Annotated in this window: 56 protein-coding genes (1 of these 56 only partly in view); 25 read left to right on the top strand and 31 right to left on the bottom strand. The window is 53.0% G+C overall.

Features of this window, described 5'->3' with window-relative positions; genetic code table 11:
* Window positions 1-52 precede the first annotated feature (52 nt).
* Complete coding sequence (locus tag H6F67_RS19385; RefSeq protein WP_190768268.1) at window positions 53-157, top strand: PetM family cytochrome b6-f complex subunit 7; 105 nt, start codon at window positions 53-55, stop codon at window positions 155-157.
* Between the two features lie 33 nt (window positions 158-190).
* On the opposite strand, the gene H6F67_RS19380 is transcribed toward H6F67_RS19385, so the two are convergent.
* Window positions 191-577, bottom strand: coding sequence for a helix-turn-helix transcriptional regulator (locus tag H6F67_RS19380; RefSeq protein WP_190768267.1), 387 nt, complete (start codon window positions 575-577; stop codon window positions 191-193).
* Window positions 578-722: 145 nt separating this feature from the next.
* Here H6F67_RS19380 and H6F67_RS19375 point away from each other — a divergent pair, with 145 nt between their 5' ends.
* Window positions 723-1,700: an SDR family oxidoreductase gene (locus H6F67_RS19375; RefSeq protein ID WP_190768266.1), complete on the top strand. Its 978-nt coding sequence runs from the start codon at window positions 723-725 to the stop codon at window positions 1,698-1,700.
* A gap of 190 nt (window positions 1,701-1,890) precedes the next feature.
* Here the strand turns inward: H6F67_RS19375 and recQ are convergent, their stop codons facing one another.
* Together recQ and H6F67_RS19365 are read right to left on the bottom strand one after the other, a co-directional pair.
* The gene (gene recQ / locus H6F67_RS19370) at window positions 1,891-4,128 is read right to left on the bottom strand and encodes a DNA helicase RecQ (protein WP_190768265.1); all 2,238 of its coding nucleotides are present in this window, start codon (window positions 4,126-4,128) and stop codon (window positions 1,891-1,893) included.
* Between the two features lie 41 nt (window positions 4,129-4,169).
* Complete coding sequence (locus H6F67_RS19365) at window positions 4,170-4,355, bottom strand: hypothetical protein (protein ID WP_190768264.1); 186 nt, start codon at window positions 4,353-4,355, stop codon at window positions 4,170-4,172.
* Between the two features lie 427 nt (window positions 4,356-4,782).
* Here H6F67_RS19365 and H6F67_RS19360 point away from each other — a divergent pair, with 427 nt between their 5' ends.
* The gene (locus H6F67_RS19360) at window positions 4,783-6,951 is read left to right on the top strand and encodes a CHASE2 domain-containing protein (RefSeq protein WP_190768263.1); all 2,169 of its coding nucleotides are present in this window, start codon (window positions 4,783-4,785) and stop codon (window positions 6,949-6,951) included.
* An 11-nt stretch (window positions 6,952-6,962) separates the two neighbouring features.
* Here H6F67_RS19360 and H6F67_RS19355 read toward each other — a convergent pair whose 3' ends face one another.
* The 3 genes from H6F67_RS19355 to cofG all read right to left on the bottom strand — a co-directional run bounded on the left by H6F67_RS19355 (window position 6,963) and on the right by cofG (window position 9,465).
* A complete protein-coding gene (locus tag H6F67_RS19355) occupies window positions 6,963-7,460 on the bottom strand; it encodes a crossover junction endodeoxyribonuclease RuvC (protein ID WP_190768262.1) in 498 nt (165 codons plus the stop codon).
* Window positions 7,461-7,569: 109 nt separating this feature from the next.
* Window positions 7,570-8,385 carry a DUF4142 domain-containing protein gene (locus tag H6F67_RS19350; RefSeq protein ID WP_190768261.1) on the bottom strand — a complete coding sequence of 272 codons (816 nt, stop codon included), beginning with the start codon at window positions 8,383-8,385 and terminating at the stop codon, window positions 7,570-7,572.
* 105 nt (window positions 8,386-8,490) lie between these two features.
* A complete protein-coding gene (cofG, locus tag H6F67_RS19345) occupies window positions 8,491-9,465 on the bottom strand; it encodes a 7,8-didemethyl-8-hydroxy-5-deazariboflavin synthase subunit CofG (RefSeq protein WP_190768260.1) in 975 nt (324 codons plus the stop codon).
* Between the two features lie 24 nt (window positions 9,466-9,489).
* Between cofG and H6F67_RS19340 the strand changes: the two genes are divergently transcribed.
* Both H6F67_RS19340 and H6F67_RS19335 read left to right on the top strand, forming a co-directional pair.
* Window positions 9,490-10,440, top strand: a complete 951-nt coding sequence (locus H6F67_RS19340) for an aminotransferase class IV (RefSeq protein ID WP_242020714.1) — start codon at window positions 9,490-9,492, stop codon at window positions 10,438-10,440.
* 113 nt (window positions 10,441-10,553) lie between these two features.
* Complete coding sequence (locus tag H6F67_RS19335) at window positions 10,554-14,702, top strand: PAS domain S-box protein (RefSeq protein WP_190768259.1); 4,149 nt, start codon at window positions 10,554-10,556, stop codon at window positions 14,700-14,702.
* Window positions 14,703-14,711: 9 nt separating this feature from the next.
* Here H6F67_RS19335 and H6F67_RS19330 read toward each other — a convergent pair whose 3' ends face one another.
* The 5 genes from H6F67_RS19330 to groES all read right to left on the bottom strand — a co-directional run bounded on the left by H6F67_RS19330 (window position 14,712) and on the right by groES (window position 18,345).
* Window positions 14,712-15,044 carry a XisI protein gene (locus tag H6F67_RS19330; protein ID WP_190768258.1) on the bottom strand — a complete coding sequence of 111 codons (333 nt, stop codon included), beginning with the start codon at window positions 15,042-15,044 and terminating at the stop codon, window positions 14,712-14,714.
* Entirely contained in the window at window positions 15,032-15,448 is a 417-nt protein-coding gene (locus H6F67_RS19325) for a XisH family protein (RefSeq protein WP_190768257.1), read from the bottom strand. The genes H6F67_RS19330 and H6F67_RS19325 overlap by 13 nt, the downstream gene beginning before the upstream one ends.
* A gap of 107 nt (window positions 15,449-15,555) precedes the next feature.
* A complete protein-coding gene (locus H6F67_RS19320) occupies window positions 15,556-15,963 on the bottom strand; it encodes a hypothetical protein (RefSeq protein WP_199304519.1) in 408 nt (135 codons plus the stop codon).
* Between the two features lie 230 nt (window positions 15,964-16,193).
* Window positions 16,194-17,831, bottom strand: coding sequence for a chaperonin GroEL (gene groL, locus H6F67_RS19315; RefSeq protein WP_190768256.1), 1,638 nt, complete (start codon window positions 17,829-17,831; stop codon window positions 16,194-16,196).
* 202 nt (window positions 17,832-18,033) lie between these two features.
* On the bottom strand, window positions 18,034-18,345 hold the full coding sequence (groES, locus tag H6F67_RS19310) for a co-chaperone GroES (protein WP_190768255.1): 312 nt from the start codon (window positions 18,343-18,345) through the stop codon (window positions 18,034-18,036).
* A 296-nt stretch (window positions 18,346-18,641) separates the two neighbouring features.
* Here groES and H6F67_RS19305 point away from each other — a divergent pair, with 296 nt between their 5' ends.
* Window positions 18,642-18,929 carry an acylphosphatase gene (locus H6F67_RS19305; protein WP_190768254.1) on the top strand — a complete coding sequence of 96 codons (288 nt, stop codon included), beginning with the start codon at window positions 18,642-18,644 and terminating at the stop codon, window positions 18,927-18,929.
* 159 nt (window positions 18,930-19,088) lie between these two features.
* Here H6F67_RS19305 and H6F67_RS19300 read toward each other — a convergent pair whose 3' ends face one another.
* Together H6F67_RS19300 and H6F67_RS19295 are read right to left on the bottom strand one after the other, a co-directional pair.
* Complete coding sequence (locus tag H6F67_RS19300) at window positions 19,089-19,298, bottom strand: NfeD family protein (protein ID WP_190768253.1); 210 nt, start codon at window positions 19,296-19,298, stop codon at window positions 19,089-19,091.
* Window positions 19,299-19,352: 54 nt separating this feature from the next.
* Window positions 19,353-19,619: a hypothetical protein gene (locus tag H6F67_RS19295; RefSeq protein WP_190768252.1), complete on the bottom strand. Its 267-nt coding sequence runs from the start codon at window positions 19,617-19,619 to the stop codon at window positions 19,353-19,355.
* 237 nt (window positions 19,620-19,856) lie between these two features.
* Here H6F67_RS19295 and H6F67_RS19290 point away from each other — a divergent pair, with 237 nt between their 5' ends.
* Both H6F67_RS19290 and H6F67_RS19285 read left to right on the top strand, forming a co-directional pair.
* Window positions 19,857-21,167 (top strand): NB-ARC domain-containing protein, encoded by a 1,311-nt coding sequence (locus tag H6F67_RS19290; protein ID WP_190768251.1) that lies wholly within the window; start codon window positions 19,857-19,859, stop codon window positions 21,165-21,167.
* A 242-nt stretch (window positions 21,168-21,409) separates the two neighbouring features.
* A complete protein-coding gene (locus H6F67_RS19285) occupies window positions 21,410-22,759 on the top strand; it encodes a hypothetical protein (protein ID WP_190768250.1) in 1,350 nt (449 codons plus the stop codon).
* Here the strand turns inward: H6F67_RS19285 and H6F67_RS19280 are convergent.
* From H6F67_RS19280 to H6F67_RS19260, 5 genes are all read right to left on the bottom strand, one after another.
* Complete coding sequence (locus tag H6F67_RS19280; RefSeq protein ID WP_190768249.1) at window positions 22,756-23,985, bottom strand: DUF790 family protein; 1,230 nt, start codon at window positions 23,983-23,985, stop codon at window positions 22,756-22,758. The genes H6F67_RS19285 and H6F67_RS19280 overlap by 4 nt on opposite strands.
* Before the next feature lie 25 nt (window positions 23,986-24,010).
* Window positions 24,011-25,543: a serine/threonine-protein kinase gene (locus tag H6F67_RS19275; RefSeq protein WP_190768248.1), complete on the bottom strand. Its 1,533-nt coding sequence runs from the start codon at window positions 25,541-25,543 to the stop codon at window positions 24,011-24,013.
* A complete protein-coding gene (locus H6F67_RS19270; protein ID WP_190768247.1) occupies window positions 25,530-26,867 on the bottom strand; it encodes a serine/threonine-protein kinase in 1,338 nt (445 codons plus the stop codon). Before H6F67_RS19270 ends, H6F67_RS19275 begins: the two co-directional genes overlap by 14 nt.
* A 79-nt stretch (window positions 26,868-26,946) precedes the next feature.
* Complete coding sequence (locus H6F67_RS19265; protein ID WP_190768246.1) at window positions 26,947-27,321, bottom strand: hypothetical protein; 375 nt, start codon at window positions 27,319-27,321, stop codon at window positions 26,947-26,949.
* 177 nt (window positions 27,322-27,498) lie between these two features.
* Window positions 27,499-28,620, bottom strand: coding sequence for a cob(I)yrinic acid a,c-diamide adenosyltransferase (locus H6F67_RS19260; RefSeq protein WP_190768245.1), 1,122 nt, complete (start codon window positions 28,618-28,620; stop codon window positions 27,499-27,501).
* A gap of 236 nt (window positions 28,621-28,856) precedes the next feature.
* On the opposite strand from H6F67_RS19260, the gene fraC reads away from it, so the two are divergent.
* The 3 genes from fraC (at window position 28,857) to H6F67_RS19245 (ending at window position 31,422) form a co-directional block, all read left to right on the top strand.
* A complete protein-coding gene (gene fraC, locus H6F67_RS19255) occupies window positions 28,857-29,378 on the top strand; it encodes a filament integrity protein FraC (protein ID WP_190768244.1) in 522 nt (173 codons plus the stop codon).
* 19 nt (window positions 29,379-29,397) lie between these two features.
* Entirely contained in the window at window positions 29,398-30,429 is a 1,032-nt protein-coding gene (locus H6F67_RS19250) for a DUF5357 family protein (RefSeq protein WP_190768243.1), read from the top strand.
* Between the two features lie 111 nt (window positions 30,430-30,540).
* The gene (locus H6F67_RS19245) at window positions 30,541-31,422 is read left to right on the top strand and encodes an SDH family Clp fold serine proteinase (protein ID WP_190768242.1); all 882 of its coding nucleotides are present in this window, start codon (window positions 30,541-30,543) and stop codon (window positions 31,420-31,422) included.
* Window positions 31,423-31,483: 61 nt separating this feature from the next.
* Here the strand turns inward: H6F67_RS19245 and H6F67_RS19240 are convergent, their stop codons facing one another.
* From H6F67_RS19240 to H6F67_RS19215, 7 genes are all read right to left on the bottom strand, one after another.
* Window positions 31,484-31,690, bottom strand: coding sequence for a hypothetical protein (locus H6F67_RS19240; RefSeq protein ID WP_190768241.1), 207 nt, complete (start codon window positions 31,688-31,690; stop codon window positions 31,484-31,486).
* A gap of 63 nt (window positions 31,691-31,753) precedes the next feature.
* Complete coding sequence (locus H6F67_RS19235; protein WP_190768240.1) at window positions 31,754-32,167, bottom strand: pentapeptide repeat-containing protein; 414 nt, start codon at window positions 32,165-32,167, stop codon at window positions 31,754-31,756.
* A gap of 92 nt (window positions 32,168-32,259) precedes the next feature.
* Entirely contained in the window at window positions 32,260-32,637 is a 378-nt protein-coding gene (gene crcB, locus H6F67_RS27415) for a fluoride efflux transporter CrcB (RefSeq protein ID WP_313926867.1), read from the bottom strand.
* A complete protein-coding gene (gene crcB / locus H6F67_RS27410) occupies window positions 32,634-33,017 on the bottom strand; it encodes a fluoride efflux transporter CrcB (protein WP_199304517.1) in 384 nt (127 codons plus the stop codon). The genes crcB (H6F67_RS27415) and crcB (H6F67_RS27410) overlap by 4 nt, the downstream gene beginning before the upstream one ends.
* An 8-nt stretch (window positions 33,018-33,025) precedes the next feature.
* Window positions 33,026-34,045, bottom strand: coding sequence for an ATP-binding cassette domain-containing protein (locus H6F67_RS19225; protein WP_190768238.1), 1,020 nt, complete (start codon window positions 34,043-34,045; stop codon window positions 33,026-33,028).
* A gap of 48 nt (window positions 34,046-34,093) precedes the next feature.
* Window positions 34,094-35,071 (bottom strand): heme o synthase, encoded by a 978-nt coding sequence (locus H6F67_RS19220; RefSeq protein ID WP_190768237.1) that lies wholly within the window; start codon window positions 35,069-35,071, stop codon window positions 34,094-34,096.
* Between the two features lie 14 nt (window positions 35,072-35,085).
* Entirely contained in the window at window positions 35,086-36,030 is a 945-nt protein-coding gene (locus tag H6F67_RS19215) for a heme A synthase (protein WP_190768236.1), read from the bottom strand.
* Window positions 36,031-36,410: 380 nt separating this feature from the next.
* On the opposite strand from H6F67_RS19215, the gene H6F67_RS19210 reads away from it, so the two are divergent.
* The 6 genes from H6F67_RS19210 to H6F67_RS19180 all read left to right on the top strand — a co-directional run bounded on the left by H6F67_RS19210 (window position 36,411) and on the right by H6F67_RS19180 (window position 43,771).
* A complete protein-coding gene (locus tag H6F67_RS19210) occupies window positions 36,411-37,400 on the top strand; it encodes a cytochrome c oxidase subunit II (protein WP_313926866.1) in 990 nt (329 codons plus the stop codon).
* Between the two features lie 75 nt (window positions 37,401-37,475).
* A complete protein-coding gene (gene ctaD / locus H6F67_RS19205; RefSeq protein WP_190768235.1) occupies window positions 37,476-39,194 on the top strand; it encodes a cytochrome c oxidase subunit I in 1,719 nt (572 codons plus the stop codon).
* A 72-nt stretch (window positions 39,195-39,266) separates the two neighbouring features.
* Entirely contained in the window at window positions 39,267-39,896 is a 630-nt protein-coding gene (locus H6F67_RS19200) for a heme-copper oxidase subunit III (RefSeq protein ID WP_190768234.1), read from the top strand.
* Window positions 39,897-39,993: 97 nt separating this feature from the next.
* Window positions 39,994-40,593: a hypothetical protein gene (locus H6F67_RS19195; protein ID WP_190768233.1), complete on the top strand. Its 600-nt coding sequence runs from the start codon at window positions 39,994-39,996 to the stop codon at window positions 40,591-40,593.
* A 3-nt stretch (window positions 40,594-40,596) separates the two neighbouring features.
* Window positions 40,597-42,372, top strand: a complete 1,776-nt coding sequence (locus H6F67_RS19190) for a hypothetical protein (RefSeq protein ID WP_190768232.1) — start codon at window positions 40,597-40,599, stop codon at window positions 42,370-42,372.
* 325 nt (window positions 42,373-42,697) lie between these two features.
* Window positions 42,698-43,771 (top strand): NYN domain-containing protein, encoded by a 1,074-nt coding sequence (locus tag H6F67_RS19180; protein WP_190768230.1) that lies wholly within the window; start codon window positions 42,698-42,700, stop codon window positions 43,769-43,771.
* Here the strand turns inward: H6F67_RS19180 and H6F67_RS28380 are convergent.
* Complete coding sequence (locus H6F67_RS28380; RefSeq protein WP_313926865.1) at window positions 43,743-44,075, bottom strand: hypothetical protein; 333 nt, start codon at window positions 44,073-44,075, stop codon at window positions 43,743-43,745. The two genes, H6F67_RS19180 and H6F67_RS28380, sit on opposite strands and share 29 nt — an antisense overlap.
* 9 nt (window positions 44,076-44,084) lie before the next feature.
* Between H6F67_RS28380 and H6F67_RS19170 the strand changes: the two genes are divergently transcribed.
* Entirely contained in the window at window positions 44,085-44,351 is a 267-nt protein-coding gene (locus H6F67_RS19170) for a helix-turn-helix transcriptional regulator (RefSeq protein ID WP_190768229.1), read from the top strand.
* 87 nt (window positions 44,352-44,438) lie between these two features.
* Here H6F67_RS19170 and H6F67_RS19165 read toward each other — a convergent pair whose 3' ends face one another.
* Both H6F67_RS19165 and H6F67_RS19160 read right to left on the bottom strand, forming a co-directional pair.
* Entirely contained in the window at window positions 44,439-44,747 is a 309-nt protein-coding gene (locus H6F67_RS19165; RefSeq protein WP_313926864.1) for a thioredoxin family protein, read from the bottom strand.
* 223 nt (window positions 44,748-44,970) lie between these two features.
* Window positions 44,971-46,101, bottom strand: a complete 1,131-nt coding sequence (locus H6F67_RS19160) for an AI-2E family transporter (protein ID WP_190768227.1) — start codon at window positions 46,099-46,101, stop codon at window positions 44,971-44,973.
* A 169-nt stretch (window positions 46,102-46,270) separates the two neighbouring features.
* Here H6F67_RS19160 and H6F67_RS19155 point away from each other — a divergent pair, with 169 nt between their 5' ends.
* Window positions 46,271-47,785 carry a YcjF family protein gene (locus H6F67_RS19155; protein ID WP_190768226.1) on the top strand — a complete coding sequence of 505 codons (1,515 nt, stop codon included), beginning with the start codon at window positions 46,271-46,273 and terminating at the stop codon, window positions 47,783-47,785.
* Here the strand turns inward: H6F67_RS19155 and H6F67_RS19150 are convergent.
* Complete coding sequence (locus tag H6F67_RS19150; protein WP_190768225.1) at window positions 47,778-48,002, bottom strand: hypothetical protein; 225 nt, start codon at window positions 48,000-48,002, stop codon at window positions 47,778-47,780. The genes H6F67_RS19155 and H6F67_RS19150 overlap by 8 nt on opposite strands.
* Window positions 47,999-49,768, bottom strand: coding sequence for a S8 family peptidase (locus H6F67_RS19145; RefSeq protein WP_190768224.1), 1,770 nt, complete (start codon window positions 49,766-49,768; stop codon window positions 47,999-48,001). The genes H6F67_RS19150 and H6F67_RS19145 overlap by 4 nt, the downstream gene beginning before the upstream one ends.
* Window positions 49,769-50,148: 380 nt before the next feature.
* Between H6F67_RS19145 and H6F67_RS19140 the strand changes: the two genes are divergently transcribed.
* The 5 genes from H6F67_RS19140 (at window position 50,149) to H6F67_RS19120 (ending at window position 54,968) form a co-directional block, all read left to right on the top strand.
* The gene (locus H6F67_RS19140) at window positions 50,149-50,592 is read left to right on the top strand and encodes a hypothetical protein (protein ID WP_190768223.1); all 444 of its coding nucleotides are present in this window, start codon (window positions 50,149-50,151) and stop codon (window positions 50,590-50,592) included.
* Window positions 50,593-50,599: 7 nt separating this feature from the next.
* Window positions 50,600-51,439, top strand: a complete 840-nt coding sequence (locus H6F67_RS19135; RefSeq protein ID WP_190768222.1) for a cell division protein FtsQ/DivIB — start codon at window positions 50,600-50,602, stop codon at window positions 51,437-51,439.
* Window positions 51,440-51,683: 244 nt separating this feature from the next.
* Window positions 51,684-52,877, top strand: coding sequence for a cell division protein FtsZ (ftsZ, locus tag H6F67_RS19130; RefSeq protein ID WP_396798461.1), 1,194 nt, complete (start codon window positions 51,684-51,686; stop codon window positions 52,875-52,877).
* Window positions 52,878-52,975: 98 nt separating this feature from the next.
* Complete coding sequence (locus H6F67_RS19125; protein WP_190768220.1) at window positions 52,976-53,512, top strand: gamma-glutamylcyclotransferase; 537 nt, start codon at window positions 52,976-52,978, stop codon at window positions 53,510-53,512.
* A gap of 79 nt (window positions 53,513-53,591) precedes the next feature.
* Window positions 53,592-54,968, top strand: coding sequence for a tetratricopeptide repeat protein (locus H6F67_RS19120; protein ID WP_190768219.1), 1,377 nt, complete (start codon window positions 53,592-53,594; stop codon window positions 54,966-54,968).
* Here H6F67_RS19120 and H6F67_RS19115 read toward each other — a convergent pair.
* Window positions 54,956-56,020, bottom strand: a complete 1,065-nt coding sequence (locus H6F67_RS19115) for a TrkA family potassium uptake protein (RefSeq protein ID WP_190768218.1) — start codon at window positions 56,018-56,020, stop codon at window positions 54,956-54,958. The genes H6F67_RS19120 and H6F67_RS19115 overlap by 13 nt on opposite strands.
* Before the next feature lie 268 nt (window positions 56,021-56,288).
* Between H6F67_RS19115 and H6F67_RS19110 the strand changes: the two genes are divergently transcribed.
* Window positions 56,289-56,807: the 5' end (the start) of a URC4/urg3 family protein gene (locus H6F67_RS19110; RefSeq protein ID WP_190768217.1), read on the top strand. 711 nt of this gene lie beyond the right edge of the window; 519 of the gene's 1,230 nt are visible here — the first part of the coding sequence; it begins with the start codon at window positions 56,289-56,291; the stop codon falls past the right edge of the window.

The raw sequence follows: 56,807 nt of genomic DNA, 5'->3' as shown, positions 1-56,807 counted from the left end.
TAATCGTCTTAACGTTGCGTCATCCGCGCATCTTGTATTTCAGGAGTTTTTCATGAACGGAGAAATTTTCAACGCCGCGATTCTCGCCTTCACCTTGATTTTGGTGGGCATGGGCATGGGATTTTTGCTGCTGCGGCTTCAGGGCGGCGAAGAATAGCGATCGATCGACCAGGCTGCTTCACCAGTCTGGTCAATCTTCCGGCTCATCGAGATGTTCGGCCACCTCACGATAGAGATTCAAGACGTGGCTGTCTTTGAGGTAATAGAAGACGTTGCGCCCCTGCTTGCGATAGCTCACCAGCCGCATCGTCCGCAGCGCCCGAAGCTGATGCGACACGGCAGATTCGCTCATCTTCACCAGCGCGGCCAAATCGCAAACACAAAGTTCCTGATCGGCCAAGGCAGACAGAATTCTAAGCCGATTCGCATCGCCCAACAGCGCAAAAAATTCGGCCATGCGCTGCGCCTTCTCGACCTTGAGAACGCGATCGTGCAACTGGCGAACATGATTGAGGTCTACCGGATGCTGAACGGAGCAGACGACCTCTTCAGGGATAGGCAGCGGATCAGTGGGCATCGCGATCGCTCAAAAACTTGACGTTCAGCCGTGCAAAAAGGCGATCGGCTGTGTCTCCAGCGTAGCAAGTTTACGGGTTGCCTCGCCTGGGAACGCTGAATTCTGATAATCTTATAAAAAGTTAATGGTTTTTTAAGCATCCCTCATGAGCGTACTAATTGTTGGTGCAACTGGCACTTTGGGAAGGCAAGTCACGCGCCGCGCCCTCGATGAGGGATATGAAGTGCGCTGTTTGGTGCGCGGCTTCAAGAAAGCTGCCTTCTTGAAAGAGTGGGGCGCAGAACTGGTGCGCGGCGATCTGTGCGCTCCCGAAACGCTGACGCCCGCTTTTGAAGGTGTCACGGCAGTCATCGATGCGGCAACGGCTCGCCCCACCGATTCGCTCAGCATCCGCGAAGTGGATTGGGAGGGCAAGGTCAACCTGATTCAGGCGGCAAAAGCGGCGAACGTCGATCGCTACATCTTCTTCTCAATCCTCGATTCTGAGAAATTTCCCGATGTGCCGCTGATGGAGGTGAAGCGCTGCACCGAATTGTATTTGGCCGAATCCGGCTTAAACTACACGGTTCTCAAGCCCGCCGGATTTCTGCAAGGCTTAATCGGCCAGTACGCGATTCCGGTTCTGGAAAATCAAGCCGTCTGGGTGATGGGTGAAACCGCCCCGATCGCATACATGGACACGCAAGACATCGCCAAATTTGCCGTCCGCGCTCTCAAAGTCCCCGAAACCGAAAACCGCACCTTCCCCGTTGTTGGCTCTCGCGCTTGGGGGCCATACGAAATCATTCGATTGTGCGAACGCTTGTCGGGCAAAGAAGCGAAAGTGACGCGAATGCCGATCGGCGTTTTGCGAGCTTCGCGCCGCATCATCCGCTTTTTTCAGTGGGGCTGGAACGTCTCCGATCGCCTCGCCTTTGCCGAAGTGATGGCAACCGGAAAACCGCTCGACGCCAGCATGGACGAAACCTATTCGGTGTTCGGCCTTGATCCGCAAGAAATGACGACCCTGGAAGCGTATTTGAAAGAATATTTCGATCGCATCCTCAAGAAACTGAAAGAACTCGATTTTGAGCGCGAAAAGCAGAAAAAGAAAAAGCGATCGCCGTTCAAAACGCCTTCTTGAGGGTTGAGCAAATTTGTCGGAAACAGGACAGCAGAAGCCGCGAAATCAATTTCCGGCTGAAAGCGGAAACCCATTCAAATGGGTTCGTTTGACGCGCTCAGTCCGTTTTGGGACTTGAGCTTTGAGTCAAGAACTTGAGTTCCTGGTGCCAATTATCGTCACTGTCACGCTGAATTTCAATCAAAGGCTGCTACGAATTCGATCGCGAGCTTGCGGAACGGTATCGCACCCAATCGGCTCTGACCAAGCGAATCTCGTTGTAGTCAAACGTTTCGCCCAGTCGATCGCGAATTAGCCGTAGAGAGTCGGCTCCGACCTCATCGATCGCCGCTCGAATTTGCGTCTGGCGCTCAACAGGGACAAGCGCATCAAGATCGACCGGATGCCCTGCTTCTCGCAGCATTCCCAAGTGATCGTAGATGGTGGTGAGGCGGAGATTGCGCTCGATCGCGATTTGGCTGGGCGTCAAGCCTTGCTCATGCAGGCGCAGCGTATTCAGGTGCGTCATTGCGATCGTGCTGCGCGATCGATCGGTGGGTGCAGGCACAGCCGATTTTTCAGGTTCTTCGGGACGAAGCGGCAAGCCTTGTTCTTCGCAAAAGGCGCGAATTTCTGCCGTGAAGCGATCGCCATATCGCTCTAGTTTGTGACTGCCGACGCCAGAAATTTTGGCAAAGGTCGATCGCGTTTGGGGACGAGTTTGCGCCATTGCCTTGAGGCTAGAATCCGCAAAGATCATGTAGGGCGGCATCGATTGCGCGTCGGCAATTTCTTTACGCAGTTGGCGCAGGCGGTTAAACAGCAACTCCACTTCGATCTGCGTGCCGGATTCTTCCAGTTCATCTGGCGCGATCGCCTCATTGGGCAGGGCAATCAACACCGATCGCTGTTTGCGGAGCACTTCCCAACTGAGATCATTGAGTTTGAGAACCGGATAGCCGTCGGTCGTTTCGTCTAGCAAGCCTTGTTGGAGCAGCGATCGCCCCAGTTTGCGCCAAGCGTCTGCCGTGCGATCGCGTCCAATCCCGTAGGTGGACAGTTCGTCGTGACGGTTTTGTAAAATCCGCTTGTCTCGTGAACCGCGCAGCACATCGACGATGTATTTGAGGCCGAAATTTTCTTTGCAGCGAGCCACGCAGGACAAGAATTTTTGCGCTTCGATCGTCCAGTCTTCAACGGGTTTGGGAGAGCGGCAGTTGTCACACTGGCCGCAGTTGCCCTCGATCGATTCGCCAAAATAGCGCAGTTGAATTTTGCGGCGACACTCGACGCTATCGGCGTAGTTGATCACCTGCCGTAGCTGCTGCTTGGCGATTTTCTGCTCGGCAGCAAGCGGTGCGCCCGTTGTGGGATGGACTTTTTGGGCGATGAGGAATTCGATCGTTTTAATATCGCCAAAGCTGAAATACAACGTACAGTGGGCGGGTTCGCCGTCGCGTCCGGCTCGTCCGGATTCTTGATAGTAGCTTTCCAGGTTGCGCGGTAAATCATAGTGAATCACAAACCGCACGTCTGGCTTGTTGATGCCCATGCCAAAGGCGATCGTCGCTACCATAATCCGCACGTCATCGCGGATGAAGCGAGTTTGGTTGGAGGCGCGTTCTTTGTCCGACAGTCCGGCGTGATAGGGCAAGGCGTCCACGCCGTCTAGCTGGAGCTTGTAGGTAATTTCATCGACTTTGCGACGGCTGAGGCAGTAGATAATTCCCGATCCGGGCGTTTGCTGAACCTGCCGCAGCAGTTCCTGATAGGCCTGCTTTTCCTTGGGGCGAACTTCGTAATAGAGGTTTTGACGGTTGAAACTGGCGACGTGAACAGTGGGATTGCGTAAATCAAGCTGCTGCACAATGTCTTCGCGGACGCGCTCGGTGGCAGTGGCGGTGAGCGCGAGGACAGGAACATTCGGGAAGCGATCGCGCACGAGTCGCATCTGGCGATATTCCGGGCGAAAGTCGTGTCCCCATTCAGAGACGCAGTGCGCTTCGTCGATTGCAAATGTGCTAATCCCGATCGATTCGTGCAGATGGTCGAGCCAGTCGAGGAAGCGATCGTTCAACAGGCGTTCCGGCGCAACGTATAGAAGTTTGATTCGGCCTGCCAGCAAATCGCTTTGCCGCTGGCGGACTTCAGCCGCGCTGAGACTGCTGTTGAGAAACGTTGCGCCGATGCCGTTGTCTTGCAAGGCTTCAACTTGGTCTTGCATCAGGGCGATCAGGGGAGAGACGACGATCGATACGCCCGATTTCAGCAAGGCGGGAAGCTGAAAGCACAAGGATTTGCCGCCGCCTGTGGGCATGATCACGAGCAAATCGCGGTCTTGCATTGCCGCTTCGACAACGCTGCGCTGTCCGGGGCGAAACGCATCGTAGCCGAAGAAATGCTTGAGTGACTGTTCGAGCGAGGGTTGAGTGGTTGACTGAGCGTTCATGCCGATCGAATAGCGTCTCTATCTCTATGTTGCCCTAAGCGCTATAGATAGCGTACCGCCCGCCACAACAGCAAACTACCCATAACGAGCGTGGGGGTGAGGACGATCGCGATCGCGCTGAAATTGGTGGCGGGAATGGGCAAAGCCGGACCGATCGCTTTGATCAAAACTGCGATCAGCAGCGAAACAGCGAGTACCTCAAAAATAAACTTTGGAGTATTGTTCATTTGGCTTAGAGAATTTACGGAGATTGGCTGATCGTTCAGTGTATTTTCTGAGCAACAAAGGAAATAGAGGAATGGTGCATCAGACGCAGCAAAATTAGTTTCCGAAAAGTTGCGGAGCAAACCCGTGAAGATGTGATGTAGATTTCAAGAAGTCTCTTCTGCTCGTCAATTCCGTAATCAGGTCTCGGTAGGATATCGATAGATGTAATGGAAATTGAGACATCTAGCAGCCTGCGTATTTTCCTTCTGGTCTGGCATTCAGGGTGTGTATCTACGACGCGATCGAGTTGCGAATGCTGAAGCAGTGCTGATCTCGATCGCACCTTCACGCTCGAAGTTTTGATCGCGCCGCATCGAAACTGCAAGTTTGCGCTCGGCAGTTGCCAAACGAATTGCCTTCTACAGATGCTCCCACAAATCTGCCGCCATGAAATTTCCTTCTTCTTGCTGGCCGCGATCGGAACTGCGAGTTTGGCTCACTGCCGTTGGCGTTGCGACCTGCGTGGCAGCGATGCGCTTCAGTGGCGTACTGCAATTTGTTGAGTTTGCTGGGTTCGATCAACTGGTGCGGCTGCGTCCCCAAGAACCGACCGACGATCGCATCGTGATTGTGGGCATTGATGATCGCGACATTCGCAACGTTGGCGCTTGGCCGATGTCCGACGCGACGATGGCAAATTTGCTGCGGCAGATTCGCGCTGCCGAGCCGAGAGCGATCGGGCTAGATATCTATCGCGATTTGCCAATCAAGCCGGGAAATCAAGCGCTAGAGCGAGTTTTTGCCAGTACACCAAACCTGATTGGCATCGAAAAGATTGCAGCGGGCGAAAGCATGGGCGTGATGCCGCCACCCGTTTTGGCTGCTCGCAATCAGGTGGGTTTCAACAATACGATCGTGGATGGAGATGGGCGCGTCCGGCGCGGAATGCTGTATTGGACAACACCAGACGGCAAATATCACACTAGTTTCGCGCTGGCATTGGCGTTGCGCTATCTCGATCGCGCTGGCATTGCGCCGCAAGCCGCTCCCAATTCGACTAACATGCAGCTTGGTCAAGTTGTGTTTGAACCGTTTCGCAGCAACGACGGCGGCTATGTACGCACGGATGCTCGCGGCTACCAGTTTTTGGCAAATTTTCACCTGAGCGATCGCAGCTTTCAGCAAGTTTCAATGTCCGACGTGATTGCAGGAAAGGTCAACCTCGACTTGTTTCGCGATCGCATCGTGCTGATTGGCTCCACCGCAGACAGCCTCAAAGATGCGTTTTTCATGCCGCTCAGCGACGGCTTGTTTCGTCCGGCTGAGCCGATGCCCGGCGTTGAACTGCAAGCACATTTCATTCGGCAAATTCTCGATGCAGCTTTATATGGGCGATCGCTGCTGCAAGTTTGGCCTGAGCCGATCGAACTGCTGTGGATTTTTGGCTGGTCTTACCTGGGTGCTACTTTAAGCTGGCGCGTTCGCAAACCAACGCACTCGGCGATCGTGCTGGCAAGTGCGCTCGCTGGGCTGGGCGGCATTTGCTATATGGCATTCTTGGGTGGCTGGTGGCTGCCGCTTGTGCCCTCAGCGATCGCCTTTAGCGGCTCCTCGATCGGCATCGTGACGCATTTAGCGCAAATCAAAGAAGAACTAAAGAAATCCAAAGAATTCCTCAGTTCGATCATCAACGCGATTCCCGATCCGGTTTTTGTCAAGAATCGCAATCACCAGTGGATCGTACTGAATGATGCATACTGCCGCTTGGTGGGTCAGCCGATCGATGCTCTGTTGGAAAAAACCGATCGTGACTTTTTTGCGCCTGACCAAGCTGCCGCCTTTTGGAAACATGACGATCTCGCTTTTATCAGCGGTGGCGAACAGGAAAGCGAAGAAATTTTTACCGATGCACAGGGCGTTACCTACTCGATTGCCACCAAGCGATCGCTGCATCGCGATTCGGCGGGCAATGTGTTTCTGGTCGGTGTTATCCGCGACATCACGCAGCGCAAACGAGTGGAAGATGAACTGCGACGCACGGCAGAAGATTTGGTGCGATCGAATGCGGCACTGCGCCAAAGTGAAATTCAACTGCGGCAACTGGCGCTGCATGATGGACTGACCAAACTGCCGAATCGTCAACTGCTGCAAGAGCGACTGGAGCAAGCGATCGATCGTGCCCACGACCGAGAACAGCTTGTCGTCTTGCTATTTCTCGATCTCGATGGCTTTAAGCAGATCAACGACAGTTTCGGCCACCGAATGGGCGATCTGCTGCTCAAAGCCGTCGCGCAGCGCCTAGCCGGATGTTTGCGCGGCAGCGATACGGTTGCGAGAATGGGCGGTGATGAATTTGTCGTATTGCTGCCTGCGATTTCTTCGGCTCCCGATATTTCGATCGTCGCGGAAAAACTGATTTACACGCTTTCACAACCATTTAGCATCGAAGGCGAAGCGCTGCATGTCACAACCAGCGTTGGCATCAGCATTTATCCGATCGACAGCATCGACAGTGAAAGCTTGATGACCTGTGCAGACCAAGCGATGTATCAGGCCAAGCAGCAAGGCAAAAACTGCTACGAATTTTTTCGATCGATCGCAGTCATGAGCCATTGATCCGTCTGCGCTCAGGCAACGCTGGCTCTGGCTCCGCACTGGGCAGCGTAGGCGATCGCCAAGCCATCCGCACTGTCATCGGGCGTCGGCGGCTTGGGCAAATCGAAGATTTGCATGACGGCCTGCTTAATTTCCGATTTCGCTGCGCCGTATTGAGCAACGGCAGACTTCACCTGCGACTGGTGCAAAAAAATGATATCCGTCAGCCCGTAATCCCCCAAGGCAAGCTCGATGACGCCCAAGGCGCGAAGCACTCTTCCCGCATTTGTATTTTCACGGCCAAAAAAGGGCATCTCCATTGCGGCAATGTCCGGTTTGACCAGATTGCACAGTTCCAAAATATCGGTGCGAATTTGGCTGAGGCGATCGTACATCGAAGCTTTGGCCGAGGTTTTAATCACGCCATACTCGATCGCTTCACTGCCGCGAATGACGCCAAAGCCAATGCTGGCGATCGCTGGGTCGATCCCCAAAATAATCCGATTGCTCAAATCCTGCGAAAAATCCATACGTTCTAGACAGTTGCAAAAAGTGGCTGTCTTAGAGCAATCGTACTATTTTTAAGGCAAAAGCGGCGATCGCAGATGAGATGCGATCGCCGCTTTTGAATAGGAGATTCTACTGAACTGGACGACGAATATCAAACGCGCTGAACTGGCCGCTCATCATGCTCGCCATTTCGTAGTGATTTTCGATCGTCGGCAGCAAACCAGCAGCAAACTGACGTAGTTCTGCATCTCGGCCTTGACCAATCTGGCTGCGGAAAACGCCGACTGTTTGGATGTGGCCGTTGGCCTGCGCTGCCATGTATGCCCGATCGAACTCCACACCAGAGAGCGGCATGAGGCTATCGATCACGGCTTGCTGAAATTCGCTTGGCTCGGTTGGCAAGGTGAAGCCGCGCTCGGCTGCCAGTTGAGTCAGAAGCTGCGTCGATTGCGTGTGCTCTTGAATCATCATTTCGGCGTACTGGCGCACTTCGGGATTATTCGACTTTTGCAGTGCCATCTGCGAGGAACGAATCTCGAACTGGTCGCTGTGGGCTGCCATCCGCATGAACTGCTGATCGAGCGAAGACAGATCGCTTGCTGCACGAGAAATCGTCGTGGCGGGAGCAGCGCGATCGACTCCCAATTCGCTAAAGATGCTGGGGTTCGGATTCAAGGCAGGCGAATTGGACTGGCTGACTTGGGCTTGTGGAGTCGAAGGACGCTCAAGGCCAAACTCACTAAAGATGCTGGGATTCGGGTTGACGGCGGGTGCGGGCGTCACAAGCGGAGCGGTGCGCGTATCCGGATTGCCATCGTAGTTTGGCTCGTTGAAGATATTGGGACTCGGATTCACCTGCGCCAAACTGGGAAGGGCAACCAGCGCAGCGATCGCCGCTGCGCCCATGATGCCCGCAAATTTTGTGGTGCGATTCAATTTAGCCATTGCTGTTAAACCTGGATGTCAAAAAAAGCTGCTTTGCTTTTCAAGGTATTAATCCGGGTTGAGAAATTCCTCTATCGGAAGTGCCAGTCTTTTGCAGCAAATTTGTCAACCGTGAAAACTAGAAGGTCGGCTGCGATCGCTTGTGATTTTTTCGCGCCAAACAGCGATCGCCTCCTGCAATTGCCCAGGTAGCCAAGCGTCATACTGCGGATAAATGGGCAGGCGCGGATGCAACTGCCAGCCAGCGCGATCGAGCAAACGAGCAAGCTGGCGATCGTGCGGATGTGGATAATCCGGATTTACTTCGTCTTTGGGACTGATGCCGCCAATGTCTGTTGCACCCTCGCGCAGACAGGCGAGCAGCGTCGTTTCAGAAACGAGGTTGGGCGGAATTTGCAGCGCAATGTCGGGCGGCAGCAGGCGACGAGCGATCGACACGACTTCAACTAATCGATCAAAGTCAAACGCTTTGCCTGTCCAGCTTTGCTGATTTCCCGGACTGTGCGGCTGCAAAATCACTTCTTGAATATGTCCCCAACGCGCGTGAATTTGAGCGATCGCCTCCAGCGTTGCCTGCCAGTCCGCTTCGTGTTCGCCAATGCCCAGCAGCAATCCGGTCGTAAATGGAATTTGCAGTTCCCCCGCCCATTCAAGCTGCTGAATTCGCAGCTCTGCTCGTTTGCTCGGCGCGTGGCGATGCACGGCCAAAGGTGCAAGCTGCTCTAGCATCAGCCCCATCGAGACATTCACGGTTTTGAGCCGCGCCATTTCTGCAAAACTCAAGGGACCAGCGTTCGTATGCGGCAAAAATCCCAGCGAGAGCGCCAATTCACACAAATCGAAGATGCGATCGAACCACGCCCTCCGACGATCGCTCTGCGGATGCACCTCACCCGACAGCACCAAAATTTCGATTACGCCTTGCGATCGCAGCGGTCGCAAGATTTGTTCAGCCGACGCTAGCGTGAGCCAGCGATCGCCCCCCGGATCAACCCGAAAATTACAGTAGGCACAGCGATTAAAGCATTCATAAGTCGGCACGATCGTATAGGCCGGACTGTAGGTGATGATGGGCGGCACAGCAGTTCGGAATGAGCAGATAGTTTGAGTTTAGCGATCGATCAAATTCCAAGTTTCACCGGAATTGACGCTTATACTGCGATCGAACCGTTCGTTTGTACTTTTTGCTTTATGCTTGGCCGTTTGCAACCGCTGATTTGGCACAATGGCGATCTCGTTCCTCGCGAACAAGCCGACCCGTCGATCGCCAGCCATTCGCTACACCTTGGCATCGGTGTTTTTGATGGCATCATGGCCTATCGCAATCAGGATCACTACTACATTCATCGGCTGGCTGCACATCTCGATCGCTTTCGCCACAGCGCACAGCAGATCGGGCTGGGTTTTTCCTGGTCAACTGAAGAACTGACCAGCGGGATTTCTGCTTTGCTGGCAGCTTTACCCGCGCAAACCTACTATCTGCGTCCGATCGCCTACCGCGCCGTACCGCACCTGAATTTTCGGGAAGAGATGCCTGTGGAGGTGAGCATTCTAGTAGTGGGAATCGATCGCGATCGCACCGCACCGATCGCCTGTCACGTTTCGCCCTATCAGCGGATTTCCGGACTGGCCGTTCCAATTCGCTTAAAGCTGTGTGGAACCTACATCAATAGCTATCTCAGCCGTCGCACCGCAGAGCAGCAAGGCTTTCAGGATGCAATTTTGCTAGATGCCGAAGGACGCATCACCGAAGCAACAGCCGCGAATTTGTTTTTGCTGCAAGGCGATCGCCTGCTCACCCCTGCTTTGACGCCCAGCATTTTTCCGGGAATTACTCGCGCCACAATTTTCGAGCTTTGCGATCGATTGGGGATTGAAGCGATCGAGGCAAATTTGACGATCGCCGATCTCAATTCCTGTGAAGGAGGATTTCTAGCAGCGACGATGATCGAACTCAAGCCGCTCGGTGCGATTCATCCGCATCGCTATGACAGCGCGAATCATCCGCTGTTTCAGCAAATTTTGCAAGAATTTCAGGAAATCATGCATCAGTAAAGGCTGGGAAATTGGCAAAATAGAAAGGATCTCGTCGGGAAGAGTACCAGTTGGATGCAAGGTGCTGGGTTAGGCTCATTCCAACTGGGTTGATTTACCGCTCTAGCGAAACCATGTCCGACGCACCGCCGCAAAATTCAACCGCACCGATTCCTGCTAATGAAACTAAGCGATTGGCGGCACTGCATCGCTACAAAATTCTGGACACGCCGCCGGAAGCCGCATTCGATCGCATCACCGGACTTGCTGCCCGTCTGTTCAACATGCCGATCGCGCTGATTTCGCTGGTGGATGAATCACGCGCCTGGTTCAAGTCGTGCATTGGCTTTGAAGCGCAAGAAGTGCCGCGCGATGCGACGCTGTGCAGCTTTGCCGTTTTGACCGACGAGCCGCTGATTATTCCCGACACGCGACTGGACGATCGCTTCGCCTGCAATCCGTTTGTGCAGCAAGAGCCGGGAGTGCGCTTTTATGCAGGTGCGCCGCTGATGAGTGATGACGGCTTCAACCTGGGGACGCTTTGCTTGCTCGACTCGCAGCCGCACGATCCGCTCACGGCAGAGCAGCAGGCAACGCTGGTGGATCTAGCGGCAATGGTGGTGGACGAACTGGAACTGCGGCTGGCCGCTCGCAAAGTTGCTCAGGTCGATGCGGCTCTGATGGAAATTACGCAGGGCGTCTCGATGGTCATGGGCAGCGCGTTTTTTGATGCCCTCGTGCTGCACTTTGCCAAAGTGCTCGATGTCGATTACGCCTACATTGGCGTGGTTGAAGGAGATGATCCCAAACTCATGCGGACGATCGCTTTGTGCGCTCAGGGGCAACCTGCTGACAATGTGGAATATTTGCTGCAAGATACGCCGTGCTGGGAAGTGATCGAACAGCGCAAAATCTGCTCGTATCCGTGCAATGTGCAGGCGCATTTTCCTCATGCTCCGCTGCTGAAGCCGCTCGCGATCGAAAGCTATGTTGCTGTGCCGTTTTTTGACTCGGACGGCGTACCGCTGGGGCTGCTGGGCGTGATGGATGGCAAACCGCTAGAGAACGTTCACCTGGCCGAATCGCTGCTGGCAGTTTTTGCTTCGCGCGTTTCCACTGAGTTTGAGCGGCAGCAGATCGAGCAAAAGCGCGATCGCTTCTTTGCTGTTGCCTCGGACTTGCAGGTGATGACGCGATCGGATGGCTTCTTTGAGTGGGTCAGTCCCTCAGTGGAACGACTGCTCGGCTGGACGGTTGAGGAAATAACGTCGCGCCCCTGGACTGAGTTTGTTCACCCCGACGATCTCAATGCTTCAACGCTAGAAGCCGACAGCTTATTTTCTGGCCAGAAAACCTTAGCCTTTGAAAATCGCTACCGCCACAAAGACGGCTCCTATCGCTGGCTGCGGTGGCGGGCACAGCTAGAAGGTCACGTTCTCTACGGCTCGGCAGTTGACATCACGGCGGCGAAGCGGCTGGAGGTCGATCGCCTCCAAGCTGAAGTTGCCCTGCGCGACAGCGAAGAACAATTTCGGCTGATGGCCGATGTGGTTCCGCAAATTGTTTGGATCACCGATGCCCAAGGACGAGTCGAATTTTTCAACCAGCAGTGGAGCAACTACACTGGCGTTCCCTACGAGCCAATCACCGCTGCCGAAATTGTCGACAACTTCATTCATCCAGACGATGCCGAACGCACCATGCAGATGTTTGGCGAAGCGCAGCGGCTCGGCAGGCAGTTTGCGATCGAACATCGAGTCCGATCGGCCTCTGGTGACTACCGCTGGTTTATCGTTCGCGCTGAGCCATATTTTGATCCGCAAACTGGCGAAATCATTCGCTGGTTTGGCGCATCGCTTGACATTCACGATCGCAAAATCGCCGAAGCTGCTTTGCAAGCGAGCGAAGCACAAAGCCGCAATATTTTAGAAAGCATTGATGACGGCTTTCTGGCGCTGGATGAAAACTGGCGCTTCACCTACATGAACAAAGCGGCTGAAACACTGCTCAACTTCATGCCCGACGATGTGATTGGCGAAAACTTTTGGGAGGTTTTTCCCGGCTTGGAGGGCAGCGACTTTGAGCAGCTTCACCAAAGCGTGATGCGCGATCGCGTCGCCGGATCGCTGGTGGCTTTTTATCCCGACCACGATCGCTGGTATGAAGTCCGCAGCTATCCTGCCGCGCAAGGCATCACGATCTACTTCCGCAACGTCACCGATCGAATTCAAGCTGATGCTGCTCTGCGTCAATCGGAAGAACGCTATCGGATGCTGTTTGAGTCGATCGATGAAGGCTTTTGCGTTGTTGAAGTAATTTGCAATGCGGACAATAGGCCGATCGACTATCGCATCCTGGAAATCAATCCGGCCTTTGAGCAGCAGACCGGACTGCAACAGGCGGTCGGCAAAACCGCTCGTGAGCTAAATCTGGAAGATCACTGGATTCAAACTTACGGCCATGTGGCAATCACAGGTGAATCCGTTCGGTTTGAAAGCGGATCGGAAGTGCTGGGACGCTGGTTTGATGTATACGCCTGTTGCACAGGTGAACCGGAAGCGAGAAAAGTCGCGATCGTTTTCAAAGACATTAGCGATCGCAAACAGGCAGAAATCACCATTCAAGCGAGTAATGATCGACTCAAACTGTTAGCAGAAACCGCAAATGATTTGTTGGTGACGATCGATCCCAAAGCATTTTTAGCCAGTTTGCTGAACAAGGTTGCAGCGCATTTGCAGCTTGAAATTTACGTCAACTATCTCTTTCGAGAAGACAAGCAGCGTCTTGAACTTCATGCTCACGGCGGCATCAGCGAAGCGCTTGCACAAGCGGCTCGCTACCTGGACTTAGGACAGGCCGTTTGCGGCTATGTGGTGCAGCAGCGTCGTCCGGTCGTGGTTGACTGTACGGTAGATCCGACCGATCCAATGGCGATTCCCGTACAGGCTGAGGGCATTCGCGCTTACGCCAGCCATCCGCTGAAGATTGGCGATCGCGTCATCGGCACATTGGGATTAGGCACTCGCCAGCGCGATCGCTTCACGCAAGACGAACTCGATTTGATGCAGGCAGTCGCGGCTCAAGTTTCCGCAGCACTAGAGCGATCGCGCCTGATCACCGAACTGCAAGACCGCGCTGAAGCGCTCGATCGCGCTAACCACATCAAAGATGAATTTTTGGCCGTCCTCTCACACGAGCTGCGAACGCCGCTGAATCCGATTTTGGGCTGGACGCGCCTGCTGCAAAGCGGCAAACTCGACGCGACCCGCCAGCGCGAAGCCCTCGCCACGATCGAGCGCAACGCCAAACTGCAAACGCAACTGATTGAAGATTTGCTCGACATCTCACGCATCATGCAGGGCAAACTGTCGCTGACGGCGGTTCCGGTCAGCTTGAGTTTTGTGATTGAGGCGGCGATCGAAACCGTCCGCCTTGCCGTCGAAGCCAAGCACATTCAACTGACGCTCGATTTGGCTTCAGCCGTTGCCCACGTTTCTGGCGATGCCGCCCGCCTCCAGCAAGTTATTTGGAACTTGCTCACCAACGCCGTCAAATTCACGCCCAACAATGGACAAATCAGCGTTGAACTGCGGCAGATCGATCGAATCGCCCAAATTCGCGTGATCGACACGGGAAAAGGCATCAACCCGCAGTTTTTGCCGCACATCTTTGAGTATTTCCGGCAAGAAGACAGCTCCACCACCCGCAAATTTGGCGGTTTGGGCTTGGGGTTGGCGATCGTGCGGCAAATCGTCGAACTGCACGGCGGTACAGTCAAAGCCGACAGTCCTGGCGAACATCAAGGCGCAATTTTCACCGTCCAGTTGCCTGTCATTGAGCAGCGTGTTTCAACGCGATCGCCTAACCACAACCACAGTCCAGATCTCAAAAATCTTTTAAGCAATCTGCAAATTCTCGTTGTGGATGATGACGACGACACCCGCCAGTTTCAAGCCTTCGTACTGGAACAAAACGGCGCAACCGTCACTGCTGTTGCCTCTGGCTTGGAGGCGCTAGAAGCGATCGATCGCGCCACGCCCGATTTGATTGTCAGCGATATCGGCATGGCCGACATGGACGGCTACACGCTGATCAGGCAGATTCGATCGCGCCCGATCGATCGCGGCGGCGACATTTTGGCGATCGCGCTCACGGCCTACGCCAGCGATGGAGATCAGCAAAAAGCCTTTCAAGCCGGATTCCAAGCGCATCTGACAAAACCGATCGAACCTGAAGTTTTAGTCAAACACATTGTTCGGTTGAGAAGCGGTTCGGCTGTGTAGCCAGAAGCGTTAGGCGATCGCAAACTCCGTATACTTCCTTAGATGCGGCGGATGAAAAGCCAACACAATATCGCTATTTGGGACACCCGCTTCTAGCAAATCCGTCACCACACCATCTTCTGTCCAATCTTCCTCAATCCAAATCTTCTCATTCTGAATCCGAACATGAATCGTCGTTGACTTAATTCGTTCATCCCGCTTCCAACCCATATTCAGCAGCAAATACTGGTCATGCTGCTCATCAAAAGCTAACGCAGCTTCGATTTCAGAACTGCGCCCTAGTTCGTAATATTCTGTCAGTATTTTCTTGATCAAGTTGCGGTAGCGGTCTAGTCTATCCATTGAAAAATCTCCTCGCGATCTGCATTAAAAATTACTACGCTAATTCGGTTGCGTTTCAACGCCATTTGAGGAAGTCTTCTTTGAAAGCCGCTGTTATAAGCGCTTGTAGCAACAGCTAGATAAACTTGGCGTTCTGGTTCTGTTTCACTTAAGATATCGCGGTAAAGAATGTATTGACCGATCGCATCCTCAAAATCGCTAATGAACGATCGACCCAAAAAACTTTTTACTTCAACCGCAATCTTTCTTCCTTGTTTTTCAGCCGCGATCGTCTTTTCAGCCGCCAGATCAACATAAACTTTGTCCTCGCCATACTCAAGTACATAATCTTCCGCTGTAATTGTCCAACCGTCTTTCAGTAAGGCATTTTTAACAGAGCCGTGATAGACATCCCTTGCAGGCATACAGGAATTAGCAGAGTTTCAATCACTGTACTTACAAGAGAGCGATCGTTCTGTAAGGAAACGATCGCCCAAGTGTCAATCAATTTGTTTAATCCAAGCTTTAAAAATTACGGATTCACTCGCTCAACTGGCTGATCAGCCGCAGGTGAATTCGCCTGACTCAGATAGTGTACACCTGCACCGACTGCTAGCGCTGCAACAGCAGGAGCAGCAACAGTGATTGCTAGACCTGCTACCATGCCGCCGCCGACTACGCTACCGATCGTGGCTAAACCTGATGCAATTCCTGCGCCGCTTAAACCTGCAACGCTTCCCAAGCTTGAGATTGCTGCAACATCTCCAACAATGCCAGCAACATAACCTGTTGCCTCTGCCAAACCTGAATCGCTTTGTTGAACATTTCCGCAACTTGCTTGATAGCCGTAGCGACAATCATTATTGATGATCGTGTCACCTGCAAAGGCTGGTGCGGGTACGGCAAAGCACAGGTGAAGTGTGAGAAATAAAGTGGTCATTACAATTGCCACTGCTTTCTTTGCTTTTTGCATGGAATGGTCAGTCTTGGCTGAAGGGGAGGGTTACAAAACTACATTCAGTTTTCCCCTCAAGCGATCCTGAGTATCAAAAGAAACTTCATTCGTTCTACACAAGAGGACGATCGCCCCTTCAAAAAGACGATCGCCCTCTTCACTTCTTCAGGCTCGGATGCCGACACCCGACCCGTACAGACGCGAAGATCTCGCGTCTAGTAATCGAAGTCGCCGCCCATGCCCGCGCCAGCACCCGCTGCCGCAGCATCTTTGGGTTCGGGTTTGTCAACGACGATGCACTCGGTTGTCAGCACCATTCCGGCGATCGAAGCGGCATTTTGGAGTGCCGATCGCGTCACCTTTGCAGGGTCAACAATGCCCGCCTCAAACATATCGACGAACTGATTGCTGGCCGCGTTGTAGCCGACGTTGAAGTCCTTCTCTTTGACACGCTCAGCAATGACTGCGCCGTTTTGTCCGGCGTTTTCGGCAATGCGCTTGAGCGGAGCAGAAAGCGATCGCGCCACAATCATCGCGCCAATCAATTCTTCGTCCTTGAGGTTGGCGGTTGCCCACTCTTCCAGGCTGGGCGAGAGGTGTGCCAGCGTCGTGCCGCCACCGGGAACGATGCCTTCTTCGACTGCGGCCTTGGTTGCGTTGATCGCGTCTTCGAGGCGCAGCTTGCGGTCTTTCATTTCGGTTTCCGTTGCCGCGCCGACTTTAACGACAGCAACACCGCCCGACAGTTTTGCCAAGCGCTCTTGCAGCTTTTCCTTGTCGTAGGAAGAATCAGTTTCTTCCATTTGACGACGAATTTGCTCAACGCGAGCTTTGACGCCAGCTTCGTTGCCTTCTGCGACGATCGTGGTGCTGTCTTTGGTGATCGTGACGCGGCGAGCTTTGCCCAGCATGTCGAGGCGAGCCGTGTCGATCTTCAGGCCAGCATCTTCGGTGATCAGTTGACCGCCTGTGAGAACGGCGATGTCTTCGAGCATGGCTTTCCGGCGATCGCCAAAGCCCGGAGCCTTAACAGCCGCCACGTTCAACACGCCACGCAGACGGTTGACAACCAGCGTTGCCAGCGCTTCCTTCTCAATGTCTTCTGCCAAAATCAGCAGCGGGCGTCCGGCGCGGGCGACTTGCTCCAGCACGGGAACGAGATCTTGAACCAGCGTGATCTTCTTGTCAGTGATCAGCAAGAACGGCTCATCGAGAACGGCTTCCATCCGCTCGGTATCCGTTGCGAAGTAAGGCGAGATGTAGCCTTTGTCGAAGCGCATTCCTTCGGTGACTTCCAGTTCAGTCGTCATCGACTTGCCTTCTTCCAGCGAAATCACGCCTTCGCGACCGACCTTTTCCATCGCTTCCGCGATCATCGCGCCGACTTCTTCGTCGTTACCCGCCGAAATCGAACCGACCTGCGCGATCGCCTTGGTGTCTTCCACCTGACGGGCGTGTTCGGCAATGCGATCGACCAGGAAAGCGGTGGCTTTGTCCACGCCGCGCTTCAGCGAGATCGCGTTAGCTCCAGCGGCCACGTTCCGCAGACCTTCTTTCACCATCGCGTGAGCCAGAACGGTAGCGGTTGTGGTGCCGTCACCTGCGGCATCGTTCGTCTTGGAAGCGGCCTGACGAATCAGCGAAACTCCGGTGTTTTCAATGTGGTCTTCCAGTTCAATTTCTTTGGCGATCGTCACACCGTCATTGACAATTTGGGGAGCGCCAAATTTCTTTTCCAGCACGACGTTGCGACCTTTGGGACCCAGCGTCACGGCGACGGCTTCGGCCAAAATATCAATGCCTTTTTCCAAGGCGCGACGAGCATTCTCGTTATAAATGATGCGCTTAGCCATAGATTCCTGTGTTGTTGGGGTAATTCAAATGGAGCGAAATCGATCGAAACTTCTAGCAGGAGTTACATACTTGCACCAGGAAATCAATTTCCTGGCTCAAAGCTCAAGTCAGTTGAAACGGACTCAAACCAATCGCAAAACCCATTTCATTTCGATGGGTTTCAGCTTTCAGCCGGAACTTTCGTTCACGGCATCTGCGCCGCTAGGAAACGATCGCCAAAATGTCTTTTTCAGACAGAAGCACATATTCATCCGAGCCGAGTTTCACATCGGTTCCGGCGTACTTCGAGTAGAGAACTTTGTCACCCACTTTGACTTCGAGTTCCGAGCGTGAACCGTCATCGTTGCGCTTGCCCGAACCAACGGCCACAATTTCGCCCACCTGCGGCTTTTCCTTCGCAGTATCGGGGAGCAAAATGCCGCCTGCGGTTTTTTCTTCCGACGCGCTGACTTTGATAAAGACGCGCTCACCCAGCGGTTTAACCGTCGAAACGCTTAGAGATACGGCTGCCATACAAAACTCTCCAAAACTTTCCAGTTTCAACTAAAACTACGACACACAAAATAAAACTCCAACCCGTCTGGATTCGGAGCTAAACTTGCAGTTGGCGATCGATTCACAAGCCAATTCAAACTTATGGATCGGCGCGATCGAGGTCAAGTCCTAAACCACATTAGCACTCTCGACCTCTGAGTGCTAATTTAGCGAACGATGGATTGAACTGCAACCAGTTTTTCTGTACGGTTTCCCGAACTGAAGTCGCGATTTCTGCCTCAAGCCTGATTCCATCATGCTTCTCGCCCGTTTTTATGACTGATTCAACCTCGCTAATTCGCGCTCACGTTTGGGTCTCCGGTCGAGTGCAGGGCGTAGGCTATCGAGCCGCTACTTACGATCAGGCAATTGCGCTGAAGCTGAATGGCTGGGTGCGGAATCTGAGTGATGGGCGGGTGGAAGCCGTGTTTGAAGGATCAGCGGAGACGGTTCAAGAAATGTTGCGCTGGTGTCATCAGGGATCGAGTTGGGCGATCGTAGATGAAGTAGCGATCGAATATGAGCCGCCGGAAAATTTGCGGCAGTTTGAAGTGCGGCAGTGATTTTGGAAGGGCGATCGTGCCTCCAATCATCAAATCGTCCTAATTGCTTTTGCCCTCACCCTAAATCCCTCTCCCTAGAGGAGAGGGACTTTGAAATCCAATTTCCCTTCTTCCACAAATGAAGGGGTTAAGGGATCTAGGGAATCAGGGCTGGCTGTTTCAAACCGATGCAACCACAGGCTTAACGTAGAGCGTGGTCACGAACTGGCGATCGATCACATACACAATCGTTCCGGGCAGCAAGGTAATCGCATCGGCACAGCGAGCTTTCCACCATGAACCTTGAAACTGCACTTGTCCGGCGCGTCCGGGGGCGATCGTCAGGGTCACGATCGCTTCTCGCTCTAGTGATTCGATTTGGTTAGCCATCACGGTTCCTCCAAAAAACAGAGAACGGCAGATGCACCCACACAAAACAGCGCTTTAGCGATTCAATCGTTCCCGCTCGATGCACTGCAAATCGTTTGGCGCACAAGGATTAGTGATTCCATAGTGGGTAACTGTGACAATCAAAATGATCAGCAGGGCGATCGCAAAGGCCAGCGCGATGCCAGAAGGTTCTGCTTCTGGCTTTTCTAGATCTTTTTTGAAGTTGCAAGCAAGGCACTGATAAAGGCTATCTTGCCGCTTGATCAGCGCTTTTTTGCCGCATTTTGGACACTCGCTCGTAAAGCTTGAATCGCTCAACATGAAAGTTCCTCCTGGTTGTAAGCTGTCGTTTGATGAACAGGCCAACAATCAAGTTCGATCGCTGCAAATGACCTAGAAGCTTGATTACTTTCAAGTTTAGAAACACCGTTCAATTCTCGAAATACAGAAGAATCAAGTTTTTTTGGAGCGAGGTAAAGCTGAAATGTTTACAAAGTACAGGAAACTACAGCTTAGTTCAGCCTATGCTGTCCTGTAGCATCTACGACGCGATCGCCCATGACTGCCGACGAAGCTTTGGAATTCGTTGAATCGCTGCTTGCCCAGCAAAACCTCCGCCTCAGCGACTTAGAGCGTATTGTTTTCAAGGGTGCTTGGAACGGTGATTCTTATCAAGAGATTTATCAAACCTGCAAAAATCGAACTAGCCTTGAACATCTTGAACGCAATGTGGCGGCTAAACTGCGGAAAAAACTTTCTCAAGTGCTGGGTGAACCTGTCAAAAAGAACACTTTGCAGGGGTTGATCGATCGCGCTTGGAAAGCAATGCATCCGAATGATTTGAACAGCATAACTTCAGCAAATCCCTCAGAAAATCGCAGTGAACTGGAAATCGATCGCGAAGATTGGTATCGATTTGTGCCGGATGTGCCGCTGTTTGTGGGGCGCAATTCTGACTTAAATCAGCTTGCGCGACAAATTCGCCTGCGCGGTTGTCGGCTGCTGACGCTGTATGGCATTGGCGGTGTGGGCAAAACAGCACTGGCGGCAAAACTGGGGGAAACAGTTTGGGATCAGTTTCAGGTGTGCATTTGGCGATCGATCGTTCACCAGCGACCCACGATGGACGCGCTGATTGCGGATTTGCAGGAGGTTTTAAGCGATCGTCCAGCCAAGCGACTGCGCGACCAATTGCGCGATCGTCGCTGTTTAATTGTTTTAGACGGTTTTGAAGCGCTGTTGCAAGGCGGCGTTCATGATGGTGCATACCTAGACGGCTATGAAGAATATGGTCAACTGTTCAGCGAAATCGGCCACACGATGCATCAAAGCTGCTTCATTCTCACAAGTCGCGAAGAACCCAAAGAAATTGCCGCGCTCAAAGAACAAATGCCTGCTGCGGTTCAGTCTTTTCCGGTTCGAGGATTGGGCGATCGCAGCGTCCGCACGGTGTTCAACCACAAAGGCAGTTTCAGCGGCAGCGATGGCGACTGGTGGACATTAATGCGGCTGTATGATGGCAATCCTTACGCGCTGAATGAAGTTGCTGCTTTCATTCGTGATTTCTATGGTGGCGATATTGCCCAATATCTCGAAGAGTCGCAAGAAGAAGTGCTGTTAGACCATGCGCGATCGCAAATTGAAACCCAATTCGCTCGCTTGTCGCCGCTGGAACGACAGGTGGTGAACTATTTGGCCGAACATGAACCTGCCACGTTTAGCGAGATTCAAACCGCTAATCGATCGCGCCAATTACGAGCCGCTTTGAATTCACTCCGCAGGCGATCGCTGCTGGAAATTGATGAAGCAAATTATGGTTTAACGCGACTGCTCAGACGCTATTTGCTTGATGGAAGTGAAGTGAGTTAAAGATTGCTGAAATTCTTCAAGCCAGTTCGGTAAGTGTCCTATGCTAACAAGTAGGAAATTTTATCCTCACGGTAGAATTTTCCGAAATCTTCCTGAAAAACCAAGTTCTTTCGGATATCTGGCCGTTGCTAATTGCCGTTGTCACTTGCTGTCGATACTTGCCGTTGTCACTGAATCGCTTTTGCTGTTGTTGAGTCGCTGTTCCTCTTCGTTGGTGGTGTATCCCAAGTAGGCATCTTTTCATGTCCATGCGGTCAAGCTATTCGTATGCCGATTTTGAAGCGGATGAAAAACTGCTGTTCAATCACCTGCAACTCGTTCGTCAAGCTGAATCTTGCTCACAACTGATCGATCGTTACCGTCATTTGTTTATTCACGGCAGCGGCTATCAAAAACACGAGATTCAGCAGGCCGTTCATCGTCTTGCCAATTGTCGTTGGGCAGATCGCCGCTTCAGCGCGATTCTCAACCGCTGCTGCTACATCTTGATCAACTATTGGAGCTATTTGCCCAATGGGGGAGAAGCAACAGAACGGCTAATTGCACTATTTCAAGAAACGCCACGCGCCAATGATGCAGCTTCGGTGCAGCGGCTACACGAACTGGTGCAGCAATTTGTCCAAAGCAGTCAGCATCAAGTGTTGCAGCGACGCGCTTCGGCCAGCAAAAATCTGCACGACACCAAACAAAACCGCAAAACTCGTCCGCTGCGCGAATTAATCAGCCGTTTTCCGCCGCTTTACCCGCACTATCTGTTGGAGTTTGACAGCAGCGAAGGCGGACGAGATGCCGTGCATCAGCATCAGCAAAATCGCGAACAGGAAATTGAAGAGATGCTGTGGCGCTATGGCTTGCGAAAGATGTCTGGACATCGGCATCGATCGCAAACGCTACCCGAAAATCCCACGCTGCTCGACACGGCAGAAGTCGATCGAGCGCTGCGGCACTTCAGCTATGAAGGCGTTGGAGCGATGAGCTATCACGAAGCGGCGCGTCAGCTTGTGTTGCGATCGCACCAGCTTCCCAATCATCGTGCGTTCAAAGCGCAGCTTCACCAAGAGCTTTGCGCGTTTGCCACCCAAGCCTTTCGGATGCACAATCCCCATAGCCGTCCGGATTACGATTATGCCGATCACCACTTTGGTCGCTGGCTGCATCAACAGCTACAAACTGCGCTGCCCCAACATGACAATCAGCCGCCAAACGTGAGTTTACGAGTGCAAACTTGTACGCATCTGCTGGATGTGCTGCTAGAGCCGCCGCGCGATCGCATCGACGGTCACGTGAAGCTGCTTGATTTGACGGCTAATTTGGGGACGATGCTGACGGTCGGACTGCTGCTCAAAATCGTTTTAGTGTGTCACAACGGCAACTCACCGCTTGCTTCTGAGGCAGGAATTGATCCGAATTTGGACGCGATTCGATCGCACCTCGCAGAACGATTTGCGGCTTTGTTTCGAGAATATGAAATGCAAGATAGTCAGGGCGTCAACTGGCTGGTTGAATGTTTAGAACACTGGATGATTGTTGCCAGCATTCACTTTGGCAAACACGGCGTTTCTTATTGGTCGGCAATGCTAAGAGGCAATTAAGGCGTGGATTGTGCTTCGAGGATGGATAGGACGGCTTTGGGAGAAAGCTTGTCTTTGAACCAGACGACGCGAGCAGGCGTTTCGTTGACTTTGACTCCGGCTTTTTCAAGGTTGAGGCGATCGCTAATTGCCAAAATAATGTCGTCGCGTCCCGACTGTTGGACTTGAAAGAATTTCTTCCGCAAATATTCCGGTCGCCAATAGCCGACAATTTCGAGCAGGAACGATCGTCCGTCTGCGTGAACGAGTCGAAAGTCCGGGATCATGACGCTGCCGGGAATCGGAATCAGATCCACCTCGCGCTCTAGCTGCCAGTCGCTCGTCGTCGGCCAGCGATCGGCAAATGAAGCTTCTAACATGCTGTCGTAGGGCTTTCCGGGTGGATAGTGCGAGACGAGGCCACAGTCGGAATTGAGGCTGAAGCGGCGCGTTTTATCTTTGTTGCTGTAGTTGTCTTTGATGTGTAAATCGGCTTTGAGGCTCCAGCGCGTCACGTGCAACAGCGCGGGGATCAATTTGGCGATGTCGAGTCCGTAGCGGGTGCTGGGCTTGAAAAGGCTGGTGGGACCGTCGATCGTAATCGTAAAGCCGTGATCGGCGTCGCCTTCGATGTAGGTCATCAGGCCGAACAGCTTCAGGTAGCGAAACAGCAGCTTATACTCACCCGGATCGTTGCGGTGCGCGTTGATCAAAATGTGGCTGGCGCGGTAGAAAACGCCTTGAACTTGCGACAAATTGTAGCGGTGCAGGAGGGCTTCAGGTGTGGGCGCATCGAACTGCGTCAGAATGCGATTTTCCTGCAAGTCGGCATAAAGTCCGCAGCGAATCTGGTCGGGAAAAACTTCGTAGCCCAGTTCGGAACTGAGATGATCGGCCAGAGCGTCAAGCGTGTTGGGAGCGGTTTGTGGCAACGGCGCAGACTGGGCAGCAAGGGCAAAGACGCGCGATCGCAACAACTGCGGCTCTAGCGGACTCACGACCTCAAACGTACTGAACGCCTCGGCCTTCAGCAAATGAGCAAGTCCGCGCTTGATGCGATAGTCAGTGTCTTCGCCTTCAAGCTCCAGCAGTTGCCGATTCAGTTCGCCCTGCGTTGTCCCCCTTGCGGCAGCAAACAGGCGAATGAGTTCTTCGGCCATTTCGAGATTGTGAGGCGCAATCGCCAACCGCTTCGGCGTCAGTTCCTCGCCGCTGTGCCGACTGATTAATAATTCGCTGGGCAGCATTCACTCCAACCTTTGAAAACTGAATTTATGGTACATCAGTTCGCGAATTTGGCCTAGTCGATCGCGCTTGTTTCAACCAGTGCAAAAGTTCATCGCGCAGCCAAATTCGCTCGGCAAGTGAAAGCAGATTCGTTCTGTAGAATCGATCGCTGGCTTGAATGACGAGTCGATCACTAAACTTGACCAAGGCGGCACGACAAGCAGCCTGGAATTCACAAAATAAATGAGGATAGGCTCTATAGGAAGATGCGATGCTTGCCCGAATTGTCTTCTCCAATCGATCAAGATCATCCCCTGCAAAAATTTCTTGAATTTTGTCGAGCGGAATAATCTGTTTGCGGTAGCAAATGCCGAATAGCTCGTGTCTGAGCATGAGCCAGTTTCGATCGCAAACTAAACGAATGCGCGTAAATGCAGGAGCAATATTAAAGCCTAATAGCAGCGCAATTGCTAACAGCAGCCATACCGCAAAAGTGCCGCCTATCCAAGCGACTCCCATCAGCAAAATAACCAATCCCAAGACGCCAGCCTGAGCGATCGACATCACCACTAAACCAACAATTTGCACCACGCTAAATGCAGCGCGACCCCTCGCAGGCGTAAGAAACTCTAGCGATTGGGGCGATCGCTTCATCTTAATTTTGCTGCCGCGAGGCTGAGGCGTTTGCGATCGCGTTAGCAGCAATTGTCGCTGACTTAATGCATCTAATGCAGCTTGAGCAGAAGGAAAGCGATCGCCCCAATTCGGTGCGGTTATTTTTTCCAGCCAATTAATCCAACCTGCATCTAGCGCAAGGTGATTGCGAAGCGCTCCCGGCACGGTATCGTGGCGTCTCGGTAGGGTATCGTGGCGTCTCGGTAGGGTATTGCGAAATTGAATATGCCCATGTTCTTGAGGTAAATCCGCAGGTGAAATTCCCGTCACCAAATGGATCAGCGTCATTCCTAGAGCATACAAATCTGAGGCAGGAACGGCGCGTCCACCAAACTGTTCAATTGGTACATAGCCATAAGTTCCTACAACAGTAAACGTTGCGCCTTCTTGAGCCGCTTGGTCTTGCACTGCGCCAAAATCAACAAGATGAATTCGATCGTCTTTGCCCCAAATAATGTTGCTTGGCTTGATATCCCGGTGCAGCACTGGCGGATTAAGATTGTGCAAGTAGGATAAAACTGCTAATAGCTCGCGAGCAATTTTTTCAATGTCAGATTCATGGAAGCGATCGCCTCGATCGACTTTCGCTTGCAGCGATTCACCCGGAATGTTGGTTTGGACTAAGCCAAACCAGGGAAATCGAGAATCGGGAAGACTGTCGAGCGTAAAAAAATCTTGGTACTTGGGAATTTGGGAATGATTGAGCGATTGTAGAACAGCGGCTTCGCGCTCAAACAACTTTGATTCTTCCCATTGCATCTGCGGATTAAATGCCAATAGCTTGACGACGACAGCGGCTTGCGTTTCGATATCTGTCGCGAGCCAAGTTTGGCGACTAGCATTTTGTCCAAGCTGGCGATCGAGCCTGTAGCGATCGACTAGAATTTGATTAGTTTTCGGCATCGTATGCTTCCTCTATTAGTCCGAGCCAATCTGCAATTTCTGCGGCTAACTTACGGCAATCTTCCGCATCCAGCTTCAGTCCAGTTGGACTGAGGCGATATTCGTGAATTCCGGCACTGATGCCAATGCCAAACTGTCCGCTTTTAACACGATTTGTGGTTGAATAAACGCGATCGATCTCAGCCGTTTCGCCTCGCACCCGGTGAATCGGAATGCCTAACAGCTTCCAGCAAATTTCAAATTGTTGGGGATTGATTTTGACTTGAGTTGCGATCGCATCTGGTAGCGTGAGCAGCCAAAAAATAAATAAAGGTAAAACACCAAGGAGTGCGGTCAACCAAATCCCATATATCCAGAGAGTTGCTGTTGCCAATGAATGAATGGGCAGTGTGAAGATGAGCGCAATCATTCCTGCTATCAAAAGTGGCAGTACAATCACTTGATATGACATGGGCAGCTCAAGTCTGAAGCGATGCGGAGCTTTTTGAATCTTGATGCGTTGATTGACAAATTTGTGCTGTATATTTTGAGTTTTTTGAGTCGATCGCAGCGCTGCCAAAGCGAGTTTGGCGCTTGTGAAACGGCGATCGAAATTTGGTTCGATCATCCGCAACAGCCAACGGCGTAACGCAGGACTGGCATCGAGGGAAACCAGCGATCGGCTATCTTGCAGCGGTAAATCTGCGGGCGCAATCCCTGTTAGCAAATGCATTAAAGTTGCACCAAGCGCATACAGATCTGAGGCGGGAATGGTACGTCCGCCAAGCTGCTCTAGCGGCACATAGCCATAGGTTCCTACAACGGTAAAGGTTGCACCTTCTTTAGCAATTCGATCTTGAACTGTGCCGAAATCAATGAGATAAATTTGATTGTCTGCACTGCAAATTAAATTGCTCGGCTTGATATCGCGATGCAAGACGGGCGGATTCAAGCTGTGTAGATAATCGAGAACTTCGAGAACAGAAATTGCGATCGCTCGCACGTCATCTTCAGAAAATTTGCCGCGATCGCTCAGTTCTTCTTTGAGCGATCGACCAGGAATGTAGTCATGCACCAAACCAAACCACAAGAGGCGATCGTCTAGACAAAACTGGTCGCGGTATTGAGGAATGCGATCGTGCTGAAGCTGTCGCAAAATTGCGGCCTCACGCTCAAACAACCGCACACGATTCCACTGCACGGCGTCGCTAAACGCTAACAGCTTGACAACGACTTGCTCTTGCGTTTGTGTATCAGTAGCGAGCCAAGTTTCGCGTCCTGCTGCTTGGCTTAAAGGGCGATCGAGCCGATAGCGATTTTGCAGCAGTTGAGCCGATTGCAGCATAATTAAAGCGATCGAAAGATCACTTTAATTATGCGCTGTAGATTGAACAGTTGCCAGATTCTGTAATGCTTAGAAAAATTCAATAATTCGTCTCGATGGGCTGAGACGCACTTACCTTCAAGCAGCGTAGCGTTTGACGAAATTTCAGCAGCAGTCCTGCCAAAAGAACTAATTGAAGTACAACTCCTAGAGCAGCGAACAGCAAATGAGAGCGATCGTTATAGTTCCACAAAGGATAACCGAAGAATGTCCAAGCTGTCGCAAAAATCGCGCCACCTGTTCTTTGAGGAAGCCAACTTAGCAATGACAAAATAGTGGGCGGTACACCTGCTGCGACAATTAATGCACCAAGCGCCCAAACCAGCGGATTGCGATTTTTGCTAGCAAAAATCATTTGAATTAAAACGCCATAAATTAATAAGATGTTTGCAACCGCCAGGAAAGCGATCGCCATGCTAAGTGGGTAATTTACCGCAACTTGGTTAACAATTAACCAGGGCAGCAGAGCAGCGGCAATTAAGACTTGAGTTTGGTGAGTTCGATCGTGGAGACGACAGGATTTTGGCTCATACAGATTGGAGGTGGGCGATCGCAATCGCAGAACTGCTACACCATCCAAACCTGAAATTTCTTAAAAATCCACACCTCGTTTCAAATCCACACCTTTCTCAGCGTAATGTTTGTGGTTGAAAACTTCGGAATGAGTGCTGGCGAGATCGAAATAGGCGGGCGGATTTTTATACCGTCCGGTAATAATCACTTCGGTGTCGCGAGGCTTACGCAACAAAGCTTGAACGATCGGTTGTTGCGGCAGCAATTCTAAATCAACTGTGGGATTTAACTCATCCAAAATAATCGTTTTGTAGAGGCCGGAAGCGATCGCGGCGCGGGCAATTTCCCAACCGCGTTCGGCTTCGATGTAGTCGAGTTCTTGCTGCTGGCCGCGCCAGACGATCGCATCTCGTCCACAGCGCTGATGATCGACCAAATTGGGATAGCTTTGGTGGAGGGCAGCGATCGCCGCATCTTCGGTATAGCCGACGCCGCCTTTGAGCCACTGCATAATCAAAACGCGATGCGATTTGTCTTGGCTGATGCCTTTGCCGATCGCCTGAAGCGCTTTGCCCAAGGCGCTTGTTGATTTGCCTTTGCCCGATCCGGTGTAAATTTCGATGCCTTCCATGCCGTGCCCTGCATCGGGGTAGGGCTTCATTTCTGAATGCAGATCGGCGATGTCGAGCAGGGGTTGGGGTGCACCTCGTCCGGTCGCAATGATTTCGAGATCTTCCGGTTTGCGCTTGAGCGTTTGCACAACTTCATCGATCGCCAAGAGTCCCAAATCCAGCACGGGATTGAGTTCGTCCAGCACGACAACTGAATAGAGGCCGGATGCGATCGCGCCCTTTGCCACGTCCCAACCGCGCTGCGCTTCGAGCTTGTCGAAACGAGTAATGTCGTCTGCACCAAAAAATTCGGCTCGTCCGGTTCGCACCTGATCGATTAAATGTGGAAAGCCGCGCTGAAGCGCTTCGATCGCCGCATCTTCGTCATAGGTGCGTCCGGGACCTTTGAGGAAGCGCAAGAGCAAAACGCGAGTTTGCGCTCCGGTGTGGATGCCCAAGCCGATCGATCGCAGCACAACGCCAAGCGCGGCTTGAGACTTGCCTTTGCCAACGCCATCGTAGACGTGGATCTGTCCTTTCAAGCGTTCGCTGCGGGCTTGAGCGGTGCGAATGCCAATGCCTGTGGTCATATTGGTTGCAACTGCCTTTTGAGAATTCGATCGTAGTACATGCTGGTCTAAATTGGTGTTGAGTCTTGGAACAAACTACGCTATAAATAGCGCTACTTTGGCTAGTCGATCGAGCAATGATTCTACGACTAGCGCTTGCTCGATTCAGAAATTCCGTCTCACAAGGAATATAGTGCAGTGAAAACGTCAGCGATCGGAGAGGATGGGGATAGCAGCTTGGGCAAGGAGCCGCCCCTATGAACGTTGTGCCGCTACGAACGATTGTGTTTCAGGCGTTGTTCGTCCTGATTGCGATCGCCATCCAAAGTTATATTTTTCGCCGTCAGTTGCAGGTGTCGCCGCGCACCAGCGTCGAGTATGCCGCCACGATCGAACTGCTGTCCGTTGTGGCAGGCTGGCTGCTGTTCTTTTTTGTGGAAGAGCTGCTGCCCCAGGTTTTGCGATTGCAACTGCTGAACTTCATCTTTTTTAACCAGTGGTCAGAAGGAATGGAAAGCTGGGCAGTGCCGACGGCGATCGTTACGTTTTTCCTCAGCTTTTTCCTCAAGCTGCAAGGGCTAATTTTGCTGAAGCGGGTGCGCGAAGAACCGCGAGAAGAAGCAATTGAACCGCGCCAAACGCCGAATTTTGCAACGCTGAAGCGACCGAGACCAAGGGGAACTCGGCTGGCGGCGATCGTGCTGCTGGCAAATTTGGTGAGCTACAGCGCAATTTCGCTCGTCCTGGTGCTGCGCCAACTCACGCTCGCCGCTATTTGATGGGGAAATAAAGCAGGCCATGAGTTCACTATTTACACTGCTCAGAGATCTCTTCTTTATTAACCTGATCGTCAACATCTGGCAGCGAGCCAAGCCGCCGAAAACGTTTTCGTGGCAAACCTTGCTGTATCTGAGCATTTTTTCCGCTGTGATGTCGTTTCTGGCGCGTACCGATTACGTCAAGGATGCTTTGGCCGCATTGGGCTGGCTATTTTTGACGCTGAGTGTCGCTTGGGCGCTGGGCGGACGCAAATTTAGAGTGCCGTTTTTTGATATTGACATTCAACCCGGCCCCTGGGTGAGCGGAGCGCTGTACAGCATTTTCATCGCCGCCAGTTTTCCAGATTTGCCAAATTCGGTGCCCTGGGTGATTTGGCCGCTGATCTCGTCTGCGATCGCTTCCACCACCAGCTTCTTGAAGCCCGGTCCAGCTCTCACCGTTCCCAAGCCTTCAACGCGGCAAAATCTGCTGCTCGTCATTCTTGCCAACGCCCTGCTAAGCTGCTGGATTGCTTTCAACTTCACGATTCGCGATTGGCTAGCTGAGTATCCCAGCATTGCCAATGGCGACTTCAGCCGCAGCACGTTCGTCAATGAAATTACTTTGCCAGGAGTGCAGCGGCAGCAGCAGGTGTCGCGAGGCGTGGCAATTTTGAATGTGGCGGGCGACATTCTGACCGAGCGCCTCGATGGTCGTGCTTGGTCAGAAACCGAGCGCTTTCTGCTGAATCTCGATAGCGAGATGACGCAGATTCAGCAGCAGACGCAGGCTCGGCTGGAAGAGGTTAACGAAAATTCGCTGTGGCAACTGCGAGCGACTGTGCCACCCGGAACGCAATACACCGTGCTGATGCAGGCGCTTTGGCAAGGTCCCAGTTCATATCGCAATGGCTTTTACCTAACGCGAGCCTGCAACGTGACGCGAGTTGCAAGCTTGATTAACCGCCAACTGCCACCGGGGACGATCGCCACGCAGGTTCGCTGTGGCCCAATCAGCGACCCGATCGAAAACGTTCCGCCTCCCCCACCTGCCAACACGCCAGCCGCTTAGGTTGCCTGTAACAGCGGTTGCTTGTAACAAATAGGAATTAATTCTGCGGGTAGAATGCTCGCAAACCAGGCAGTGGAAGAATAAAGGCATTTGTCTTATGCGATCGCGACAATGAACTTTAATTTTTCTGACCTATTTTGGATTATCTTCTTCATCATTTCTGTGCAACCCGCTTGGCAGCGGCAGACAACAGAACTGCGTCGCCTTCGTGCCCTGCGCGAGTTTGAGCAGGGACGCAACAGTCGCGTCATTTTGCTGATTCACCGTCAAGAATCGGTTAGCCTCTTGGGAATTCCGATTTCGCGCTTTATCAGCATTGAAGACTCTGAACAGGTCTTACGAGCGATTCGCCTCACGCCCGACGACGTGCCGATCGATCTAATCCTCCACACTCCCGGCGGACTCGTCCTTGCCACCGAGCAAATTGCCCACGCTCTGATTCGCCACCCTGCCAAAGTGACGGTTTTTGTACCGCACTACGCCATGAGCGGCGGCACAATGCTCGCCTTGGCAGCGGATGAAATTGTCATGGATGAAAATGCGGTTTTGGGACCGGTTGATCCGCAGTTGGGCAACTTTGCTGCCGCTAGCATTTTGCGCGTCGTGCAGGACAAACCGATCGCAGAAATTGATGACCAAACGCTGATCATGGCGGATTTGTCGAAGAAAGCGATCGATCAGGTGCAGAAATTTGTGCGGACTTTGCTGCTTGATGTTGTCCCCAAGCCAAAAGTTGCGCCTGAGAAAGTCGATTCAATCATCGAGGCGCTGACGACTGGTCGCGTGACGCACGACTACCCGATCATGGTGGAAGAAGCCAAGCAGCTAGGCTTGCCGATCACCGTTGGTCTCCCGAAGCCGATTTATCGACTGATGGATCTTTTCCCGCAACCCAGAGGCGGACGCCCCAGCGTGCAGTATATTCCGACGCCTTACGATCGCCGTCCTATGTCGCCGGAACCTGCGGGCAACGCTTCGCAAGAAGGCAGTTAAACCGCGATCGAGCAGTGCTGAGGATCGAGGTTTGGCCTCGACTCAGCATCTCCTCAGTTCTTTAGATTTCTCCTAGCATCTTCTTGAACTTCAGAAAAGCTTCCTCTGGAGTCAACGGTTCAGCAGAGTCATCGGGGATGAGAAACTGGCGGCTGTCGGGGTAGTGGCGCACGACAAAACTTGGGATGATTCCTTGCTTCATCGCTTGTTCACCCAGCGCAACGGCGCGATCGGCCAGCGAAAGCTCATCGTGAAATCCTTGCGTCATAGTCACATCTCGATCTCGTTGCTCTTAAAGTTACTGCATTTGCTGAAAGTTCGATCGCCCAACTTAAGTTTGTACGCTGGACGGTGAACCGCACGGCATGATCGTTCGATCGAGCTGTGCATCTCGCAAATTAACATCAGCGGGCGTCGCGTTGACCAAGGACGCCCAGCGCAAATTTGTTCCCTTAAATTTGGCATTATCTAGCTTCGCTCGCATCAAAATTGCCGCGCTTAAATCGGCTTCCGACAAATCTGCTCCAGACAAATCGGCATTCGTTAAGTTTGCTCCCGCCAGTGATGCACCTCTGAGCGTGGCGTTGTGCAGCGTGACGTTATTCAGCCCAGCAATTTCGAGCATCGCACCGCTCAGATCGATGTCGTTTAAGATTGCGCCTGTGAGTTTGGCAAAGCGTAAATCAACGTTGCGAAAATCGCGATCGCCCGCAGCATAACGTTCTAGCAGTTCTTCGGCGTTCATTGCAGATGAATGATAAAAAAGTGACGCAGGGTTAAATTCAAATCTATCCAAATTTGGTATCCTGCTTCACTGCATCCTGGTAGAAATCCGCATCAATTTTGTGATTTTTTGGCAGCGACCAGTCGGCCACCCACTAGCGCCCCAATGCCCAAAATTGCACTTCCCAGCCAGTACAGTACGGCAGCTTGCCACTGTTTGAGGGCGAGCAGATTGGCGACATCCAGTTCATAGGTTGAAAAAGTTGTGTAAGAGCCGAGGAAGCCAACGGCAAGCAGCAAGCGGAGTTCCGGCGATCGCGGTGCGATCGCCAACCCGGAAAACCACCCCATCGCAAACGCGCCCGACAAGTTGACAAACAGTGTTCCAAACGGAAAACTTGCTCCCAGCCAGTTCTGAAGCGCGATCGCCACAAAATAACGGCTCAACGCTCCAGCGATCGCCCCCAAACTAATCGCAACTGCCGCCCTCACAGCATCCGCACCAGCATCACGCCAAACCCCAATCCCAACAGCCCAAATCCAATGCTGCCAATACTGTAAAACAGCGCGGCGGATTTGCTCGACTGCCAAAGCCCGACCGTATCGAGCGCGTAGGTGGAAAAAGTGGTGTAAGAACCAAGAAATCCCGTTGCGATCGAGAGTTGCAAATTCGCGGGGATCGCTCGTTCGATCGCCAAAGTCGCCACGATTCCCATCAAGAGCGATCCGGACAAATTCACCGCAAACGTTCCAAACGGAAACTGCGATCCCAGCTTGCGAGTCAGGAATAAGCCCAAGTAGTAGCGACTGAGCGCACCGGGGATCGCACCGAGGCTGACGGCAACGGGAGCAGGAAGATCGGAGAGTGGCATCGATCGCCCTACCGCATATTTTGCTTGCGCTCCGCCTTGGGATCGCGACTGCCCGCAGCGGCAAGTTCGGCATCAGTCAGGGTTTTTCCGGTTGCCGCTAGATAAACGTCATCGAGGCTGGGGCGCGATTGCGAAATGCCAAAGGTGGGAAGTCCAGCTTCTTTCAGCGCTTGCTGAATGGTTAAGAGCGCATCGCTTTGAGGCGTGACTACTAGATTTAGCGAGTTGCCTTGAGCGCTGTTGACGATCACTTCCTGCACAAAGGGAAACTGAGCGAGCATGACGCTGGCCTGATTCGCTTCTTCGACGGATGTGAATTCGCGAATGCGGAGCGTAACGCGATCGCCCCCGACTCGATCTTTTAGTTCCGAGGGCGTTCCGGCTGCGATCACCGTGCCGTTGTCGATGATTGCGACTCGATCGGCCAAAGCATCGACTTCTTCAAGGTAGTGGCTGGTCAGCAGAACCGCTGTCCCACTGGCCTTAAGCTGTCGCAGAAAATCCCAGATGGCCGATCGACTTTCGATATCGAGTCCCACCGTCGGCTCATCCAGCACCAAAACATCCGGCTGATGCAGCAGACCCATCGCCAGATCGAGCCGCTTGAGAATGCCGCCAGAATAAGTGCCGCTGCGTTTGTCTGCCCAAGCTTCTAGACCGAGGAGAGAAATCATTTTCGAGATGCGATCGCCTGCAAACGACTTTGGCAGATGGTACAGCGCGGCCTGAAGCTGAAGCAGTTCGCGCCCGGTTAGCACTTTGTCAGGCGCGACTTGTTGGGCGACATAGCCTAATCGCTGCCGCGCCAGTTTGGGGTTGTCGAGGACGGATATCCCTGACACTTCGATCGAGCCGCTGTCCGGCGTAGACAGGGTGCAAAGGCAGCGCAGCGTCGTGGTTTTTCCGGCTCCGTTTGGCCCCAACAGGCCAAAGATTTCTCCGGGTTGAACTTGCAGCGATACGTCTTTGACGGCTTCAACGTTCCCAAAGCGCTTTTGCAGTTTTTCGATCGAGACTGCGGCAGGCATCGCAATTTCCTTTCGAGAGGGTTCTTCACCAATTGTAATAAATTGCAGCTAGCGGACGATCGCGCCAAGCCAAAGCTGGAAATTCTGAGCAATGGTTGCGCTCAACTGGCGCGTCACAGGCAGACTATCGATCCCCATGCCTGCACAGAGCAGCATCATGTAGAAAATCGAGTATTTGAACACCGATCGCGCCTGCTGTACGTCAGACGGAGTTTGCAAGAGTGCCCAAGCTTTGCGGATGAAGATTGCACCAAGCGCTAAAGCAATTACGGCATACACCGCACCCGTCACGTGCAGCGGATAGGTCAGCAACAAGGTGGCGGGGATCAAGATCAGCGTGTAGATCCAGATTTGTTTTGCGGTTGGTTCGTCTCCCACAACCACAGGCAGCATCGGCACGCCCACTTTCGCGTAGTCTTCGCGGATCATCAGCGCGAGCGCCCAAAAGTGCGGCGGCGTCCATAGGAAGACGATCGCAAAAAATACCCAGGCTGCCCAGCTTAGATCGCCTGTCACTGCTGCCCAACCGACGAGGGGCGGAATCGCGCCCGCTGCACCACCAATGACGATGTTTTGCGTACTGTGGCGCTTCAGCCAGTGCGTGTAAACCACGACATAGGTTGCGATCCCCGACATGGCGAGGCAGGCGGCGAGGAGATTGGCAAAGACAGCGAGGAGGGTGAAAGAGGTTGCGGCGAGGGCGATCGCAAACAAAATCGCGTGCTGCGGCTGAATTCGACCCGAAGGCAAGGGACGATGGCGCGTCCGCTCCATTTCGTAGTCGATGTCGCGATCGTACAGGCAATTAATCGTGTTGGCGGAAGCTGCGGCCAGTGCGCCACTCAGCAGCGTCACCAGCAGCAGAACGGGATCAACTTGTCCCTGTGCGGCCATCCACATACTGCCCGCTGTCGTGATCAGCAGCAGAATGATGATGCGCGGTTTGGTCAGTTGCCAATAGCTTTGCAAGACCTGTCCCAAGTTTTCGTGGTGGCGTGTTGCCGATGTCCAGGTTGTTTCGTTCATGTATTCAAATGTCCTCACAAAGGGGCGGGCGCGTCTTTTGGAGTGAATTGGCGATCGCGCAAAGCCAAAACGCTAAAGCATACGAGCGTTCCCAGCAGCATTGCACCTACCGTTTGGTGCATGACGGTCAGCGGTTCGATCTGCAAGTGCAGTCGGAAAGTCGCCACCCCCAAAAGCACCTGTAAGAGCAGCAAGCCGCCCGCAATTTTCGCCAGTTGGCGCAGGGCAGGGTGCAAGGCCGCAGTTCGCCACGCCATCACAACGACGGCTACAACCGAAACGCTAGCAGGCAAAACGCCGATTAGATGGCTATTGAGAACGAGGCAAAGTTTTGATCCCGCAAGGCACTGATGCAGCGCCCAGCGCGAACCGACCAAAGCGCCCGACAAGCTTTGTGCATAGATTAGTCCCACTGCGGTCAGGCTCACCCAGGGCAAGCGGCCTACGGTTCCCGTGCCGCGATAGGGGAGGAGCAGAACGCCCATCACGAGCAGCGTCATAAAGAACAGCAGGGCGGTTCCCAGGTGGGCGGTGACGATATCAAAGCGGAGGAGTTGCGTCACCGTCAGGCCACCCAAAACGCCCTGAAAGACGATCAGGAAGAGGGCGAAGACAGATGCCCAGGGTGTCCAGGTAGGAAGGTCGCGGCGATACCAGCAAGAGAGGGCAACAAGCGCGATCGCCATTAGCCCGATTAGCGAGGCATCCAGGCGGTGAATCCATTCGAGGAACACCTGCAAATTCATTTGCTGCGTCGGAACGAGTGTGCCGTAGCACAGCGGCCAGTCGGGGCAGGCAAGTCCGGCATTCATGACGCGAGTGGCACTGCCGATCGCCATCAGAATCAGCGTGGCGATCGCCATTTTCCAGATCAAGCGGCGGATGCGGTCTTGAGGTGCGATCGGCACAGAGGTATTTGTGGAGAGCGCAATCCTCTGAGTCGAAGCGGAGTCAGTCATCCAAAGGTTCTCCTCAAACGTTTAACCATCAGGAAGCAAGTACGATCGATACTCAAGTTCACAGAGGTAGGAGCGATCGCTCTTGGGCTAGCTTCCAACTCCTACTCTAGCGATCGCTGCTAGAAAACTGCGCGGTTTTAGGCTTTTCTTCCGATTAGAAAAGCACGGAAAAACTTAATACTTTCCCATAGAAAATTAAACACTTGCGCTAAGCATTCTTATCTACCTCTTTGGGTAGAGGAATGAACCTGTGATCCCAAAGAAATTACGAAGAAAAAGCTAAAGATTCCTAGTTTTATTCGATCGGATTTCAAATGCTGAACTAACGTGGTAGATGGATACAAATCCAAGTAGAGAACGTAAGTAAGAAGCCATTCACTGTGAATATTCCTCCAAGCATTTTGACCATGTTGGCGGGCATCGCAATTACGCTCATCAGCTTATGGTACGGACAAAATCACGGGCTTTTGCCACCAGCGGTTTCTGCTGAAGCGGCGATGGTGGATGGCCTGTTCAACACAATGATGACCGTTTCGATCGGTCTGTTTCTCCTCATCGAAGGCGCACTGGTGATCTCGGTAATCAAGTTTCGCCGTAAAAAAGGGGACACCGAAGACGGTCCCCCGATTCATGGCAACGTGCCGCTGGAAATCGTCTGGACGGCCATTCCTGCTGTGATCGTGCTGATCATCGGCGTCTACAGCTTCGATGTTTACCGCGCCTTGGGCGGCTTCGATCCCGAAGCAGCCAGCGATCCCGGTGCTGGCAGCGTCACCCAAGTCGCCATGCTGCCGGATGGCACAGCTTCAAATCTGGTCACGCCACCCAAGCACAAAGGCGGACATAACCACATGATGGCGTTGGGCGTTGGTGCATTCCCGCAAGATGAAGGCCGTCCTGCTGACGTAAACGTGGATGTGACAGGCCTGCAATATGCCTGGATCTTCACCTACCCAGAAAGCGGGATCACATCTGGGGAACTGCACGTCCCCGCGAATGAAGAAGTGCAGTTGAACATCAAAGCGCAAGATGTCCTCCATGCCTTTTGGGTTCCAGAACTGCGCCTGAAGCAAGACGCGATCCCCAACCGTGAAGCCGAATTGCGCTTCAAGCCAACGGTTCCCGGTGAATATTCAATCAACTGTGCGGAACTGTGTGGTCCCTATCACGGCGCGATGAACACCAAGCTGTATGTTCACACACCCGAAGACTACGACAAGTGGGTACAAGAGCAGGTCGCGCTCGGTAGTGAATCGCAGACGGTGGCAATCGCCCCTTCCGATCGCACTGAGGCCGACTACCTCGCTCCCTTCGCAGGCCAACTGGACATCGCGCCTGACGCGATCGCCCAACTCCATCCCCATCAGTAAATCGGTAGCTGGGGATCAGCCGATTCCCGACACCTGCTCGCGTAAGCGCTCCGAAGGAACCCCCGACACTCAACCATGACACAAGCAGAATGGCAATCAGTCGCCAACCCGACTGAGCAAGGTGGAAAACCCGGACAGCGACCCTGGACGGACTACTTCACCTTTAACACCGACCATAAAGTGATCGGCATTCAATATCTGGTCACGTCTTTTATCTTTTATTTGATCGGCGGCGCACTGGCGACCGTGATTCGCACTGAACTCGCCACGCCCGAATCCGATCTCGTCAGCCCGGAAATCTATAACAGCCTGTTTACGGTTCACGGCACGATCATGATCTTCTTGTGGATCATTCCGGCGGGTGCGGGCTTGGCGAACTATCTGATCCCGCTGATGATCGGCGCGAGGGACATGGCGTTCCCCAAGCTGAACGCGATCGCCTTTTGGATGATTCCGCCAGCGGGGATCGTGCTTGCCGCCAGCTTTGCCGTTCAAGCTCCCGAAGCAGGCTGGACTTCCTATCCACCGCTCAGTCTGCTGACCGGAAAAGTCGGCGAAGGTATCTGGATCTTCTGCCTGCTGACGCTGGGAACCTCGTCCATCTTGGGCGCGATTAACTTCCTGGTGACGATTTTGAAGATGCGCGTTCCCAGCATGGGCTTAAACGATATGCCCCTGTTTTGCTGGTCAATGCTCGCTCTTTCCGGTCTAGTCCTCATTGGCACACCCGTCTTAGCGGGTGCGTTGATTCTCTTGGCCTTTGACCTGCTGGCGGGAACGGCGTTCTTCAATCCAACTGGCGGCGGCGATCCGATCGTCTACCAGCATATGTTCTGGTTTTACTCGCACCCAGCGGTGTACATCATGATTTTGCCGCTGTTCGGGTCGATTTCCGAAGTGCTGCCCGTCCACTGCCGCAAGCCGATCTTTGGATATCGAGCGATCGCCTACTCCAGTCAAGCGATCGCCTTCCTCGGATTGATCGTCTGGGCGCACCACATGTTCACCAGCGGTACTCCGGCTTGGCTGCGGATGTTCTTCATGATCACGACGATGGTGATTGCCGTGCCGACCGGAATCAAAGTCTTCGGCTGGACGGCCACGATTTGGGGCGGCAAGCTCGACATGACGACGGCGATGTGGTTTGCGATCGGCTTTGTCGCGATGTTCTTGATCGGCGGGATCACCGGAGTCATGGTGGCCGCAGTACCGTTTGATATCCACGTCCACGACACCTATTTCGTCGTGGCTCACCTGCACTACGTGCTGTTTGGCGGATCAGTGTTTGGCATCTACGCCGCGATCTATCACTGGTTCCCCAAGATGACCGGACGGATGATGAACGAGCCGCTGGGCTATGTTCACTTTGTCCTCACCTTGATCGGCGCAAACCTGACATTTATGCCGATGCACGAACTGGGTCTCTTGGGAATGCCGCGCCGTGTCGCCCTGTACGACCCGAAATTTGCGACGCTAAATTTGCTTTGCTCGATCGGCTCCTACATTCTCGCCGTCTCGACGATTCCCTTCTTGATCAACGCTTGCTGGGCTTGGGTAAATGGCCCGATCGCTCCCTCAAACCCTTGGAACGCCCTCACCTTTGAGTGGCAAACCACGAGTCCACCGCCGATCGAAAACTTCGAGACGCTGCCCGTTCTGGTTGGTGGCCCGTATGATTATGGCGTGGGCGATCGCAACCCGAAAGTAGACGAAGCCGAACAGCAAACCAACATGGACGCGCCGCCCGGATTCATTCCGCCGGAAGAAGCCAGAGCAGGCAACGCCGAAGAATAATTCGACCAGTTTGTTTTGCTGGCGCAACCTGCCGATCTTCAATTTCCGATTCCCGACATCCCAAAATCGCTTATGCAAGGCTCCACGATCGATCCCGCTAAAACAGCGCTCAACCACCATCACGCCGCCGAAGCTGCCGCCGCGCATCACGAAGAACACCCGGATCACCGCATCTTCGGGCTGCTCGTCTTCCTCGGCGCAGAAAGCATGATCTTCGCCGGACTGTTTATTGCCTACCTTACCTTCCGGCTCGTTTCCCCGGAATGGCCGCCCGCAGGTACGCCCCGCTTGGAACTGCTGCTTCCGGGGATCAACACCGCAATTTTGATCGCCAGCAGCTTTGTGATTCACAAAGGCGATACTGCCGTCAAGAAGAACGACATGCGAGGCTTGCGGATCTGGTTCTCGGCCACGATCGTCATGGGCACGATTTTCCTGCTCGGCCAGCTTTACGAATACAGCAACCTCGAATTCAGCCTCAGAACGAATTTGTTTGCCAGCACGTTCTATGTGCTAACGGGCTTTCACGGGCTGCATGTCTTCCTCGGTCTGTGTTTGATGCTCGCGGTTCTATGGCGAACCCGCAAGGCCGATCACTACTCCAGCGAACACCACTTCGGCGTCGAAGCAACGGAAATTTACTGGCACTTTGTAGACGTGGTGTGGATCATTCTGTTTGGAATGCTGTATCTGCTGCATTAATACAAACAGCTTCAGGCAATTCTTAAGGGGGTGTGGCGATCGCTGCACCCCTTGCTACTTTCTGATATGAAAAGCTACAACTAATCAGGAGGCTAATATGGCTGAACTTACGACGGAACAAATGCTCTATCTGCTCTATGCCGATTCTTACTCGGAGAGGGGTACAGTAACGAAAGGCACTGTAAAATCTCATCTACCGAGTGAATGGCAGAAGCAAGCACAGGAGATCTGTACTGCTTTACAAACTCAGGAATTAATTTTGCAAGTAGATAAGGAAGGGAAACCGACAAAAAGAGAAGGACGTTTTTCCGTCACACCACAGGGAAAAAAAGCGCTTGCTAGCAGTCTTGCTGTGACTACTTATCAGTTTGATTCTTCCAAAGGTCAAAAAGTGCTGAATACCTTGCTAGCCTGCATCAAAGAAACTTCTCAAGATTCCCCCGCTTCTAAATCTCAACAGGAAATGTCATTTGCCGAGTTTGAGCAGAAGTTTAAGCAACTGTATTTTGAGGAGCGAAAGCGCCAAGAGCTTCGAGGTGTTGTTGCAATTCACAGCAAAGAGCTTTGCCAGAAATTTATGGATGCAACCTCTATTTCTGAAGAAAAACTGATCCAAAACTTTGAACTGCTCAAATCAAACGGCAAGATTTTCTCCGTGATTGAGAAAGATAACGAACTGATTCAATGGGTAGAATAAACCATGCCTGAAGACGCAGGAAAGAAAAAATTTATCAAAGACTTTCTTCAACGGGTAAAAGCGGGAGAAGGTTTAATCGAAGACATCTGGATTGAACGTACTATCAGAGCGCCAGGATCAGACGGCGAGGGGTCAACAGCGCAGAGCTTGTCTAGAAGAAGGATAAGCAACTTGACCGAGTTGTTGGAAGACGATCTTAGGCATAGCTTTGATGAGGGGTATTTCACCTTTAGATTTGTTGCTGCTTTAGTTGGCAGCGGAAAAACTTCTTTGCTCACCTATCTGCATGGGCTAACTAAAACGAAATCGGCTTATCAAAGATTTTCCGTTGTTAACCGTTTTCAACTTTCTGATCTACTGATGACTGGTGGTAATCAAAGCTTTAGTGTGAAACTGTACAGTTATGTGCTAGCTCAAACTTTTTGGGAGTTGTTGCACAGTTCAGAATCAGAAGTTCAAAAAACAGCAAAAAGCATATTGAGCGATTATTTGGAGCAAGCAGAGGTTCATCAGCTCGTAGGAATGAGCAAATTTCCACCCTTCTTATCTAAATTCAGCAACTACTTTGGCAAAAGTCAAGTTGTTTTTGAAGACTTTTTCTTTGAGACGATCGAGGAGATTCATAAGGTAGAGCCTCGGTTCACTTTTGCATATTTAATCGACGAACTGGATTCGTTACAGAACTTCCCCAGCCAGCTTCAGGAGACGAGATCCTTAGTCACAGCTTTAGTTAAGAGGGTAGCGCAAGAATTTAACTCGAAAATTCGTCTCCTCATCTATTTAGTAGGAACATCAGAGAATGTAGGCAGCTTTATTGCTGAAGGCTCAGTCATTGAAAGTCTTGTTGGTCATCAAGTTATAAACTTGAATAAAGGATACGGTAACGAGTTTGGAATGATTAAGAATAAAATCGATGACCGTATAGAAAAAGCGTTTGGAGGATACAAAAACTTTGATGTTGCTTGGCAAGAAATTCAGAGCATACCGTTGAATCCTGCTCAGAATTTAAGGAAATTTTGTCAAGCTCATGCATCAGCGGTACTTGAGATATACGAAAGATATTTCACGGAAGAGCCAGAAAAGAGCTTTGAGGGTAATGCCCGCGATCTAGTGAAAGCGCAGTGTGAACAGCACTGGAAGGATTATTTGAACAAAAGCTCATACAGCTTATCTGATGTTTCGACTACAACCATACTTTCAGGTCATGCTTTCGATTGTTTTGTGGAACTGAAACACAATAATTCTACTGTCGCTAGATGTTTTGGCGAAGCTAAAAACTATGAGCTTTTGAGCGGTCACTTGGAGACATTCGATCGATGGCTACAAGATGTAAGCTTCAAACCTTCAACTGATGGTAAAACTCCACCCGACCTTGCTTTTATGATTGCCCCATCTTGCCCTTCTCTTTTACAGCGAAAGCTGGAGCTTAAAGGAATAAAGTTTCTACAATCGGATAAAGTCGTTGATAAGAATAAGAAATCGAGTGAAGGCATAGAGGAAGAGAGCGAAAGCACTCAGCCAACCAGTCAAACAGTGAATTTGTGTATTGGCATTAACAGCGCTGATTCTACTAACATTAACAGTGCTGATAAAGATGCTTTGATCATTGCCTTCAAAGGAACGGGTGTGAAGAAAACAACCCTTGATAGGTTGATAAAAGAGAGACCCTTTAAAGATTTGGATGATTTAGCAGCTAGGCTAAATTTTACTTCTGTGAAAGTTAAAGCAGTTCTTAGAAAGAAGGTAAGAGAAGGCCAGATCTCCTTTTTAGAGAATTAAGCCTGTAACATACGAAACACATCCGCTCGCCCCGCTCCCAATTGGATATAGTAGGCTACTGGCGGAGGCGTGATCGCATGGCAGTTCGAGTCGGTTTGGTTGGCGAATGCTCTGGTGAGCATGAAGTGTCGATGCGATCGCCACACCCTTTTTGAATGCTTATCCGCAGTCTTGAAGCCGAAAAACTAGCGCGATCGCAATTCTGCTGATGACCGTAGCGTTCAGCCAAGATGCAAGCGCTGGTGGCGTTGCGAATTTGAGTAGCCAAGGTGTACGAATTTGTGATATTACATTAAAAATTTAGTTGTTTGGAATATTAAAATTTGTGTCTAGATTGCCGCGATCGAACCTGCCTTCCCCTAAGCCATCCGAGCGATTTGAAAAAATTAGTCTGATGGTCTACGAAACCCTTGTTTCAATTCAGCAGCAGCAGCCCGAATGGATCGTCGAACGACATCGCCAGTCGCCTCTGTCACAGTGCAAAATCATGTTTGTTTGTCAGCTTCAAGACCTCCTGGAGCAGATGCATCGTTGCGCTTCGATCGCCGCGATGCTCAAGCAATTTTTGCAGCAAATTTGCACCGATGGCTTCTTTCAATCTGTTCGCTACGGCGATTTATTGAAGCAAATTGACCAGGAATTTTTCTCACGTTCTGACGATCGCCTGCTCCAGTTAGAGCCGATCGCAATTCTGCTGCTGGACGTTGAAAATATTCGCCTTGAGCAGCTGGAAGAACAAGCACTGAGCAGCTTTTCAACCTATCCAATTCGAGTAAAAGTTGCGGTTGCCAATTGGCGCGGATTGGGCAAGCAGGATATTGACCTGCACGATCGCGGCTATCAAATGATCCACGTGCCGTCTGGAAAAAATGCTGCCGATATTCAAATGACGGCGATCGGATCTTCGCTGTTTCTGCAATATCCGCACGCCAAAGAAGTATTTGTTTGCTCCAACGATGGGCATTTGATTATGCTTTGTAATCTACTACAATCGCAGGGTTGGAAAGTGCATGGGGTGGGACGATTCGGCCATCAGTTTCGGCTGACGGACTGGACAACAGGCAGAATTCAACTGTTTGAATTAGGTGCAGGTAAGTTTGATCCGCATGATGAACTGGAGCAACGATTGGCGAAGCTGCTAGTCGCATTGACGGCGCATAAACCGGGCAGTTCAGTTAGTGTGGGAGCACTCGCGAGCCATTTCCAAAAGCACTATGGCTTTGGTGTAACGGAAATTATGCGATCGTGGAAACTCGGTTCACACTTTCCCAAATTCTTGCGATCGTGCGAAATGTTTCGCGTCATGAGCATCGATTCCGACTGTCATGTGGCGATTCATCCACTGGTGACTGCCAGCGAATTAAGACCCTCTATTTTCGATCGCGTTGCTCCGGTTTGAGGCCATCGTTGAGATCAAAAACGATCGCCACGTTTGCATCCGGTAAAAGCCGCCGAAACGCCTGCAAATGTCCGTCTGTATCCCTTCGATTGGCAAATCGAGCGATTGTAATGCGCTGCATATCCGGCAAAAATCGAACGACTGCCCAGTAGTGTAAGCGATCGCGATAGGTCATAATGTGGGTTGTCTCCATTGCAATTTGAAGCCAGAGCCAGCCTTGCACTTCCGACGGTTCGGGCTGGCTTCTGACTTTAATTAGGTGGTAGAAGTTCAGTTTTCTGAACAGATATGTGTGATGAATCATTAACAAAAGATGGGAAAGGCAGGTAGGGCGCTCCGTGAAGTGATGCAGCAGTACGGAATTAATCAAAACAAACTTGCTACAACAATGGGCGTTGGATGCTCTAAAATTCACTATTGGTTCAATGAAACACAAGATCCTGTTGCTGAGTCAGTAGCGGATATTGTTGTTGCTTTAGAAAAAATTAATCGACAAGCAGCAAGAGATTTTGTCAGGTTGTATCTGAGTGATATTACATTTGAGGAAGACGATCGCTCTGATGAAGAATCAACCGATTAGTTGTTTATTGCAGTAAAAAACCAGGAAGTTAATTTCCTGGCTTTTAGCGTCAGTTCAGATTGAATTGAGCGATCGAGATTCAATTCATTAATTGGCTGGAACCTGATCAATCAGTTCTTGCAGGCGCGATCGAAATTCGCCTTTCGGATGTGCGCCTTTTACTTCTCCGACGATCTTAAATTCTGCTTCCGGCGATTTGCAGATCAAATAGGTCGGCCAGCCCATTTCCGCCTTATCAGGATATTGCGCCAACAGGATTTTGCGGTATTTGCGGTAGGTCGCTGTGTCCTGCATCTTCACATCGACAAATTCCAACCCCAACTCCTGCGCCACCTTTTGGTCGTAAAACGACATTTTGTGACAAAGGCCGCAGTCTTCCGAAGAAAATTTAATCACAGCAAGGCTCATAGACGCTCCAAAAAATTTCACCTCTTTCGAGCCTGTCAAGAAATCTTCACATCGACAACTGAACTTAGCAAATCGCTACAAATCGCTCGACGGCACTTCGACTCGGCTCGATCGTCATTTTCTGAATGCAAATAGTGAAGAGTTGCGGAACCATATCAGCCTGATTTTAGTTAGTTTGATTCAGACTGTAATTGCGGGTAATGGCGTCACTTTAGCGATCGATTTGTCCCACAGGCATTCCTTCCGAAGGTTTGCCCACCAGCAGCGGCTCTTGCGATTCTGCCATTTCTTTCGGTTCCAAATAAAGATTTTCCAGCAGCAAAGCGGCTCCCCCCACCAGCGGCGGAGCCAGCAGCGCCCCAAAAATTCCCAAGACTTCGGTTCCGCCCAAAACGGCCAGCAGCAAATAGAGCGGATGCAGGCCAACCGAGGAGCCGATCACAACCGGAGCGAGAATATATGCTTCCAAATTTTGAATAATCACAAACAGGAGAAACACCCACAGCAGCGTCCACCAGCCATAAGAAAGCGCCACGACCAGCGAGGGAATTGCGCCCAAAATCGGGCCCACGAACGGAATGAAGTTTGCCACGCCTGCGATCGCGCCCAAGCCCAAAGCGACATCTGACAAGCCCAACACGCTCATGCCGATCGTCGCAGCCACGCCCAAAATCGTTGAAACGATGATGCGACCGCGAATGTAGGAACCGATGCGAGCGCTGACCGGACCAATTTGCGTTTCCAGACGGCGATCCCAAGGACGCGGTAAGACGCGCACCGCGCCGCGAATTAAATTTTTGCTGTCGGCCACCATGTAGCCCGAAACAAACAGCGACAGAATCACGTTGATGATGCTGCCGACAAAGCCTGTCGTGAGCGAATAGGAGCGGGCGATCGCCTGCTGGCTCGATCGAATTGCCCAGGCCGTGATGCTTTGGATATCAAACAGCTTTTCGACCTGGCTGACGAGTTCCGGGCGACTGTCGTTGATGCTCAATACCCAGTTTTCCACCAGAACGGTCAGTTCCCGCACATATTCCGGCAGCGATCGAATCAGTTGTTCGATCTGGGTGAAGGCCGCAGGGCCAAATGCAACGGCCAGCCCGACCAGTCCGGCAATCAAGCTGAGATACACCAAAATCACCGTTAGCCAGCGAGGGACGCGAAACCTTTCTGCCCAATCGACGATCGGCGCAATTGCCGAAGCAAGCACGATCGAAATTAGCAACAACACGATTAAGCTGCGGATTTGCCACAGCACCACGATCGATAAAATCGTTGCCAGCACCACCAAGATGCTTGACAAAGAAAAGCTGATCCGCCTTTCGGGTACGCTGCTCACCGTTTCTCTCCCTGCAATTGCTGTTTACATTCTGACAGATGGGCTGCGCTGTATTCCTCATTCTCTAGGGGTGTGGGGATCAGGTGTCAGGAAGTCTGTTCCGGCAGGCCGCGATCGGGCGTCGAGGATGGAAGGATTAAGATGAAAGGCATTACTGGACGTTGCGGCCATGTTGCGATCGCGGATCTGGATTTTAGTTGTTGGGATTGTCCTGACTTTAGGCTTGGTGGCTTGGCTGCTGGATGCAGTGAATCGACTGTATTCAAGCATCGCCTTTAGTTCGCCGCTGTTGGCGAATTTGCTGCTGCTGGTGGTGATTGTTTTGCTGGTCGCGCTGGTAGGTGCGATCGCCTATTACGGCTATCTTTTCTTGCGTCCGCCGAGCCGCACGGCAAGAGCGATCCCGCAAGCTCCGGTCGAAAAAACCACTGCGGCAGAAGAAACCCTGAAAGCGGTACGGCAGCAGGTTGAGCAGATTCAAGATGAAGTGGCGCGGCAAGCTTTGTTTGAGCAGTCGCGGCTGATTGAAGAGAATCTGGCGAAGCGCGAAATTCATCTGGTTGTGTTTGGCGTCGGGTCGGCGGGCAAAACTTCGATCGTCAACGCCATCCTGGGACAAATTGTCGGGGAAGTCGGCGCACCGATGGGCACAACCGAAGTCGGCAAAACCTACAGCTTTCGGCTGCGCGGCCTCGATCGCGAAATTTGGCTTACCGATACTCCGGGCATCCTGGAAGCGGGTGTTCAGGGAACCGGACGCGAACAGTTGGCGCGTAAACTGGCGACCGAAGCGGATTTGCTCTTGTTCGTTTTGGACAACGATTTACGGAAGTCCGAATATGAGCCGCTGCGATCGCTCGTGGAAATCGGCAAGCGATCGATCGTCGTCTTCAACAAAACGGATTTGTACTCGGAAGTCGATCGCGATCGGATTTTCGATCGACTGCGGAATCGTCTCCAGTCGTTTCGCCCCCAGCCGGATCTCGTTGCGGTCGCTGCCAATCCGCGTCCAATGGTGCTGGACAATGGCGATCTGTATCGGCTTGATCCGGATATTCTGCCCCTCCTGCGCCGAATTGCCGCGATTCTGCGGGCGGAAGGGGAAGATTTGGTGGCGGACAATATTTTGTTGCAGTCGCAGCGCTTGGGCGAAGAAGCGCGGCGAATTATTGACGCACAACGACTGCGGCAGGCCGAGGCGATCGTCGATCGCTTTCAGTGGATTGGCGCGGGCGTGATTGCCGTGACGCCGCTTCCGGTCGTGGATTTGCTGGCAACGGCGGCAGTCAACGCCCAAATGGTGGTCGAAATTGGACGGGTTTACGGCTGCGAAATCAATCTCGATCGCGGTAAAGAACTCGCCGTTTCGCTGGCGAAAACCTTGGCGGGACTGGGCATTTTGCGCGGAGCGATCGAGCTATTTTCGATCGCGCTGCAAACCAACGTGGCGACGTTTCTGGCCGGACGAGCGATTCAGGCGGCAACGGCGGCGTATCTAACGCGCATCGCCGGAAGAAGCTTCATCGAGTATTTTCGCCGCGATCAAAATTGGGGCGATGGCGGCATGAGCCAAGTGGTGCAGGAACAGTTTCAACTGAATCGGCGCGACGAGTTTATTCGGGCGTTTGTGCAGGAAGCGATCGCCCGCGTCGTCAAAGTCAGCAGCGATGAGCGGCCTACTTGACCTCGAAGCTTTCCACTTCCAACACTGGCCCAATCATCGCCACTGACATGACATCGTTGCGAACTTGGCCTTTCACCTGCACTTTTTGCCCGTCTTTGAGCAGTTCTTGAGGCGCGTCGTGCATCACCTCGTAGGTTTGGCCGTCGTCTGAATTCAGCGCCCAAGTGCCCGCGCCCAAATTCGACTTTTTCATTGTGCCGCTGACGGTGATGCTCATGCTGTTTCTGCTTTTGCTGCAAGGTAGGCCAGTCCGAAGCACAGCAGGGCGTTCACCAGCAGGAAAGTTTGGGCGATCGCGCCGCTGCCCAGCCACAGAACTGATGGAGCCACCATAGCACTCACAGCCAAGCAAGCAGCCACTCCCAGGGTTGATCCCACTGCAAACCAGCGCCATTGGGAATGTCCCAGCAGCAAGGCGACCAGGATGAACGGAACGATCACGCTGGCGAACAGCGGATTCAGCATCGGACTGGCTTGAATGGCGCTACCCAATTCGGGGATCGAGCTTCCCAGCAGGCGGAACGGAAACTGCGGCAAGTCGTAGCGGTACAGGCCGCGCAAGGGGAACAGTCCAGCACTGCCCATCACCAAGCCGCTGCCTAGCGCGAAGCTCCAGCCAGGAAGGTAGTTCCGCAAAAACCACGCCAGCAGATACGAACCTAACACCATGCCGATCTTGGGCAGCAGGGCAACGACGCCGCCATCGAACCAGAAGCGCAAATTCAGATAGCCGTTTTGACTCAGCCAGCGCCAGAAGTCTTTGAAGGTGATCTGGCCTTTGAGCGCGAGTTTGACAGCGGCATCGGCATCAAGCTGGCCTGCGCCGAAGTAGTTGAGTTCGTCGTCTTTGATCGGGCGGGCGGACTGCTTGAGGATCTGGGCGATCGCCTCCGGTTCCTGCACCCCACTCGCCTTAATTAGCGCGGCCACGCCTGCCACATGTGGAGCCGCCATGCTCGTTCCCTGAAGCGACGTGAAGACGCTTTCGCCCGTTTGGGGATCGATCGTGTTTTGCAAAATGCCGTCTGCCTCAGTTGTGCCGCCGCCGCCCGGAGCGGCAATGTCCACGCCCGCGCCGTAGTTGGAATACTCGGCTTTTTGTCCGGCGGGGTCGAGCGCGGAAACGGCGATTACGTTGGGGTAGCGGGCGGGATAGGCGGCGGCGTTGCTGTTGGCGTTTCCGGCTGCGGCCACGATCACGACGCCTTTGCTGTGGGCATAGTCGATCGCTTCGCGCATCAGATCGGTGTCGCCGCCGCCGCCCAAGCTCATGTTGATCACGTCCGCGCCGTGATCGGCGGCAAATCGAATCGCTTCAGCAATGTCAGCTACCGTGCCGCCGCCGCCTGCACCCAGAACTTTCAGGGGCATGAGCGCGGCTTCGTAGGCGATCCCCGCGACGCCGAATTCGTTGTTGGTGGATTGGGCGATCGTGCCTGCGACATGCGTTCCGTGTCCGTTGTCGTCGGTGGCGTCTTCGCGATCGCTCACGAAATCATAGCCTGCGACAATTTTGGTGTTTTCCAGGTCGGGGACGGGGCTGATCCCGGTGTCGATCACGGCGACTGTGACGCCTTGTCCGTGTGTTTCATTCCAGGCGGATTCTACGTTGATGCTGCGGAGGTTCCACTGTTTGGCGTAGTCGGGATCGTTGGGAATGTCGTCTTTTGTCCAGATGTAGTTGGGTTCGATCGCTTCGGTGTATTGCTTCAGGTTCGATCGCCGCAGTGCTCTCAGCAGGGATTCGTCACCTGGAACAATATACAGATGATCGCTTTGGGAAAAGATGCTGTTGGGATAAATCAATTTGCCGAACTGATCTGAAATTGCTTGAACTTCGGCGGCAATTTGGTCGGCGGGAATGTCTTCGCGAAAGTCGATCGCGATCGAGTCATAGTTGCCTTTTGCTGCCATGCCGGGGAAGCTCAGCAGTGCCCAGAGAATCGGGGCGAGGAATAGTCCAGTCCACAACAGCTTTTTCATCGCTTCATCTGTCTTCAGAAGTGACTTCTACCTTAACTTAGCTGCATGGATGAGCAGGGAAATTTGTAGTTGATTGTTACAGGATTGTTCAGCGGAAATGGAGTGAATCACCTGTTGGATTACTTTTGGTTTCCGAGCCAGTGGAGGCTAGGGGTTTCACCCCTCCTCCACACCTCCAACCCCAGCAGGGAGATTGCATTTCCCTGCACCCTACGCAAGGGCATATCTGCTTACCCGATGGTGGCGCTTCGCATCTGCTTTCCCGCCGCGTCTCCCGTTTCCGAACCTCCTACCTTCTGCTGTTCTGCCTTTTGCCGACATCCGACACCCGATCGCCCCTCTCCTGCTACCGTTAAATCTGATGCACCAAAATCGATCGCATGACTAGAGGTTTAATCTGGTTGCCGCTGCTGGCGTTGTTTTTCTGGCTGGCTTGGGCGGGGTGGAATGAGTATCAAAAAGTGCAGGTGTATCGCGGCTGGGCGGAGCAGTTCGATCGCGCCAAGTACGATATTCTGGCGGTTTTGGGACAGAAAGGGGACGCTTTGACTTGGGGCAAGCCGACGCGCCAGGGGATGATCGAGTTGCAAAGTTTTTCGCTGGGGCGGGTGCAATCGATCGAGCTGCTGGCGGACGATCGATCGGTTGATCTGAGTGCGGAAACGCTGCCTCGCGCTCAACGGGCGGCTTTGGCGTTTCGGTTTGAGAGTGGGGATCAACCGATTCAAGTGCCGTTTACGGATTTGGGTTTGGCGCAGGAGTGGGGAAAGATGCTGCGATCGCAGCTTCCTCGGTTACAATCTGAACCCAACGAAACCATGTGATCGATCGATGCCTTTTGCAGATGTGTCTCGCGCTGAATTGACTGAACGACGGCGAAAACTGCGCCGCCAGCGCAAAGTACGGATTATGCAGGCGAGCTGGCGCTTGCTGTTTGTGTTGGGAGTTGCCAGCGGTTCGGTGTGGGTGATGTCGCTGCCTGCTTGGGTGGTGCGTCAGCCGCAGCAGGTTGAGGTGCAGGGCAATCAACTTTTGTCTACGGCCACTGTGCAAAAGCTGCTGCCGATCGCCTATCCGCAGTCGCTTTGGCAAATTCAGCCGGAAGCGATCGCCCAAGAGCTTCAGCAGCAAGCACCGATCGCGCAGGCGACCGTTTCGCGGCAGTTGTTTCCGCCTCGGCTGAAGGTGCAAATTCAAGAGCGCACTCCGGTCGCGATCGCGGTTGCTGCGGACAACACAACCAGTTTGCTGGATGCGGAAGGGCAGGCGATTCCGTTGCAAACTTTTCAGCGGCTTAATCAGTCGATCGCGCTGCCATCTTTGAAGGTGCTGGGAATGCAAGAGCAGTATCGCAGCCAGTGGACGACGCTCTATCAGGCGATCAGCAGCAGTCCCGTGAAAATTTCGGAGATCGACTGGCGGCAACCAACGAATTTAATTCTAAAAACTGAATTGGGAAGCGCTCATCTGGGCGCTTTGAGTCCACGATTAAATCAACAGCTTCGATCGCTCGATCGAATGCGGCAAATTGGCAGCAATGTCAATCCGACGCAGATTGCCTACATTGATTTGCGTAGCCCGGATTCGCCGCTGGTGCAGTTGGTGCAGGACAGCCGCACGGTGCAAGATGGCCGCACTGAGCCGAGTTCTGCTGACGACCCAACGCCTTGAGTGCGAAACGACCGTGTAATGAAAGGAAAATTAAAGTTGACAAGGGGTCGATCGCCCGTCAAAATCCACAGATGACTCAGTGCTATGATTGGTTTTTCCAGCGACTTCCTCAATCGTGAACACGCACGATCGGGGAGCGGGTCAAATCGTCAGTCTCAGTGGCTTCTGGCTGCAAGTCCATTGAAATCGCTAGGTATGACCGATGCAGGCTCCCTCAGAAGAACAACCGACTTTTTTACCATCAATGAATGCTTCCAATCCTTTTACAAACTCTGGCATACACTTGGGACAAGTCCGCGACGCCAAAAGCGCGGCAGAAGAATCTAGGAGTGTGGAAGTCGTGCCGAGCAGTGTTGCCAAAATTAAGGTGATTGGGGTCGGGGGTGGTGGCTGCAATGCGGTCAACCGCATGATCGCCAGCGAAGTGTCGGGCATCGAATTTTGGTCGATCAACACCGACGCGCAAGCACTGACGAATGCCGAAGCTTACAATCGCCTGCAAGTCGGCCAAAAGCTGACACGCGGTTTGGGCGCGGGCGGCAATCCGGCGATCGGCCAAAAAGCCGCTGAAGAATCACGTGATGAAATTTCGGCTGCGCTTGAAGATGCCGATTTGGTGTTCATCACGGCAGGCATGGGCGGCGGCACGGGCACAGGCGCGGCTCCGATCGTCGCAGAAGTTGCCAAAGAAGTCGGCGCGTTGACGGTTGGCGTCGTCACCCGTCCGTTTACGTTTGAAGGGCGCAGACGCACCAACCAGGCAGATGAAGGCATCGCCGCGCTGCAAGGCAGCGTTGACACGCTGATCATCATCCCCAACGACAAATTGCTCTCAGTCATTTCCGAGCAAACCCCGGTTCAAGAAGCGTTTCGCGTCGCGGACGACATTCTGCGGCAGGGTGTGCAGGGCATTTCCGACATCATCACGATTCCCGGACTGGTGAACGTGGACTTTGCCGACGTGCGGGCAGTGATGGCCGATGCCGGATCAGCACTGATGGGCATTGGCGTCGGGTCGGGCAAGTCCAGAGCGAGAGAAGCGGCAATGACGGCGATCTCGTCTCCGCTGCTGGAAAGCTCGATCGATGGCGCTCGCGGTGTCGTGTTCAACATCACCGGAGGCAGCGACCTCACACTGCATGAAGTCAACTCAGCAGCCGAAATCATCTACGAGGCCGTTGACCCGAATGCCAACATCATCTTTGGCGCAGTGATTGACGATCGCCTCCAGGGAGAAGTCCGTATCACCGTGATCGCAACGGGATTCAGCCCGGAAGCGCAAACCGCGCCGCCTGCTGCCAGAGTTGCCCCAATTCAGCGATCGGCGCAGCCTCCAGTGCGATCGATCCCGACAGCGGAACCGCGTAAAGACCAGCCTGCCGCCAAACCCGGACTTGATATTCCTGAATTTCTCCAGCGCCGCCGTCCGAATCGCTAATCTACGGTTTTCAGGTCGGAATAGGTGACATTACTTCCCGGTATCTGCTATGATGCTGGGAAATTGTTGTATGCGTTCAAAACATCCGTAAGAAACCTATGGGAGCCTTGTCGAACCTGCATCCGTCGCCCGCTGAAGCTCGATCGATCGCTGAACCGACGTTCTACTATTTCGCTTATGGCTCCTGCATGTGCCCCGTTGATCTGAAGCGATCGCTCGGCGCAGATATGCACCACTACGTGATCGGCGCAGCGCAACTGCAAGGCTATCGCTTAGGCTTCTTCAGTCGATCGCGCTTTCGCGACAGCGGCGTTTTGGATATCGTCAAAGATCCCGGTTCCACCGTTGAAGGCGTTTTATACGAGCTTCCCTGGCGCTTCAGTGAGGCGCTCGACCTGCGCGAATTGGGCTATCACCACGAAACGATCGAAGTAAGTACAGGCAAGCGCACCTACACCAACGTCCGCACCTACACCGTCACCGAAAAGCTTCCCGAAGAACACGCGCCCAACGACTGGTACTTTAACGTTGTCCTGCGCGGCGCGGTCACTTGCGGTTTGCCAGAGCAATATTGCTGGCAACTGTTCGATCACATGCATCGCCTCCAGCGGCAAGCCTGGCAGCGGTGCGCTTAGGCGATTTGCGCTCGACCTGACAGCGATCGCTTTGAATTCGGGTAATTTAAACTCCATGTCACACTGGGAGCCTCCCCCGATGAAATGGGTTGTCACGATCTTGAGCGCGGTTTTGGTTTCGAGCGTTGCCGTCCCTGCGATCGCACAGTCATCGTCCGCGCAGTCGTTGCCCACCGGATTTTCGCAGGGCATCGAAGACATTGAAGATGGCGACTACGAAGATGCGATCGCCGCGTTCGATCGCGCCATCACTGCCGATCCCAGCTTTGCGCCTGCCTATGTGTATCGCGGTTTTGCGCGGACGCTGGCCGACCCGGAAGCAGATGCCGCTGCACTGGAAGATTTCAATCAGGCGATCGCACTCGATCGCAACAACGCCCTTGCCTACTTCCATCGCGGTTTGGTGTACTACGACCAGCGCAATTTTGGTGAGGCTACGGCGGATTTTGAGCAGGCGATCGCCCTGGATGAAAACATGGCTCCTGCCTTGGTGTATCGCGGCATTTTGCGGCAGTCAGCAGGCGATCCAGCAGGGGCAATGGCAGACTTTGAGCGGGCGATCGCCGCACAGCCCGACTACGCTGAAGCCTATTTGCATCGGGGCGCACTGTACGCCGTGCAGGAAAACTTTGATGCCGCCTTTGCCGATTTCGATCGCGCCATTGATCTCAATCCGCAATTAGCCGCTGCGTATGTCGGACGGGGAGCGGCTTTGTATCGGCAGGGCGATCGCGATCTGGCGCGGGAAAATTTCGATCGGGCGATTGAACTCGACGCGGAAAACTCGGATGCCTACTACAATCGCGGCTATCTGCTGGCAACAGTGGGCAATCTGCGGCAGGCACAGCGAGATTTCGATCGCGCCATTGAACTCGATGCCAACAGCGCCAAAGCTTTGCTCGGACGAGCGGCAGTACAGGCCAGCTTAGGAAATGTGAACGGGGCGATCGCGGATTTTTCGCAGGCGATCGCGCTGCAACCGAACCCCGAAGCCTACATTCGGCGGGCGCAACTGCGACAGGCGATCGGCGATTCGGCAGGCGCGATCGCAGACTATTCCGAAGCGATCGCGCTAGAGCCAAATTCCGCCGATGCTTACATTGCACGGGCGAACTTGCTGGCCGCGCAGGGAGACGCGATCGGAGCAACCCAAGATTTCACGCAGGCGATTTCCTTCAATCCCAGCAGCGCCGAAGCGCTGACCGGACGCGCCAATCTCGCCTTGGCGCAGGGCGATCCATCCAGTGCGCTGGCGGATCTTGAGCGGGCGATCGCCATCGATCCGGAAAATGCCGATGCCTATTTCAATCGCGGTCGGCTGCGGGCAAATCAAGGCAATCAAGCAGGTGCGCTAGCCGACTTCAATCTGGCAGCAGAACTGTATTTGCAGGCGGGTCGCGCTGCCGAATATCGCCAGGTGATCCAAGCGGTAACAGCGTTGCGTCAGGCGCGATAGGTCGTGCCGCGATAGGTGCGGTCTTGGCGCTTGAGCGTGTAGTGCTGCGCGAATTTGGGAATGTCGCCTTGGTGTCCCAGCACGATCAGCGTGTCGCCCGTCATCACCAGCGTACTGTGTTCAGGATGCTTAAACGTTGTGCCATCTTCGCGCCGCAGTGCCATGACGATGAAGCCGCCCTTGCCTCGCACCTCGATATCTCCGATCGTGCGGCCAATCAGCGGCGAATCCGGCACGATCGCCAACTCCTCAATCTGAATGTCATACGGCTCCAGCAGCTCGTTGATCGTGCTGCCGCCGTCATTTTGGTCAAGAAAATCCAGTGCAGCAGGATGCGTAATCATGTGTGCCATTCGCAAACCGCCGATCGTCGCAGGCAAAACGACATGATCGGCTCCGGCCAGCCGCAGCTTATTTTCCGTTGAAGGCAGTTCGCCTCTGGCAAGAATGATCAAATTGGTATTTAGTCCGCGAGCCGTCAGCGTAATAAACACATTCGCGGCATCATCCGGCAAAACCGTCGCCAAAAACCGAGCGCGATCGATCCCCGCCGCCTGCAAGATCGTTTCATCTGTCGCGTTGCCGACCAAGGCAAGGTAGCCCATTTCCTCGGCCAGCGTAATGCGATCGGTGCAGCTATCAATGATCACCGCCGCCTCTCGCGATTCCTTGAGTTTTCGCGCCATCACCTGCCCCAAACGGCCAAAACCGCAGATGATCACGTGATCGTGCAGTCGATCGATCTCCATAATTTTGCGTCGATATTTGAGCGCTTGATTGAGTTCCCCTTCCGTCACCAGTTGCAAAAAGCCCCCGATCGTATACGCCACCGACGCATAGCCGCAGACAATCACCAAAATTGTAAAAACACGCAGCGTTGTGGTTTGAATCGGGCGCACCTCGCCAAAGCCGACCCCAAAGATGGTAATCACCACCATGTACACCGATTCGATCGGTGTCCAGCCCGAAATCATGTAGCCCGCAACGGCCACAATCAGCGTGATCGTAAAGAACACGCCTCCAGTAATAATGCGGCGAAACGAAGCAGGCATAGTCAGGCGGGTTTCGGAAGTTGGAGATCAAAAATCGGCTCCAAAGCAATTTCGTTGCGATCGAACGATTGCGCTGGTCTAGGTTTGCCTGGTCTCTGCCGAAATGACAGACAGGAGTGGTTCTATCATCCGCGATCTTTCCGAAAGCTGCTGCCGCAAAACGCACATCCGCCAGGCAAGCAGTCGCCTAAGCGAATCGCGATCGCCCCGTCGATGCTGCTTGAAAGGGCGATAAGCTGAGCGAGGAACCTTCACTCGATCGAACCCGATGCCTGACCCGATGTCTGAACTGAACGCCACCGTGCAATATTTGCGGTCGCCCTCGGCCATTCGCGATCGCTGCGGACAAGTGTTTGAACTCGCCTGTGCAGATAAACTTGAGCATTTTCGCGTTGATCTCGATCGGCTCGATGTCGTTGCCGCATACGTGCTGGACGTAATGCAGACACAATATCCCGACGGCAACGTGCCGTTTCATAGCCGCTGGCGGCATTTTGAGGTCGGTGGCATCGATCGTGCCGCCCGCCTGCATCAGGAAGACGCGATCGAACAGGCCAGAGTCATGTTTGACCTGGTGATCCCCAGCGTTTTGCTGGATGCCGGAGCCGGAACCGCCTGGAAATTTGTCGAACCCGACACCAATCAAGTATTCGGACGATCGGAAGGCTTAGCGATCGCCAGCTATCACCTGTTCACAGCGGGCAAACTGTCGAGCGATCCCGCTCACCGACGAACCGACGCCCAAGCGCTTTTGAACTTGAGTGAGGAGACGATCGCCACTGCCTTT

This window comes from Microcoleus sp. FACHB-1515, from assembly GCF_014696105.1.
GTDB lineage: Bacteria > Cyanobacteriota > Cyanobacteriia > Elainellales > Elainellaceae > JAAUTJ01.
This window is presented reverse-complemented; position numbering and strand designations above follow the sequence as displayed.

Bases quoted from the DNA above. Each gene is read 5' to 3' on its own strand.
- H6F67_RS19330 (WP_190768258.1), bottom strand. From the start codon at position 15,044: ATGGATAGACTAGACCGCTACCGCAACTTGATCAAGAAAATACTGACA.
- H6F67_RS19235 (WP_190768240.1), bottom strand. From the start codon at position 32,167: ATGAACGCCGAAGAACTGCTAGAACGTTATGCTGCGGGCGATCGCGAT.
- H6F67_RS19245 (WP_190768242.1), top strand. From the start codon at position 30,541: ATGAACTTTAATTTTTCTGACCTATTTTGGATTATCTTCTTCATCATT.
- H6F67_RS19295 (WP_190768252.1), bottom strand. From the start codon at position 19,619: ATGTTGAGCGATTCAAGCTTTACGAGCGAGTGTCCAAAATGCGGCAAA.
- H6F67_RS19355 (WP_190768262.1), bottom strand. From the start codon at position 7,460: ATGGATTTTTCGCAGGATTTGAGCAATCGGATTATTTTGGGGATCGAC.
- H6F67_RS19150 (WP_190768225.1), bottom strand. From the start codon at position 48,002: ATGAGCATCACCGTCAGCGGCACAATGAAAAAGTCGAATTTGGGCGCG.
- H6F67_RS19225 (WP_190768238.1), bottom strand. From the start codon at position 34,045: ATGCCTGCCGCAGTCTCGATCGAAAAACTGCAAAAGCGCTTTGGGAAC.
- H6F67_RS19145 (WP_190768224.1), bottom strand. From the start codon at position 49,768: ATGAAAAAGCTGTTGTGGACTGGACTATTCCTCGCCCCGATTCTCTGG.
- H6F67_RS28380 (WP_313926865.1), bottom strand. From the start codon at position 44,075: ATGATTCATCACACATATCTGTTCAGAAAACTGAACTTCTACCACCTA.
- H6F67_RS19260 (WP_190768245.1), bottom strand. From the start codon at position 28,620: ATGACCACAGGCATTGGCATTCGCACCGCTCAAGCCCGCAGCGAACGC.
- ftsZ (WP_396798461.1), top strand. From the start codon at position 51,684: ATGAATGCTTCCAATCCTTTTACAAACTCTGGCATACACTTGGGACAA.
- recQ (WP_190768265.1), bottom strand. From the start codon at position 4,128: ATGAACGCTCAGTCAACCACTCAACCCTCGCTCGAACAGTCACTCAAG.
- H6F67_RS19115 (WP_190768218.1), bottom strand. From the start codon at position 56,020: ATGCCTGCTTCGTTTCGCCGCATTATTACTGGAGGCGTGTTCTTTACG.
- H6F67_RS19365 (WP_190768264.1), bottom strand. From the start codon at position 4,355: ATGAACAATACTCCAAAGTTTATTTTTGAGGTACTCGCTGTTTCGCTG.
- H6F67_RS19275 (WP_190768248.1), bottom strand. From the start codon at position 25,543: ATGCCGAAAACTAATCAAATTCTAGTCGATCGCTACAGGCTCGATCGC.
- crcB (WP_199304517.1), bottom strand. From the start codon at position 33,017: ATGCCACTCTCCGATCTTCCTGCTCCCGTTGCCGTCAGCCTCGGTGCG.
- H6F67_RS19215 (WP_190768236.1), bottom strand. From the start codon at position 36,030: ATGACTGACTCCGCTTCGACTCAGAGGATTGCGCTCTCCACAAATACC.
- H6F67_RS19240 (WP_190768241.1), bottom strand. From the start codon at position 31,690: ATGACGCAAGGATTTCACGATGAGCTTTCGCTGGCCGATCGCGCCGTT.
- H6F67_RS19155 (WP_190768226.1), top strand. From the start codon at position 46,271: ATGTTGCGATCGCGGATCTGGATTTTAGTTGTTGGGATTGTCCTGACT.
- H6F67_RS19190 (WP_190768232.1), top strand. From the start codon at position 40,597: ATGCCTGAAGACGCAGGAAAGAAAAAATTTATCAAAGACTTTCTTCAA.
- groES (WP_190768255.1), bottom strand. From the start codon at position 18,345: ATGGCAGCCGTATCTCTAAGCGTTTCGACGGTTAAACCGCTGGGTGAG.
- H6F67_RS19140 (WP_190768223.1), top strand. From the start codon at position 50,149: ATGACTAGAGGTTTAATCTGGTTGCCGCTGCTGGCGTTGTTTTTCTGG.
- H6F67_RS19270 (WP_190768247.1), bottom strand. From the start codon at position 26,867: ATGCTGCAATCGGCTCAACTGCTGCAAAATCGCTATCGGCTCGATCGC.
- H6F67_RS19220 (WP_190768237.1), bottom strand. From the start codon at position 35,071: ATGAACGAAACAACCTGGACATCGGCAACACGCCACCACGAAAACTTG.
- groL (WP_190768256.1), bottom strand. From the start codon at position 17,831: ATGGCTAAGCGCATCATTTATAACGAGAATGCTCGTCGCGCCTTGGAA.
- H6F67_RS19305 (WP_190768254.1), top strand. From the start codon at position 18,642: ATGACTGATTCAACCTCGCTAATTCGCGCTCACGTTTGGGTCTCCGGT.
- H6F67_RS19325 (WP_190768257.1), bottom strand. From the start codon at position 15,448: ATGCCTGCAAGGGATGTCTATCACGGCTCTGTTAAAAATGCCTTACTG.
- H6F67_RS19200 (WP_190768234.1), top strand. From the start codon at position 39,267: ATGCAAGGCTCCACGATCGATCCCGCTAAAACAGCGCTCAACCACCAT.
- H6F67_RS19360 (WP_190768263.1), top strand. From the start codon at position 4,783: ATGAAATTTCCTTCTTCTTGCTGGCCGCGATCGGAACTGCGAGTTTGG.
- H6F67_RS19375 (WP_190768266.1), top strand. From the start codon at position 723: ATGAGCGTACTAATTGTTGGTGCAACTGGCACTTTGGGAAGGCAAGTC.
- fraC (WP_190768244.1), top strand. From the start codon at position 28,857: ATGAACGTTGTGCCGCTACGAACGATTGTGTTTCAGGCGTTGTTCGTC.
- H6F67_RS19285 (WP_190768250.1), top strand. From the start codon at position 21,410: ATGTCCATGCGGTCAAGCTATTCGTATGCCGATTTTGAAGCGGATGAA.
- H6F67_RS19135 (WP_190768222.1), top strand. From the start codon at position 50,600: ATGCCTTTTGCAGATGTGTCTCGCGCTGAATTGACTGAACGACGGCGA.
- H6F67_RS19320 (WP_199304519.1), bottom strand. From the start codon at position 15,963: ATGACCACTTTATTTCTCACACTTCACCTGTGCTTTGCCGTACCCGCA.
- H6F67_RS19195 (WP_190768233.1), top strand. From the start codon at position 39,994: ATGGCTGAACTTACGACGGAACAAATGCTCTATCTGCTCTATGCCGAT.
- H6F67_RS19300 (WP_190768253.1), bottom strand. From the start codon at position 19,298: ATGGCTAACCAAATCGAATCACTAGAGCGAGAAGCGATCGTGACCCTG.
- H6F67_RS19170 (WP_190768229.1), top strand. From the start codon at position 44,085: ATGGGAAAGGCAGGTAGGGCGCTCCGTGAAGTGATGCAGCAGTACGGA.
- H6F67_RS19125 (WP_190768220.1), top strand. From the start codon at position 52,976: ATGGGAGCCTTGTCGAACCTGCATCCGTCGCCCGCTGAAGCTCGATCG.
- H6F67_RS19250 (WP_190768243.1), top strand. From the start codon at position 29,398: ATGAGTTCACTATTTACACTGCTCAGAGATCTCTTCTTTATTAACCTG.
- H6F67_RS19265 (WP_190768246.1), bottom strand. From the start codon at position 27,321: ATGGCGATCGCTTTCCTGGCGGTTGCAAACATCTTATTAATTTATGGC.
- H6F67_RS19385 (WP_190768268.1), top strand. From the start codon at position 53: ATGAACGGAGAAATTTTCAACGCCGCGATTCTCGCCTTCACCTTGATT.
- H6F67_RS19290 (WP_190768251.1), top strand. From the start codon at position 19,857: ATGACTGCCGACGAAGCTTTGGAATTCGTTGAATCGCTGCTTGCCCAG.
- ctaD (WP_190768235.1), top strand. From the start codon at position 37,476: ATGACACAAGCAGAATGGCAATCAGTCGCCAACCCGACTGAGCAAGGT.
- H6F67_RS19280 (WP_190768249.1), bottom strand. From the start codon at position 23,985: ATGCTGCCCAGCGAATTATTAATCAGTCGGCACAGCGGCGAGGAACTG.
- H6F67_RS19120 (WP_190768219.1), top strand. From the start codon at position 53,592: ATGAAATGGGTTGTCACGATCTTGAGCGCGGTTTTGGTTTCGAGCGTT.
- H6F67_RS19335 (WP_190768259.1), top strand. From the start codon at position 10,554: ATGTCCGACGCACCGCCGCAAAATTCAACCGCACCGATTCCTGCTAAT.
- H6F67_RS19350 (WP_190768261.1), bottom strand. From the start codon at position 8,385: ATGGCTAAATTGAATCGCACCACAAAATTTGCGGGCATCATGGGCGCA.
- H6F67_RS19380 (WP_190768267.1), bottom strand. From the start codon at position 577: ATGCCCACTGATCCGCTGCCTATCCCTGAAGAGGTCGTCTGCTCCGTT.